We start from the raw sequence: 56709 nt of genomic DNA, 5'->3' as shown, positions 1-56709 counted from the left end.
CGCGGTGTCGTCGAGCTGGCGGCGCAGGAACTCCATGCGGCAGTCGGAGGTGGCGATGTAGTCGAGCATCGCGCGCTGCTCGGCCTCGCGGGCCCGGGCGACCGCGGCGTAGCGCTCGGAGTCGTAGTGCCACGGCTCGCCGGTGGCCTGCCAGCCGCCGCGCACCCGGCGCACGGCGCCGTCGACGTCGAGGACCTTGAGCATCTGCTCCAGCCGGCTGCGGCCGAGGTCGACCTGGGCCTCCAGCCGCGGCACCGACACCGGCCCGCCGGCGCCCGCGAGCGCGTCCAGCGTGCGGCGCACCGTCTCCTCGGGCGGGAACGCCACGCTGGCGAAGTACCGCCAGATCTCGCGGTCCTCGCGCCCCGGCAGCAGGATGACCTCGGCGCGCTCGACGCCGCGCCCGGCCCGGCCGACCTGCTGGTAGTAGGAGATGGGCGACTGCGGCGCCCCCAGGTGCACGACGAACCCGAGGTCGGGCTTGTCGAACCCCATGCCGAGGGCGCTGGTGGCCACCAGCGCCTTGGTGCGGTTGGCGAGCAGCTCGTCCTCGGCGCGCTGGCGGTCCTCGGGGTCGGTCTGGCCGCTGTAGGCGAGCACGTGGTGGCCGCGGGAGGCGAGGAACTCGGCGGTCTCGGTGGCCGCGGCCACGGTCAGCGTGTAGATGATGCCGGAGCCGGGGAGGCGGTCGAGGTGCTGCGCGAGCCAGCTCAGCCGCGCCGTGCTGTCCGGCAGCTCGACCACGGCCATGTGCAGGCTCTCGCGGTCCAGCGTGCCGCGCAGGACGAGGGTCTCGACGCCGTCGCCGACCTCCAGCTGCTCGGCGACGTCGCGGGTGACGCGCTCGTTGGCGGTGGCGGTGGTGGCCAGCACCGGGATCCCCGCGGGGAGGTCGCCCAGCAGCGTGCGGATCCGGCGGTAGTCCGGCCGGAAGTCGTGGCCCCAGTCGGAGACGCAGTGCGCCTCGTCCACGACGACGAGCCCGGCGCCCGCGGCGAGCTCGGGCAGCACCCGGTCGCGGAAGTCGGGGTTGTTCAGGCGTTCGGGGCTGACCAGCAGCACGTCGACCTCGCCGGCGGCGATGTCGGCGTAGACCCGCTCCCAGGCGCCGAGGTTGGCGCTGTTGATGGTGCGGGCGCGGATGCCGGCGCGCTCGGCGGCCGCGATCTGGTTGCGCATGAGCGCGAGCAGCGGCGAGATGATCACCGTGGGGCCGGCGCCCTCGGCCCGCCGCAGCGCGGTGGCCACGAAGTAGACCGCCGACTTGCCCCACCCGGTGCGCTGCACGACCAGCGCGCGGCGGCGCTCGGCCACCAGGGCGTGGATGGCGCGCCACTGGTCGGTGCGCAGCCGCGCGCCGTCGCCGGCGAGGGCGCGGAGGTGGCGCTCGGCCTGCTCGCGCATGGCGGAGTCGGACTCGGTGGCGGCGGCCCCGGGCGGGGCGGAGGTACCCATGCCCTCCTTGCTACCAGAGCCGAACGACGCCGCGCCCCGGCCGTCCACAGGCCGCCGGTCGCGCCGGAGCTAGCGGTCGGCGTCGCCGGACCGGTCCAGCGCCTCGGCGAGTTCGTCGACCACCAGGTGCTCGGCGTGCGTCTCGCCGCGGCTGTACACCACCCGCCCGAGGGTCTGGGCCAGCACCGGTACCGTGACGAACTGGAAGAGCGCCACCAGCGCCAGCGGAGCGGCCGACCGGATGTCGGGGAGCTGGCAGGCCGCGCCGAGGAGCAGCAGGACCAGCCCGACGGTGTCCGGTTTGGCGGCCGCGTGCATGCGGCCCAGCAGCGTCGGGAACCGCACCAGCCCGATGGTGCCGATGAGCGTGAACAGCGCGCCCAGCGGCAGCAGGACGGCCGTGAGGACGTCACCCGCGGTCATGGGCCCTCCTCTCCGCGAACCGGGCGGCGGTCAGCGTGCCGACGAACCCGAGGAGCGCGATGGTGACCATCAGGCCCACGTAGGTGGTGTCGCCGCGCACGGCCGCCTCGACCGCGATGGCGCTCACCAGGAGCACCGACAGCGCGTTCAGGCACACGATGCGGTCCAGCACCGACGGCCCGCGCACCAGCCGGTACAGCGTGCAGAGCACGCTGACGCCGAGCATGGCGAAGGTCGCGGCGTAGACGAAGGACATGACGGTCATGAGTCTCCTCCCGGGCGGCGGTCGCCGCCGTCCTCCCCGTCCGCCGGCTCCGCGTGCCGCTCGAACTCGGCGAGGTCCTCGGCGGTGCCGAACGCCCGCACGAACAGCTCCTCGGTGCGCCGCACCTGGCGGCGCAGCCGCTCGGCCGCCTCGGGCGAGTCGATGGGGATCCCGTGCACGTAGACGACTCCCTGGTCGCGGTTGAGCTCGATCACCAGGCTGCCGGTGACCAGGGAGAGCCCGCCGCTGAGCATGGCCAGCAGGAAGTCGGAGTCGGTGCGCATCGGCACCGCCACGATGGCGCCCCGCGTGCGGTGCGGGCGCCACAGCACGTGGAGGGCCACCTGGGCGCTGGAGGCGAACAGGTCGTAGCCGATCACGGCCACCAGCCGCAGTGCGGCCAGCGGGCGGAAGCCGAGCCGCACCGGGATGTGCGGCAGCTTCGCGGCCGAGTAGCAGGCCGAGCCCACGAGCAGGCCGGCGATGACGGTCCCGGGGCTGGGGTCGCCCCACAGGATCACCCACATGGCGGTCAGCCACAGCACGGTGGGCAGCCGTCCGAGCAGCCGGCGCGGCCAGCTGCGCTGCGCGGGGACCGCGCTGGAGCTGCCGCCGGAGGGGATGGTCGTCACGGGGCTCCTCCCCCCAGTACCGCCTGGACGTAGGCGCCGCCGTCGAGCAGGTCGCGGGCCGCGACGAAGCTGAACTCGGCGAGGGGGCCGGCGGCGGCGGCCACGACCAGCCCGAGGCCGACCATGACCCCGGTCATGGCGGTCATGAACCGCAGCCCGCCGAGGTTGGCGCCGCGCCGCAGCTGCGCCTTGGCCTCGACCATGTCGGGCAGCGGCGTCCCCCAGAACGCGCGGGTCCAGATGCGGAAGATCGCCATCATGGTGAGCAGGCTGGTGAGCACGCCGGCGGCGATGCCCGTGTACACCAGCCAGCCGCCGGCGGCCAGCCCGGCCTCGAACAGCGCCACCTTGGCGATGAACCCCGACATCGGGGGCAGGCCGGCCAGGCTGAGGGCGGGGAGGAAGAAGAACAGCGCGAGGGCCGGCGAGACCGTGGTGAGCCCGCGGATCGCGCGCAGCGAGGTGTGGCCGACGTACTGCCGCATCAGCCCGTTGACGAGGAACAGCGTCGCCTGCACCACGATGTGGTGGACGAGGTAGACGACCACCCCCGCGAGGCCGGCGACGGTGTTGAGCGCCAGCCCGAAGATCATGAACCCGATGTGGCTGACCAGCGCGAAGGACATCACCCGGTTGACGTCGTCCTGCACGAGCGCGCCCAGGATGCCCACGACCATCGTCGCGATCGCCACCCACAGCATGACCGCCGAGATGTCGTCCCGCGCGAACAGCAGGGTCTGGGTGCGGATGATGGCGTACACCGCCACCTTGGTGAGCAGGGCCGCGAAGATCGCCGAGATGCGGGTGATCGCCACCGGGTAGCTGTCCGGGAGCCAGAAGTGCATGGGCACGATCGCGGCCTTGATCCCGAAGACCACGAAGAACAGCAGCGCCAGCACGGCCCGCAGCTCGGGCGGCGCCGCCCCGAGCTTCTCGGCGATGTCGGCCATGTTGACCGTGCCGGTCAGCGCGTACACCAGCGCGATCCCGGTCAGGAACAGGATCGAGGAGGTCAGGCTGACCACCGTGTAGATCATGCTCGCCCGCACCCGGGCGCGGGTGGGCGCCTGGGTGATGAGCGTGTAGCTCGCGGTCAGCATGATCTCGAACCCGACGAACAGGTTGAACAGGTCCCCGGCGATGAAGCTGAGGCAGACGCCGGCGGTGAGCACCAGGTAGATGGGGTGGAACACCTGCGGCATCGCGCGGCTGAGCCCGCCGACGTCCTGGCCGATCGCGTACAGCAGCACGATCAGCAGCACCACGGAGGAGACCAGGACGAGCAGCGCGGCCAGCGGATCGGCCACCAGGGTGATCCCCAGCGGCGCGGCCCAGCCGCCGGCCTGGCTGGCCACCACGTCGCCGTCGGCGGTCCGCGCGACCAGCAGCGCGGCCGCCGCGACCACGCCGGCCAGGGTGAGGGTGCTGGTGATCCGCTGGGCGCGGGGGGCCGCGCGCAGCAGCAGCGTCACGGCGGCGCCGATGAGCGGCACCACCAGGGGAACGGCGAGCAGGACGTTCACGAGGAGTCCTCCGGCTCGGTCAGCCGGCGGATGCGGCGGTCCTCGACGTCGTCGGGTACCTCGTCGTTCTCGTCGCCCAGCCACACCCGGTAGGCGAGCGCCAGCAGGAACGTGGTCACCCCGAAGGTGATGACGATGGCGGTCAGCGCCATGGCGTGCGGCAGCGGATCCGACATCTCACCGGAGGCGCCGCCGAGCAGCGGCGGCAGCGTGATGGCCTCGTCGGTGAGCAGCAGCGACATGTTGGCGGCGTGGCCGAGCATGAGGATGCCGAAGACCACCCGCATGAGCGAGCGCTGCAGCAGCAGGTAGAAGCCGCCGGAGTAGAGCACGGCGACGGTGACGACGAGGATGAAGCTCGGTGTGCTCATGCGCCGCCTCCCCCCGCGGTGGCGCCGCCGCGGGGGCGCCGGCCGGCCCGCTCCTCGCGGGCCTCCTGTTCCTCCGCTTCCATGCGGGCGCCGAGGGCGGCGACGACGGACAGTACGAGACCGACGACGATGAGGAAGACCCCCGTTTCGAAGATGAGAGCGCTGAGCAGCTTGACCTCCCCGAACACGGGGAGGGTGAACTTGTACTGGACGGCGTCGAGCACGGGGGCGCCCACCAGCAGCGGCGCTCCCGCCGTGCCGCAGGCCAGGAGCATGCCGACCGCCAGGAGGGTGTTGGGGCGCAGCGGCAGCCCGGCGGCGAGCTCGTGGCGGCCGCCGGCCACGTAGCGCAGCACGTAGGCCATGCTGGCGACCAGCCCTCCGGCGAAGCCGCCTCCCGGGCGGTCGTGCCCTGAGACCAGCAGGAACACCGAGAACGTCAGGATCGCCGGGATCAGCAGCCGGGCGACGACCTCCAGCAGCACCGAACGCGGGCCGAACGCGGGCCGGACGACCGTGCTGAGCCACCGCTCACGCGGCGCCTCCCATCCCTCGGGCGGTCCGGTGCCGGTCGGGCCGTCCGCGGGAGTGTCCGGACGGGAGCCGTTGACGGGCATCGTCATCCTCCTTCCTCGGGACGGGGCGGCTCCGAGGTGCCGCCCGAGTCGGAGCGGGTGGTGCCGCCGGCCAGCGCGCCGGCCTGCGCGGGGACCGGGTCGGATCCGCCGGCGGCCTCGTCCGCCGTGTCGCCGGTGTCGCCCGCGCCGGCCGCGCGGTCGCGGCGGTTGAGCAGCACGAGGGATGCGACCGCGACGGCCGACGTCGCCAGGACCACGATCTCGCCGTAGGTGTCCAGCGCGCGGAAGTCGGCGAGGATCACGTTGACCAGGTTGTGCCCGCCCGCCTGCTCGGCGAGGTCGGCGAACCCGCGCGAGATGGGGGCGGCGGTACGGGCGTCCGTCATCACCCACAGCGAGGTGGCGACGAAGGTGCCCGCCGCGGCGCACAGCGCGACGGTGCCCCGCTTGCCCCAGCCGTTCGGCCGCACGTTGAAGGTGGCGGGCAGCCGCCGCAGCACGAAGACCAGGATGATCGTGGTGAGGGTCTCGACCAGCACCAGCGTGAGGGCGAGGTCGGGGGCGCCGTGCAGCACGAACAGGCCCGCGATCCCGAAGCCGGTGGCGCTGATGAGGATGAGCGCCGGGAACCGCCGGTGCTCGCGCACCGTGGCGACGGCGGTCACCACGATGATCACGGCCACCACGATCTCCAGCGGGTTGTCCCACCAGCGGAAGGACGGCCCGCCCACCGGCAGGGCGACGTCGCCGCCCGCGACGGCCAGGAGCAGCCGCACCCCGGGCAGCGCGAGCAGCGTCGCGAGGATGATGCCGAGGTAGACCGGGAGCGAACCGCTCTGGGTGCGCCGGGTGACGCTGAGCGCGGTGGAGTAGACCGTGTGCACGAACAGGTGGTAGCCGAGCTCCGCGGCCGGCCAGCGCGGCATCGCGTTCTGCACGCGGGCGACCCACCGGCGCCGCCAGAACAGCAGCGCGCCGGCGAGGACGACCAGGGCGGAGAGCGCGAGCGGCGGGGTGAGGCCGTGCCACAGCGCCAGGTGGTAGCCGCCGTGCCCGCCGGTGAGGAACGGTGCCGCGTAGGCCTGCGCGATCGGGTCCACCAGGACGGGCAGCACGCCGAGGACGAGCCCGGCCGCGGACAGCAGCACCGGCGCGGCTACGAAGGCCCGGCTCGGCCGGGGGAAGCGGCGCTCCGAGACCGTGTACTTGTCGGCGAAGGCCCCCCAGACGAAGCGGGCGCTGTAGGCGAAGGTGAGCGCGGAGGCCGCCACCAGCCCGGTGAGCACCACCCCGGAGGCGACCGGGGGCAGTGCCGCCTCGTGGCCGGGGACGAACGCCTCGAACGCCGCCTCCTTGCCGACGAAGCCGAGCAGCGGTGGCAGGCCGGCCATGGACGCCGCCGCGGCCCCTGCGGCGACCGCGAGGGCCGGCATGCGGCGGCCGAGCCCGCTGAGCTGGCTGATCAGCCGGGTGCCGGTCTGGTGGTCGATGACCCCGACCGTGAGGAACAGCGTCGCCTTGAACAGCCCGTGCGCCAGGAGCACGCCGATCAGGGCGGTGGCCGCCGTGGCCGTTCCGGCGCCGGCGAGCACGGTGAGGAAGCCGAGCTGGCTGACCGTGCCGTAGGCGAGCAGCAGCTTGAGGTCGTCCTGGCGCAGCGCCCGCCAGCCGCCGACGAGCATGGTGGCCAGCCCGAAGCCCAGCACCAGCGCCCGCCACGGATCGACGTCGGCGAACCCCGGCGCGAGCCGCGCGACCAGGTAGACGCCTCCCTTGACCATGGCCGCCGCGTGCAGGTAGCCGCTGACCGGGGTGGGCGCCACCATGGCCTCGGGCAGCCAGTAGTGCAGCGGCACCTGGGCGGACTTGGCGAAGGCGCCCGCGAGGATGAGCACGAGGGCGACCGGCAGCCACGGGTCATCGACGGGGGGATCGGCGACGAGCGCGGAGATCTGGTAGGTGCCGCCGATCTGGCCCAGGATGATGAAGCCGATCAGCATGAGCAGCCCGAACCCGGCCGTGGTGACCAGGGCCTGGGTGGCCGCCCGCCGCGCGTTCTCCTTGCGGTCGTCGTGGCCGACGAGCAGGAAGGAGGAGACGGAGGTCAGCTCCCAGAAGACGTAGAGGGCGAACAGGTTGTCGGTGGTGACCACGCCCAGCATGGAGCCGGCGAAGACCACCAGGACGGCGGCGAGCCGCCCGAGGGCGCGTTCGTCGGAGTGGAAGTAGGCGGCGCTGTAGCAGAAGATGACCGCCCCGACGCCCGAGACGAGCAGCACCATGGCGAGCGCGAGCGCGTCGAGTCGGAAGTCGAGGGTGATGTCGAGGGCCGGCACCCAGGCCACGGAGGCCGTGGCCGGCCGGCCGGCGAGGACGGCGGGGGCCTGGACGAGCGCCCAGACCGCGGACAGCGCCAGGGGCAGGCTCGCCACGAGGAACGCGCGGGAGCCCATGACTCGGATCAGCGGCGGTACGAGGACCGCGACGGCGGCGTGGATCGCGATGATGAAGGGCAGCAGCATAAGCGACGTTATCGGCGGTCGGACCGGGGGCGCACCTTTCTCACCACCGGAGTGGGCACGGGCGGGGTGGAGCCTGATCGGTTGGACGGAACACCCCAAAGGTTAGCCGGAGTCCCCGATCTCACCTTGACGACGAGGCAACGAGGTGTACCATTTGCCGCCCCATATCCGACCCATGCCGCTGGTTACGCTGCGTATTTTCACTGGTCGGTCCCGAATCCGGGCCGCGATGGGGACGAACCACCACCGCTAATTCCCGGAATCATCGTGTTTGATCTCACCAAACGTCAAAGCTGGAACTCCATGTCCCACTTACGGTGGGTCATGGAAGCCCGGCCCGCACGCCTCCACCGGTCACGGAGCGTGGACGGCACCTGTGCCGCCCTCTCCGCCGCGACCGCATGAAACGCCTCACTCCCCCGCCCGCCGCGGCCGCCGCGGGCCGGCTGCCGCCGCGCTCCCGGCCCGCCCGGCCAGGGTCGGCGCCCGCGGCCGGGCCCGGTCGGCGCGGCCGCGGGCGGCGCCCGGCCGCCGCGCCGGTTCGCGGTGGTACCGGGCTCAGGCCACAATGACGGGCATGGCCCGTACAACGTCCCAACCACCCGAGGAACTCACTGAGAACATCATCGACATCGACGTCTCCGAGGAAATGCGCGGCAGCTTCCTGGAGTACGCCTACTCGGTGATCTATCAGCGCGCGCTGCCGGACGCACGCGACGGCTTGAAGCCCGTCCAGCGCCGCATCCTCTACCAGATGAACGAGATGGGCCTGCGGCCCGACCGCGCGCACGTCAAGTGCGCCCGCGTGGTCGGCGAGGTCATGGGCAAGCTGCACCCGCACGGCGACAGCCCGATCTACGACGCCCTCGTGCGGCTCAGCCAGCCCTTCGCCATGCGCGTTCCCCTGGTGGACGGGCACGGCAACTTCGGTTCCCTGGGTGGCGACGACGCCCCGGCCGCCATGCGCTACACCGAGGCCCGGCTCAACGCCGCGGCCCGGCTCATGGTCTCCTCCATCGACGAGAACGTGGTGGACTTCCGGCCGAACTACGACGGCCAGGAGACGGAGCCCGAGGTCCTCCCGGCCGCGTTCCCGAACCTGCTGGTCAACGGCGCCTCCGGCATCGCGGTCGGCATGGCCACCAACATGGCCCCGCACAACCTCGGCGAGGTGATCGCGGCCGCCCGGCACCTCATCGCGCACCCCGACGCCACGCTGGACGACCTCATGGAGTTCGTCCCGGGCCCGGACCTGCCCACCGGGGGCACGATCGTGGGCCTCGACGGGATCCGCGACGCCTATGTCAAGGGGCGGGGCACGTTCCGCACCCGGGCCACGGTCGCCATCGACAAGGTGACACCGCGCCGGACCGGGCTGATCGTCACGGAGCTCCCCTACAACGTCGGCCCCGAGAAGGTCGTCAGCCGCATCAAGGAGCTCGTGCAGGCGAAGAAGCTGCAGGGCATCGCCGATCTGAAGGACCTCACCGACCGCAACCAGGGCCTGCGGTTGGTGATCGAGCTGAAGAACGGCTTCAACCCCGAGGCCGTCCTGGAGGAGCTGTACCGGCTCACGCCGATGGAGGAGTCCTTCGGCATCAACAACGTCGCGCTGGTCGACGGCCAGCCGCAGACGCTCGGGCTGCGGGAGCTGCTCTCCGTCTACGTCGCCCACCGCCTGGAGGTGGTGCGCCGCCGGTGCGAGTTCCGGCGGGCCAAGCGCGAGGAGCGGCTGCACCTGGTGGCCGGCCTGCTGGTGGCGCTGCTCAACATCGACGAGGTCATCGCGCTCATCCGGGACTCGGAGGACACCGCGCAGGCCCGGCAGCGGCTGATGACCACCTTCGAGCTCTCCGACACGCAGGCGCGCTACATCCTCGACACCCCGCTGCGCCGCCTCACCAAGTACGACCGGATGGAGCTGGAGACCGAGCGCGACCAGCTGTCGGCGGAGATCGCCGAGCTGACCGCGATCCTGGAGTCCGACACCAAGCTCCGCAAGCTCGTCTCGCGGGAGCTGGCCGAGGTCGCCAAGGAGTACGCCACGCCGCGCCGGACCGTGCTCATGGAGAGCTCCGGCGTCACGCGGACCTCGTCGGTGCCCCTGGAGGTCGGGGACGACCCCTGCCACGTGCTGCTCAGCTCCACCGGGATGCTCGGCCGCAGCACCGGCGCGCGGCCGCCCCGGATGTACGACGGCCCGCGGACCCGGCACGACGCCACCACGGCCGCCCTCGCGGCCACCGTCCGCGGCGAGGTGGCCCTGGTGACCGACCTCGGCCGGCTGATCCGGCTGCCGGTGCTGGAGCTGCCCGAGCTCCCCGACGAGAACCCCGACGGCCCGCCGCTGCAGGCGGGGGTGCCCGTGACGGAGTTCGTCGAACTCGCCGCGGACGAACGCGTGATCTCGCTGGCCGCACCCACCGGCGACGGCCCCGGGCTGGTCGTCGGCACGCGGCAGGGCATCGTCAAGCGGGTCGCGGGCGACTATCCGCAGAACAAGGACGAGTTCGAGGTCATCGCCCTGCGCGACGGGGACCGCCTGGTCGGCGCCACCCAGCTGGTCACCGGCGAGGAGGACCTCGTCTTCGTCACCTCCGACGCGCAGCTGCTGCGCTTCTCCGCGGACGGCGTGCGTCCGCAGGGCCGCTCGGCCGGGGGCGTCGCCGGCGTCCGGCTCTCCGAGGGCGCGCACGCATTGTGGTTCGGCGCGGTCACCGCCCCCGAGGACTCGCTGGTCCTCACCGTGGCCGGCAGCTCCGCCACGCTGCCCGACACCCAGACCGGCGCGGCCAAGCTCACCCCGTTCCAGGTCTACCCGGCCAAGGGGCGGGCCACCGGCGGAGTGCGCTGCCACCGGTTCCTCAAGGGCGAGGACGTGCTGCTGTACGCCTGGGTGGGCCGCGCCCCCGCCCGAGCCTCGCGCGCCGACGGAGGCCCGGTGCGGCTGCCCGACCCGGACGGCCGCCGCGACGGCTCGGGCGAGGCGCTGCCCCGGGCCATCACCGCGGTGGGCACCGGCCAGACCAGTACCGCCGAGAACTGAGGCGGCGGGTCGGCGGCCCCCTCGAAGGCCGCCGGCCCGGCTCCGAAACGGGACACGGCCGTGCGGCGTTTCCGCCGCACGGCCGTACCATGTCACCTGCTGTCCCGTTTGGTGTGATTGGAGTGTCTGTGGCCATGGCGAACGACGCCTTCGACGACGTGTTCACCGCGAACGCGGAGTACGCACGGCGGTTCCGGCTGGCCGGGCTGGAGCCCGTCGCCGCCCGCGGGCTCGCCCTCGTCACCTGCATGGACTCCCGGATCGAGCCGCTGGACATGCTCGGCCTGCGGCCGGGCGACGCCAAGATCCTGCGCAACGCCGGCGCCCGCGTCACCGACGACACCCTGCGCACCCTCGTGCTCGCTGTCTACCTGCTGGGCGTGGACCGGGTCCTCGTCCTGCCGCACACGCGCTGCAAGATGGCCTCCGTGGCCAGCGACGACGAGGTGCACCGCACGATCGCCGACCAGTACGGCGTGGACACCCGCAGCCTGGAGTTCCACACCGTGCAGGACCAGCGTGCCACCCTGCTGCACGACCTGGAGCGGATCCGGCACCACCCTCTGCTGCCGGACGGCCTCGCGGTCGCCGGGGCGATCTACGACGTGGACACCGGGCGAGTGGCGCCGGTCGCCGAGTGATCTGACCCACCCCGCCGGGACCGAAACTCCGGTCCCGGCGGTCGGTCCCAAAAACGGGCACGGGAATGCCGTGCGGTGCGCCGATGTTGACGCTTCCGACGAAGGGAGCGCGCATGGCGGAGACGACCTACGAGATCTTTGCCCGCGGCCAGAAGCACTTCGAACTGGGCGACCCCATCGGTGCCGCCCGCATCCTCGCCCCCCTGGCCGAGACCGAACCCAACAGCCGCTCGATCCTGGAGCTCCTCGGCCGCGCCTACTTCCACTCCGCCCAGCTCGGCAAGGCGGAGCGGACCTTCCGCCGGCTGATCGAGCTCGACCCGTGCGACGCGTGGGCGCACATCGCGCTGGCGCGGGCGCTGGAGCGGCAGAACCGCGAGGAGGAGGCCGCGCCGCACCGCCGGATGCACGCCGCGATGTCGGGCGGATCGCTGGACTGATCCGCCGCCGGCCACCTCACCGCACGCGGCCACCGGGCCGCCGCCCCGCACCCCGGGGACGGCGGCCCGCCGTTGTCGCGGCTGCGGCGCGCGGGTCGGCGTCCGCCGGTCAGCGCCCGCAGGCCGGGCAGGGCGGCCGACTCAGCCGGTGCCGGGCGAGCGCGGCCGCGCCGAGCCCGAGGCCCCACACCAGGTAGGCGGGCATGGTGATCCAGTAGAACGCCAGCGGAAGACCCTCGGACTCAGTCCAGGTCCCGGTCGCCGTCTCCACGGCCAGCTGCACCGTCCCGGCGCCGAAGTAGGCGGTGAGCGCACCGGCGACCGCGAACGCCGGGACGAGGACGAGCCGGTGCGGCACCCGGCGCCCGGCCAGGAGCGGCAGCCACGACGGCAGCGCCCATCCCCAGGAGTGCACCACCGCCAACGGCAGCACGCTGCCCGCGAGCGCGAACCCGGCGTCGAAGACGGCCAGTGCCGCGCCGGCCCGCAGCGGGGCGTCAGCGAACCCGACCGCCCACTGCACCGCGACCCGCGCGGCGCACCCGGCGACCGCCGCGTAGGCCGCCCACCACGCCCAGGCGGGCAGCCGCTCCCCGCGCACCGCAGCGCCGGTCCGACCGCACCGCGCGCAGCCGCCCGGCCGCCGGCTCCGGTAGCCGCGGGTACCGGCCGCGACCGCCACGGCGCCTGCGAGGCACGCCCCCCGGCTGGCGAACGCGCCGGGGTCCAAGGGCAGCCCGAGCCCCGGCAGCAGCAGGCCGACCACGTCGATCAGCAGCAGCGGACAGGCCATGACCAGGAGGGCGGCCACCAGCCACCCCGCGACCTCCACCGCCCGGTGCCAGCGCCCCGCGGCCTGCGCCAGCGCCACGGCGGCCGCTGCACCGCACAGGGCGACCCCGCCCCACCCCGTGAACCCGATCAGGTCCGTGCCGATCACACCGAACCCGGGCGGTCCCAACACCGCCCACCGGATCCGCAGTGCCCCGTAGCCCAGCGCCCAGCACAGCGCGGCCCAGGGGGCCCACGCCCACCGGGTCCGCGCCGCCGGGCGCGTGCCGCCGCTGTGCGGATGCGCGCTCCCGGGCGCGGCCCCGACCATGCGCCCACCGTATCCGGCGCCGGGCCGCCCGCGGCCGCAGGCCCCGAGCTCCGCTCGCAACCGCCTGACCAGTGCTCAGGTTCCCGCGAACGCCTGGGCCGGGCGCCGCGGCCGGGGTAGTCTTGCCAACCATGCCAGTGCCATCAGAGGAACCACCCGAGCGCGCCTGGCTCGACCGCTCCTGCTCACGGACGCGCTCGTGGGCGGACGAGGCGGTGCGGCGCGTCATCGCCGACGCCAACCGCTCGGCCGACACGCACCTGCACGTGTACCCGCTCCCTGACGACTGGGGCATCGACCTCTACCTCAAGGACGAGTCGGTGCACCCCACCGGCAGCCTGAAGCACCGGCTCGCCCGGTCGCTCTTCCTGTACGCGCTGGCGAACGGCTGGATCACCGAGGGCACCACGATCGTCGAGGCGAGCTCCGGGTCCACCGCCGTCTCCGAGGCGTACTTCGCGCGGCTGCTCGGTCTGGACTTCATCACGGTGGTGCCGCGGCGCACCAGCCCCGAGAAGATCGCCCTGATCGAGCGCTACGGCGGCCGGTGCCACTTCGTCGACGTCCCGGCGGAGATGTACACCGAGGCCGAGCGGCTGGCGGCGGAGACCGGCGGCCACTACATGGACCAGTTCACCTACGCCGAGCGGGCCACCGACTGGCGGGGCAACAACAACATCGCCGAGTCGGTGTTCAGCCAGCTCGCCCAGGAGCGCTACCCGGTGCCCGAGTGGATCGTCATGGGCGCCGGCACCGGCGGCACCTCGGCGACCATCGGGCGCTACCTGCGCTACCGGCGGCATCCGACGCGGCTGGCGGTCGTCGACCCGGAGAACTCCGCCTTCTTCCCCGGCTGGGCCACCAGGGCGGCCGACTACGCCACCGGGATGCCGTCGCGGATCGAGGGCATCGGGCGGCCCCGGATGGAGCCGAGCTTCGTGCCGGGCGTCATCGACCTGATGATCCCGGTGCCCGACGCCGCCAGCATCGCCGCCATGCGGCACCTCAACGCGGTCACCGGACTGTGCGCCGGCGGGTCCACCGGCACCAACCTGTGGGGGGTCTGGCAGCTCATCGCGCGCATGCTGCGCGACGGCTGCCGCGGCAGCGTCGTCACCCTGATCTGCGACGGCGGCGAGCGGTACCGGCACAGCTACTACGACGACGCGTGGGTGGCCGCCCAGGGCATGGACCTCGCGCCCTACACCGCGGCGCTGGACCGGTTCCTCGCCACGGGGAAGTGGGCGCCGCCACCGCCGCCCGGCAGGTAGCCGCCGCCTCGGCGGGCCGGCCGCATCTCCGGCCGGCCCGCCGAGGCGCGGGTCAGGCGTCGATCCGGGACATGTCCAGCTCGCGCGCGCCCTTCGCGATGAACTCGCGGCGCGGCGCGACCTCGTTCCCCATGAGCAGGTCGAACACCGCCGCGGCCTCCTCGGCGTGCTCCACCCGGATGCGGCGCAGCATGCGGAAGCGCGGGTCCATGGTGGTCTCGGCGAGCTGGTCGGCGTCCATCTCGCCCAGGCCCTTGTACCGCTGCACCGGCTCCTTCCAGCTGAGCCCCTTCTTCTCCAGCTCCAGCAGCTTGCGGTGCAGCTCCGGGTCGGAGTAGGTGTAGATGTAGCGGTCCTCGGGGCGGGCACCGCGCTTCTTGCGGACGTTGGTGAGCTCGATGCGGTGCAGCGGCGGCACGGCGGCGTAGACCCGGCCGGCCTCCAGCATGGGGCGCATGTAGCGGTAGAAGAGCGTCAGCAGCAGGCAGCGGATGTGCGCGCCGTCGACGTCGGCGTCGGCCATGAGGATCACCCGGCCGTAGCGCGCGGCATCGAGGTCGAAGGTGCGCCCGGAGCCCGCGCCGATCACCTGGAGGATGGCGGCGCACTCGGCGTTCTTCAGCATGTCGGCGACCGAGGACTTCTGCACGTTGAGGATCTTGCCGCGGATCGGCAGCAGCGCCTGGAACTCCGAGTCGCGCGCCAGCTTGGCGGTGCCCAGGGCGGAGTCGCCCTCGACGATGAACAGCTCGCTGCGCTCCATGCCCTCGCTGCGGCAGTCCACCAGCTTGGCGGGCAGCGCGGAGTTCTCCAGCGCGTTCTTGCGCCGCTGGGTCTCCCGCTGCTGGCGGGCCGCGAGGCGGGCTCTGGCCGCGTTGACGATCTTCTCCAGCACGGTGCGCGCCTGCTGCTTCTCGGCCCGCTTGGTGGAGGTCAGGAAGTGCCGGAGCTCCTTGCCGACCACCTGGGAGACGATCCGGCTGGCCGCGGAGGTGCCGAGGATCTCCTTGGTCTGGCCCTCGAACTGCGGCTCGGGCAGCCGCACGGTGACGACCGCGGTGAGGCCTTCCAGGACGTCCTCCTTGACGACCGGGTCCTCGCTGGCCCGCAGCAGCTTCGTGGTGCGCAGCTGGTCGTTCACCACGCGCACGAGGGCACGTTCGAAGCCCGCCATGTGGGTGCCGCCCTTGGGGGTGGCGATCACGTTGACGAAGGAGCGGACCGTGGAGTCGTATCCGCTGCCCCAGCGCAGCGCGACGTCCACCTCCAGCTGGCGCTCCACGTCGCTCGGGGTCATGTGGCCGTTCTCGTCGAGCACCGGGACGGTCTCGGTGAACTGGCCGGTGCCCTGGATGCGCAGCACGTCGCTGAGCGGGTTGTCGGCGGCGAGGTAGGCGCAGAACTCGCTGATGCCGCCGTCGAAGCGGAACTCCTCCTCGTAGGCCGGCTCGCCTTCGGTGCGCTCGTCGCGGACCGCGATGGTCAGGCCCGGGATGAGGAAGGCGGTCTGCCGCGCACGGTCCAGCAGCGACTCGCGGGTGATGTCGGCGTCCTTGAGGAAGATCTGGCGGTCGGCCCAGAACCGCACCCGCGTGCCCGTGACCTTCTTCGCCACGCGCCGGGTCTGGGTGAGCCCGGACCGCGGCGTGAACCCGGCATCGGGGCCCGCCGCGTCGAAGGCACCGGGGATGCCGCGGCGGAAGCTGAGCGCGTGGGTGTGGCCCTCGCGGTCGACCTCCACGTCCAGCCGGGCCGACAGGGCGTTGACGACGGAGGCGCCCACGCCGTGCAGGCCCCCGGAGGCCGTGTAGGAGCCGGAGCCGAACTTGCCGCCGGCGTGCAGCTTCGTCATGACCAGCTCGACCCCGGACAGCCCGGACTTGGGTTCGACGTCCACCGGGATGCCGCGCCCGTTGTCCCGCACCTCGACCGACCCGTCGGCGTGCAGGAGGACGTCGATCCGGGTGCAGAAGCCGCCCAGCGCCTCGTCCACCGCGTTGTCGATGATCTCCCACATGCAGTGGGTGAGGCCGCGGCTGTCGGTGGACCCGATGTACATACCCGGACGCTTGCGGACCGCCTCAAGTCCTTCCAGAACCGAAAGGTGCCGCGCGGAATAATCCTCGGGATCGTGGACGGCTGCGGTGAGGGCGGTCACGTGGACTCTCCTGCGAATCGAGGGTGAAGCGCGGCCGGCCAGTGGGGAGCCGGGCGCGGACGGACGGGGCCGGGACAGGGAGCGAGCGCGCCCGCCCGCGGTCGAGGTCGGCCCGGCGCGCCCGGATCCCGTGTGCTATAGGCACAGTAGTTCGAATTGCAGGGTAGCGGCAGTCAGCGGGATCCGCGTAGCGGAGCGTGTCGCCGGGTATGACTCCCCCACGGACAACTCGCCGCGGCGATGATGTAGGTCACAAACCCGGCCGATTCCGCTGTCGGCGTACAGCGGAGCTGGTTGGGAAGGTCTCCGTCAGGTTAGATGTTGTTCTGAGTGACTGACGCCGAGTACTGAGGAAGGCGAAGTGACTGGAACTCTTGCCCCCACCCAGCCGCTGACGGCTGCAGACCGCTGCGACCGTTGCGGTGCCCAGGCGTACGTCCGAGTGGTTCTCAACTCCGGTGGCGAACTGCTGTTCTGCGCACACCACATGCGTAAGCACGACGACTCGCTGCGCAAGATCGCCTCGGAGATCCAGGACGAGACCAACCGGCTGCGCTCGACGCCGGCGTCGAGCCAGGCCGAGGAACGCTAGCCGCGCTCCCGACCCACAGACTTGCGGCGGTGGCCCCCACGGGGGTCACCGCCGAAGTGTTGTGCCAGGCCCGCGACTTCGAGACGGTCGCCGGGGTCACCGGGCAGCCGACGGTGTGGCTGTCGGCCCCGCCCCGCCAATCCCGAAGGGAGCCCATGCTCATCCTGCTCCCGCCGTCGGAGGGAAAGTCCGACGCCGGTGACGGCCCGCCGCTCGATCTCGGGGCGCTCAGCCTCGCCGAGCTGAACCCCGCCCGGGAGCGGGTGATCGCCGCGCTGGCGGAGGTCGTCGCGCGGCCCGAGTCCGAGGCGCGCGCCGTGCTCGGGCTGTCGGCGACGCAGAGCGCGGCCGTCGAGCGCGACCGGGTACTGGCCACCGCGCCGACGGTGCGGGCCGCGGAGCTGTACACCGGTGTGCTCTACCACGCGCTGCGGCTGCCGGAGCTGCTCGCGGGGAGCACGGCCGAAGCGGTGCGCGACTCGGTGCTGATCTTCTCCGGGCTGTGGGGCGCCGTCCGGGTGACCGACCGGCTGCCGCCCTACCGGCTGTCGATGGGCGTGAAGCTGCCGCCGCTGGGGGCGCTCGGCGCGTTCTGGCGGGCGGAGGCGTCGCAGGCCCTCACCAAGCGGGCCGAGGGCCGCCTCGTCGTGGACTGCCGGTCGGCGGCCTACGCCGCCGCGTTCCGTCCGGACGCCGCGACGGCGGCGCGGACGGTCACGGTCCGGGTGCTGCGGGAGGCCCGGCAGGCGGACGGGACGCTCACGCGCTCCGTCGTCAGCCACATGGCCAAGGCCGCGCGCGGCGAGATCGCCCACGCGCTGCTGGCGGCCGGCGCCGCTCCGGCGACCCCGCGCGAGCTGGCCGGCACGCTCACCGACCTGGGGCGGCGTGTCGAGCTGACCGCGCCGGCGCGGGCCGGCCGGCCGTACGTACTGGACGTCGTGGTAGGCGACTGAGGCGGGCGCCGTCGCCGCCCACCAGCCGCGTAACGAACAGGTATCGGCGTTTTATCTCCGTCATACATCCGCGGCGGCATCATCGAGGTTGTCGGATGAAGGGGATTCATCGCGAACCCCGGAGTCGCGGAACATCCGCGGGCATCGCCACACCCGCAGTCCGGCCGCGCCCCCGGGTGTCGCACGCACAGGCGGGCCGGCCCCTCGTCGGAGGGACCGGCCCGCCACCGCACACCGCGTCACCCGGCCACCTACCGTGCCGTGGCCGGCTGGCCGGGTCAGTCCAGGTAGTCGCGGAGCACCTGGGAGCGTGACGGATGCCGAAGCTTCGACATCGTCTTGCTTTCGATCTGGCGTATGCGCTCCCGGGTGACGCCGTAGACCTTGCCGATCTCGTCCAGCGTCTTCGGCTGGCCGTCGGTCAGGCCGAACCGCATGGAGACCACTCCGGCCTCGCGCTCCGAGAGTGTGTCGAGCACCGAGTGCAGCTGCTCCTGGAGCAGCGTGAAGCTCACGGCCTCGCCTGGCTGGATGGCCTCGGAGTCCTCGATGAGGTCACCGAACTCGCTGTCGCCGTCCTCGCCGAGCGGCGTGTGCAGCGAGATGGGCTCGCGGCCGTACTTCTGGACCTCGACGACCTTCTCGGGGGTCATGTCGAGTTCCTTGGCCAGCTCCTCCGGGGTGGGCTCGCGACCGAGGTCCTGCAGCATCTGCCGCTGCACGCGGGCGAGCTTGTTGATGACCTCGACCATGTGCACCGGGATGCGGATGGTGCGCGCCTGGTCGGCCATCGCGCGGGTGATGGCCTGCCGGATCCACCAGGTGGCGTAGGTGGAGAACTTGTAGCCCTTGGTGTAGTCGAACTTCTCGACCGCGCGGATCAGGCCGAGGTTGCCCTCCTGGATGAGGTCGAGGAAGAGCATGCCGCGGCCGGTGTAGCGCTTGGCCAGGGAGACCACGAGCCGCAGGTTCGCCTCCAGCAGGTGCTTCTTGGCACGGCTGCCGTCCTCGGCGATCCACTCCAGTTCCTCGCGGAACTCGAAGGTGAGCGAGTCGGCTTCCTCCGCGAGCTTCTCCTCCGCGAACAGGCCGGCCTCGATGCGCTTGGCGAGCTCCACCTCCTGCTCGGCGTTGAGCAGCGGGACCTTGCCGATCTGCTTGAGGTAGTCCTTGACCGGGTCGGCCGTGGCGCCCGCGGCGACCACCTGGGCGGCCGGGGCGTCGTCGTCATCGTCGTAGAGGACGAACGCCTCGTCCTCGGAGGTGTTGGCCGCGGCCTTCTCGGGGATGCCGGCCTTCTCCGGCTTGAGGCCGGACCCCGTGACCGGGCCCTCGACCGCCTCGGGTCCGTCGTCGGTGTCCTCGACGAGCTCCAGCTCCGCGCCGGTGTCGTCGAAGTCGTCGGCGGCCTCCAGGTCGAGGTCCTCCTCGACCTCCTCGGCTTCGAGGTTGACGTCGTCGTCCTTGGCCTTCTCGACCGTTTTGGCCACCGCCTTCTTCGCGGTGGCGCGCTTGGCGGGTGCCGCCTTGGCCGCGCCCTTGGCGGTGCGCTTCGCGCCCTCGCCGCTCTCGCCCGCTGCCGCGGCGCGCTTCTTGGGTGCGGCGGTCCTCGTCGCGGCCCCACCGGCGTCCACGACGGCGGTGACCGTGTCGGGCTGCTCCTGTGCCGCCGCCGCCCGCTTCACCCGGGTCGTGGCGGTCTTCTTCGGGGCGGCCGCCTTGCGGCGCGCGGACTTGCGCCGCGCGGGAGCGGACTCCGCCGCGCCGACCACGAGGGTGACGCCCTCTTTGGTCAGGCTGCGGAGCACGGCCTGGGCCTGCGACATCGGGATGTCGGCCTCTTCGAAGGCACGGCGCACGTCCTCGGGCTCAAGGTACCCCTGGGACCGCCCACGCTCGATCAGCTGCTGGATGACGGGCTCGTGCAGCGACTCCGGCTGCTTTGAGCGGGTCGAACTGGCAGGTGACACAAACACCTCTCGAACGGACGTGTGGCGAGATTGCTGGACTCGACGGTCGGAAGGGGCGGAACGAGGAGTGTCACGCATTCCCCACTCAAGCCCGAGATCGTCCCCGCGTAGGCGGGGCGCACTGTTTTTCGTTGAGCGCACGCGCCCTCCCTAGCATTCTGGCACGTCCGCCCAGTAGGATTCTCACCGCGGCTACACGGTTCCAACCCCACCGTCGGGTCCTCGTCTTCCACGATAGGCAAGACGGGAGAGTTCTTCGTACGGTCTAGTTGTCCGGCTCGGCCTCAGTCGCCGGTACGTGGACGGCGAGCAGAGTTACGTCGTCGTCCTGCTCATACCCTGCGAGCATGCCCTCAACAAGGTACTCCAGCATTTTCTGTGGATCGCCCACCACCTCCGCTGGCGCCTGGGACGCGACACTGACGAGTTCCTCGAGGCCCGACGCGACCGCCCGCTTCCGGTTCTCTACTAGTCCATCGGAGTAGAGCACCACGGTGTTACCGGGCGGGACGAAAAATTTGTGGTGCTCCCGCGGCGAGGTCAGGCCGAGCGGGGTCGCGGGCTCGGTCTCCACCAGCCGCGGCACGGCGTCGGGGGCCACGAGCAGGGGCGGCAGGTGGCCGGCGTTGCCCAGGTAGCCGTGTCCGGTGTCGGATTCCAGGACGAAGTAAGCGAGCGTGGTGATCTGCTCCTCGCGCTCCGTCGCCTCGAACATGCGGTCCAGGCCGGACAGCACGTCGGCGGGCTCGGGCATGCTGAAGGCGAGCGCGCGCAGGGCGTTGCGCACCCGGCTCATGCCGGTGGCCGCCTTGATGCCCTTGCCCATGACGTCGCCGAGGACGCCGGCGACCCGGCCGTCCGGCAGCGGGAAGGCGTCGTACCAGTCGCCGCCCACCTGGACGTGCTGGGTGCCCGACCGGTAGAACGCCCGCATGCGGATGCCCCGCACGTCGGGCAGGGCCTCGGGCAGCAGGCTCTTCTGCAGCGCCTCGGCGGTGCGGTGCTCGCGCTCGAACAGCGTGGCCCGCTCCAGCGCCAGCGCGCACTGGCCGGCCAGCGCCTCCAGGAAGACCTTCTCCTCCTCGGAGATGTCGCGCGGCCGGTTGAAGGCGAACCGCAGCGCGCCGATGGGCAGGCCCGCGCTGAGCAGCGGCAGGGCCACCCAGGCGCGCTCGTCGGTGTGCTCCAGGAAGGTGACGACGTCGGGGTCGTCGTCGAGCAGCGCCCGCATCTCCAGCGGGCTGCCGGCGATGAAGGGCTTGCGCTCGCGCACCGCCATGGTCATGGCGTTGGGGTAGTCCAGGCCGGACTCGCGGGTCCGCACCCCGGGGATCTCGGGGACGCCCTCGGGGTTGAGCACCCGCAGCCGCAGCCGCTCGCGGTCCAGGAGGGCCACGGCCGTGCGGTCCACGCCCACCGCGGACTGGCCGATCTCGGCCATGGCCCGGACCACCTCGTTGACCGTCAGTGCCTCGGCGAGGTCGGAGGTGGCCTTCTGCAGCCGGACGGTCCGCAGCGCGGCCTCGCCCAGCTGCTGGGTGAGGCGGTGCCGCATCTCGTCGGCCTCGCGCTGCGTGGTGACGTCGGTGTTGGCGCCGACCCACTCGACGAGCTCGCCGTCGCGCATGATGGGGACCGCGCGGGACTGGTAGTGCCGGAAGTCGCCGGAGCGGGTGCGGATCCGGAAGGTCGCGTCGAAGACCGTCCGGTCGGCCACCGCGTCGTCCCAGTCGCGCTCGACGCGCTCGCGGTCGTCGGGGTGCACCGCGTCCAGCCAGCCGCGACCCAGGTACTCCTCGTAGCTCTGGCCGGTGACCGCGCGCCACTCGGCGCAGTCCTCGTTGATCCGGCCGTCCGGTCCCGCCGCCCAGACGATCTGGTTACTGGCGCGGAGCAGCGACCGGTAGCGTTCCTCGCTGCGCCGCAACGCCACCTCCACCTTGTGTCTGTCGCTGAGATCGACCGCGATGTGCGCGACCCCGTTGACGGCTCCGTCGACGCCGTGGGTGGGGAACCACGACATCGCCCAGTTCGGGTCGGTGGCGGAGCCTCCCTGGCAGGCGGCCGCGAGGTGGTGTTCGCCGGTCACGACCGGCTCACCGGACAGGACGGCGGCGATGGCCGCCTCGTGGGCGGCCGCGTCGGCCGGTCCGAGGACGTCGCTCGGCGTCCGCCCCTCGCAGTCGGCCTCACCGCGGCCGTAGATGGTGGACAGCGTCCGGTTGACCCGCTGGAACCGGGCCTCGGTGTCGAAGAAGGCGAAGCCGATGGGGGCTTCCTTGAGAAGGGTCTCCAACAACGCCGAATCCGCGGGACCGAGTCCGGACACGCGCGGGAACGGAACGGACGTCTCGGTGCTCACCGTTGACACCTCCGGGGTCCTTTCCCCCGTGCGCGGGGGCCCGCTCACGCGAGCGCCAGCAGCATAACGAACATCGCTTCTCATCCCGGGAGCAGGCCGCACGCCCCGCCACCATGAGGGGCCGCCGCCTGCGACCGCGGTACTCACTCCCCTTGACTCAGACTCCCGTGGGACGCGGTCGGTGTCGAGACCCATCCTGCGCAGCGGCCGTCCCGGCGGTCGCCGTGGCCCAGCATAGGCCACGGCGTCGAGATCGTGCCGGGATCGCGCCGACCGCCCCGCAGCGGAAAGTCAGCGGTCATAGCAGACAGTAAATGATACGTCCTGCACCCGGAATCAGGGCTGGGAGCACCGATTTCGGTTGGCCGCTATCCCCCGCGCGGCCACCTCGACCGGGCCGGTCAGGGGATTCGGCCACCGGCCCGCACCGGTTGCACGCACCCCGATTCGCCGCGGCGGCCGGCGCTCAGCCGTGCCCGGCCCGGGCCGCCTTCGCCTCGGCCTTCCGGCGCTGCTTGAAGGCCCGTACACCGGCCAGCGACTCGGCGTCGCGGATATCGGCCACCGACTTGAGGCTGCCCTCCTCGCCGTACTCCCCCGCCGCCGCACGCCAGCCCTCGGGGCGCACGTCCAGCTGCTTGCCGAGCAGCGCCAGGAAGATCTGGCTCTTCTGGCGCCCGTACCCGGGGAGCTCCTGGAGGCGGCGCAGCAGCTCCCGCCCCGTGCCGGCGTCGCGCCACACCGCGGCGGCGTCCCCGTCGTAGTTCTCGACCAGGTACCGGCACAGCTCCTGGAGGCGGCCGGCCATGCTGGACGGATAGCGGTGCACCGCGGGCTTGCGCGCGAGCAGTCCGGCGAAGCCCTCCGGGTCGTACTCCGCGATCTCGCGCGCGTCGAGGCCGGTGCGGCCGAGCCGACGGGCGATCTCCACCGGACCCGCGAACGCCCGCTCCATGGGGACCTGCTGGTCCAGGAGCATGCCCGCGAGCAGGGCGAGCGGGTCCTCGCTGAGCAGCGTGTCGGCGGCCGGGTCGCCGGTCAGGTGCAGCGTCGGTGTCATGACGCAATGGTCGCACGCCCGGCCGCACCGGGCACGGACGCCGGCCGGGGGTACCCGGCGGACACGCCCGCGACAGATATCAGCGTTGACTTATATAAGCCGTGGCTGTAGTAATGGACCGTGCACGCGTTCGACGTCCTCGGCGACCCGGTGCGGCGCCGGATCCTGGAACTGCTCGCCGAGGGCGAGCGCACCTCCGGGGCGATCACCTCGGCCGTCCGCGAGGAGTTCGGCATCTCCCAGCCGGCGGTGTCGCAGCATCTGCGGGTACTTCGGGAGAGCGGCTTCACCGCCGTCCGCGCCGACGGCGCCCGCCGCCTGTACACGGTGCGGCCCGCTCGCCTGCGGGAGGTGGACCGGTGGCTGGAGCAGTTCCGGCGCTTCTGGGACCAGCGGCTGGACGCCCTCGGCACCGAGCTGGCCCGGGGCCCGCGCCGCGCCGGCGGCTCTGGGCAGGACCAGGGACGAGCCGGCCAGGAGAATGAGGAGACCGACACATGACTGACGGACCCGAGCAGATCGACTTCACCGACCGCACGGTCGGCACGCGCGCCCTGGCGGCGGGGGCGGCGCGCGTCCTGACCATCGGCCGGACCTACGAGGCCGGCCTCGACGATGTCTGGGACGCCTGCACCGCGCCCGACCGGCTCCGGCGCTGGTTCCTGCCCGTGACCGGCGACCTGCGCCCCGGCGGCCGCTACCAGCTCGAAGGCAACGCGGGGGGAACGATCGAGCGCTGCGATCCGCCCCGGGGCTTCGCCGCCACGTGGGAGTACGGCGGCGATGTGAGCTGGATCGAGGTCCGGCTCGCTCCGCTGGCCGGCGGGCGGACGCGGTTCGAGCTCGACCACGTCGCCCCGGAGAACGAGCACTGGCGGAAGTACGGCCCCGGCGCGGGCGGCATCGGCTGGGACATCGGACTCCTGGGCCTGGCCACCCACCTGGCCGGGCGGGAGGTCCCGCGCGAGGAGGAGTGGGCGGCCACGGAGGAGTACGTGCGCTTCGTGGCGCTCAGCAGCGCCAGGTGGTGCGAGGCCGCCATCACCGCCGGGGCCGACCCCGCCGCGGCCCGCGCCGCGGCGGAGCGCACGACGGCCTTCTACACCGCCTCGTCCGGCACCTGACCGCCGCGCCCGCACGGGGAGGCGCTCCGGCCGCGTTCCACCGCGGGGCCAAGCATCGGCCAAGGACCGGTCAAGAACCGCGCTCCGGGGGGTTTGGCGGCGCGGCACGCGTTATGGGAGGGGTGGCGGCCGCGACGCGCCGCCGGCCCGGTGCGGCGGCGGACCCGGCGGTCCGGCGCCGCACCGGGCGCCCTGCCCGTCCACGGCCGTCGCCGTCGAGAGGCGTTGAGAGCGCATGCCCGACACCCGTGAAGGTGACCTCGACTCGGTCACCGACCGACTCCGCCTGGAGTTCACCTCGGTGCCGCATCCGCGCGTGCGGCGCTGCGTCGCCGACACCTGGCGCTGCGCCGCGCACCTGGGCTACGACGTCACCCCGGGGCTGGTCGAGCGGGTGGCGCGCGAACGGCTGCACGCCGTGGAGAAGTCGCGGCCCGCCCCGCCGTCCGGCCGGCGGGAACCGGTGCCCTCCGCGGCGGCCGAGCGCCTCCCCCGGGACTGACCCCCGGCGACCGGCTGCGACACACCGTACGCAGCGAGCGAGCGGCCCGCCGACGGCCGATCCGCCCGGCGCCGGCGGCACGGCGGCGCCGAAACACCCGCCGAAGCGGCCCTGAGCGTGCGGAAGAGTGCCATAGGCTCATCAGGTGTCCGTTCCGCCGCTTACCCGAAAACACGGCGCCGCGCCGCCGCCCGACGACGTCTTCGCCGAGATGCTGCGCGCCGCCCGGGCCCTGCTGGCCATGCGGCACCCCCTCGACGCCGAGCTCGTCGTCAGCGAGCTGCTCGGCGCCTGGTGGGGGCAGCGGGTGCCCGGGATCGACGTCGGCCGGCTGCTCGGCGAGGGCCTGGTCCGCTACGCGTCGTCGGCCGCGACCCCGGCCGCGCTGGCGCTGCTCGCCGGCGTCGCCGCGCTCGATCCGTCCCGCCAGCAGCGGGTGCTCGCCAAGACGTCGATGCTCCGCCTCATGCGGCGGGGTGTCGCCCGCCCGGAGTGGGCCACGCAGCTCGGCGAGGTGCGGCCGGTCGAGTGCCACGTCTCCGGGACGCGCTTCGGCGACACCGATGACATCATCTGCACGTTCCGCTACGCGACCGACCCCGGCCCGGACGACGAGGCCGGCCACGCGCTGATCGCGGTCGTCGACCACAACTCCGGCGGGGTGCTGCGGGACGCCTGGGTGACCAGCAAGGTGACCCGGCTGCTGGAGCACTGCCGCCGGAAGGCGGCCGAGGACCCCATGGCCACGCTCTCCGCCGTCTCGCCGGAACGGGCGCGCGCCATCCTGGAGGCGGCCCTGGAGCGCACCGAGCGGGCGGTGCCGTCCGGTTCCGCGGACGGCACCGCCCGGTCCGAGGCTCCCGACGGTGCGCAGGCGCCCGGCGGCTCGCTGGCCGCGCACCACGCGCTGCTGCGGGCCCGCCTCCGCGCGCTGCCGCGGGCGGAGCGGCCCGCGGCCGCACCCGTGTGGGGCCGGGACCGCCGCGCCGTGCTGGCCGCCCGCTTCCTGGCCTCCGACGCCGCCGCCGAGCTCTCCGACAGCTACGCCGCGAGCCGCTGCGTCGACCACATCATCGACTACGGCTGCGACGTGGACGCCGGCCGTCCGCTGCGGGTCAGCCCGCGCAAGGTCGAGACCTTCCTGCTCAGCTGGCTGCCGCGCCGCGTGGTGCTGCTGCCCGCGGAGCAGGAGGCGATGCCGCACGTGCTGGCCGCGTGGATCCGGTGGGCGGGGCCGCGCGACAGCCTGCCGGAGGAGGCGGTGCGCGCCACGCTGGACGCCGTGTGGGAGTCGACTACCTCGTTCGGCACCGCCTACCGCGATCCGGCGACCTCCTTCGGCCTGCGCCGCGAGGTCGTCCGCCGGCTGCTGCCCGACGGCGACCTGGCCGCGCTGCCCCGCCGGATGTTCGCGTTCCCGCTGCTCACCAGCGACCTGCTCGCCGACGACGGCGGCCGCTTCGACCCGACCACGCCCGAGGGCCGGCGCGCCCTGCTGCGGCTGGACCACTTCGAGGACTTCGACGTCCCCCACGACCACCGGGGCAAGCACTCCGCCGCGAGCGACGCCCCGCCGGCGGGCAGCGCCCTGGACGTCCCCGAGGCGGCGGAGGCCCTGGCCGCCCACGAGCGGCTGGCCGAGCGGCTGTGGAAGGGCGACCCGCCCAACCTGTGGGAGGCCGCCCAGCGGCTGCTGGACCGCGGCCACACCCGGACGGCCGTCCTGGAGACGCTGCTCGACGTCCTCGACGAAGCCGAGGACGAGACCGACCTGGTCGGCCGGCTGGACGACGTGTAGCACGCTGGCGGCCGCGGGGCACGAGGTGTCAGGCGCCGTTGCCGGCCGCTCCCGCGGTCGCGGGCGTGCCCCGCGAGCACGCTCCGGCCGGCCGGGGCTCACCGCGGTGGACGATGACGACCGCCGCCAGGCCGACCGCCAGCCCCAGAGCGGTCAGCGGACCGAACGGTTCACCGAACGCGAGGGCTCCCCAGACCGCCGTCACCGGGGCCATGAGGAACATGAGCGTGTTGACCCTGGTGACTCCGGAGCGCCGCAGGATGAGCCAGTACAGGCCGTATCCCCCGAAGGTCGACAGCGCCACGAGCCAGCTGACGGCGACCCAGAACGAGGGCTCGGCCGGCGGCCGCGCGGCTCCGGCGGCCACGGCGAGGGCGGTGAACACGGCGGCACTGGTGGCGCAGTGCACGGTGAGCGACACCGCGGGGGCGACCCGCGTGCGGGAGCGGCCTTCGAGGAACGTGGCCGCCACCAGCGAGACCATGCCGGCGAACGGGACGAGGTAGGCCCACCAGGCCGCGGCCCCGCCGGCCGCGGCGTCGGCCGCGGTGACGATGGCGACGCCGCCCACCCCCAGGCACAGCCCGAGCCACTGCGTGCGCGAGACGTACTGGCCCAGCAGCGGTCCGGCGAGCGCTCCGGCGACGAGCGGCTGGAGGCCGTCGACCAGGGCCGTGGTACCGCTGGAGACCCCGAGTTGGATCGCGTAGTAGACGGTCAGCAGGTAGCCGCTCTGCGAGAGCACGCCGATCACGGCCTGGCGGGCCACGTCGCGCGGCGTGACGCCCCGCCACGACGTCCTGGCGACACTGGCGGCGACGACGGCCAGGATCACGGCCAGCGGCAGGAACCGCCACATCAGGACCGTGATCGCGGACGCGCTCCCCGCGCCGAGCTTGGCCCCGATGAACCCGGAGCTCCAGCAGAGCACGAAGGCGGCCGAGAGCAGGAGGTTCACGTCCCACACCCTTCGCTATACAGATCGGTATACCTCGCTCACTATACAGATCGGTATATTGACGGGCATGGGCACCGAAGAGAAGCCGCGACGGACCACGATGACGCCTGCCGCGCTGCGCGTCCTGGAGGCCGCCGGGCGGCTGTTCTACGAGCGCGGCATCCACGCCGTCGGGGTGGACCTCATCGCGGCCGAGGCCGGGGTGACGAAGAAGACCCTCTACGACCGGTTCGGTTCGAAGGAGCAGGTGGTCGCGGACTACCTCGCGGATCGCGACGAGCGCTGGCGGGCCTTCCTCGGCCGGCACCTGGCCGCCGCGCCGCCGGCGGCGGCCGCGCGGGTGCTGGCCGTGTTCGACGCCGCACGCGCGTGGTCGGACGAGCACGGCCCCCGGGGGTGCGGCATGGTCAACGCACACGCCGAGATCAGCGATCCGGCGCACCCGGCCCACCCGATCATCACCGGGCAGAAGCGGTGGATGCTCGCCCTGTTCACCGACCTCGCCGCGGAGATCGCCCCGGACGGCGCCGGCCGGCTGGGTCCCGCGCTGATGCTGCTCCACGAAGGAGCACTCGTCGCGCACGGGCTGGCGGTCTTCCCGGACCCCATCCGGCATGCCCGCGAGCAGGCCCGGGCCCTCGTCACCGCCGCCGGGGACGCCGCCGCGCGGCGGTGAGGCGGCACGGCCGCCGGCGCACGTCCCCGCGGCCGTGCCGGGGGTCGTTCCGCGTGCGCGGGGGCCGGGCCGGCTCGGGCGATGCGGTGGTCAGGGGGCCGGACGGTCGGCGCGTGCGAGGGGGCGGCCCCGCCCGCCCGGGACGGCGCCGCCGCGGAGCCGCGGCGCGGCCGATCCTCCCGGCGCGCTCGCCTCCGGTCGCTGCCGGGTCCGCGCCGGGAGGGCCGGCCGGCGGCTCAGGACACCCGGGCGTCGCCGAGGAGCGCGGCGACCTGCTCGCCGGCCTCCTTGACGTCCTTCACCGTGTCGATGCCGCGCCAGAAGCCGTCGATGCGGTAGCCGAAGAGCCGGCCCTCCTCGGCGAGCCGGGGGAAGGTGCTGGACTCGTGGTCGCCCTTCTCCGGCAGCAGCGGGGTCGCTTCGGCCTCGAAGACGTAGACGCCGGCGTTGATCCAGAACGGCAGCAGGGGGCTCTGCGTGAAGCCCTCGATCAGTCCGTCGTCGGTGACGTCGACGATGCCCCAGGTGGTGCGGTACTGCGCGAGCGCGAGGGTGACGAGTCCGCCCTTCGCCCGGTGGCGGGCGGTGAACTCGTCCAGCGGGAACCAGGTGAGCACGTCACCGTTGAGCGCGAAGTACGGGCGGTCGGCGTCGCGCAGCCCCGAGGCGGCGAACCGCAGCGCCCCGCCGCGTCCCAGCGGCTCGTCCTCGACCAGCAGGGTGACCTCCGGCCCCTCCGTGCGGCCGCCGAGGTGCTCGCGCAGCACCTCGGCCTTGTACCCGCACGACACCACGACGTGCTCGACCCCGTGCCGGCCCAGCCACTCCAACTGGTGGTCGATGATGGGCCGGTCCGCGACCTCGACCATTGCCTTGGGGCGGGTGTCGGTGTAGGGCCGCAGGCGGGTCGCCTGGCCGCCGGCCAGGATGACGGCCTGCGTGATGGGGGCGCTGGAACCACTCATGCAGCGGACCCTAGCAGGGCGGAGTCGCCGTTCCGCGTGCAGAACGCGGCGTTTTCCGGCCATTCACCCTGGTTTGCCCCGTAGGGGGCGCACCGGCGGCCCGGAGCCGCCGCGCGGTCACGTCTGGGTGATCTCGGCGTACGCCTGCCGCAGGTCCGCGCTCGTGACGCGGGTGAGGTCGTCGGCGGTGGCGGCGTCGCCCAGCTCCTCGGCGACCCGCAGGTCGCGGTAGGAGCACGCCTTCTCGAACAGCGAGCGCGCGAACCGCCCGTTGCCCAGCTCGTCGATCCAGCCGGCCGCGCACACGTACCCGAAGATCTGGTGCAGGTCCTCGCGCGCCTGCTCCTCGAAGACGTCGCCGGTCTGCCCGGCGACGGCCTCGGCGATCTCCGTGAGCTCGTCCGGGGAGTAGCTCGGGAACGCCACCCGGACGTTGAAGCGGGAGGCGAGTCCGGCGTTGCTCGCCAGGAACCGGTCCATCTCCCCCGGATAGCCGGCGAGCACGATGACGAGCCGGGACCGGTCGTCCTCGGCGCGCTTCAGCAGCGTCTGGATGGCCTCGGCGCCGAACGCGTCGCCCCCGCTGTAGCCGGGGTTGGCCAGCGAGTACGCCTCGTCGACGAACAACACACCGCCCAGCGCCCGGTCGACCAGCTTGTTGGTCTTCACCGCCGTGGCGCCGAGGTGCTCGCCGACCAGGTCGACCCGGGACGCCTCCTGGACCTCCGCGCGGTTGAGCAGCCCGAGAGCAGCGAACACCCGGCCGAGGATGCGGGCCACCGTGGTCTTGCCGGTGCCGGGCGGGCCGACGAAGACGAAGTGCCGCATCGGCAGCTGGGTGCGCAGGCCCTGCCCCTCCCGGAGCCGGGACACCTGGAGCTGGGCGGCGATCGAGCGGACCTGGCGCTTGACCGGCTCCAGGCCGATCATGTCGTCCAGCTCGGCGAGCGCCTCGGCCAGGTCCGGCGTCCTGCTGAAGCCGGGCAGCCGCTCGGTCAGCTGCTGGTAGGCGGCCGCGATGTCGCCGGCGCGCACCGTGACCAGGTCCTCGGCCGCCGGCTGCCGGCCGGCCTCGCCCGAGGTGACCACCCGGACGTCGCGGGCCTCCGCCGCCTTCTCCACCAGCGAGCGCACGAACCGGCCGTTGCCCAGTTCGTCCACCGCCCCGCGCCGCGCCGCCTCGTCGAAGCGGGCCCGCAGCACCGGCCCGGCCTCCTCGTCCAGCACGTCGCCCCGCTGCTGGAACAGGTGCTCGGCGATGCTGTGCAGCTCCTCCGGCCGGTAGCTGGGGAACGTCACCCGCGTGGCGAACCGCGAGGCGAGGCCGGGGTTGGAGGCGAGGAAGCGGTCCATCTCCGCCTCGTACCCGGCCAGGATGACGACGAGCCGGTCGCGGTCGTCCTCGGCGCGCTTGAGCAGCGTCTGCACCGCCTCGTTGCCGAACCGGTCCGGCTGGCCGTCGCCGTCGTTGACCAGGGAGTACGCCTCGTCGATGAACAGCACGCCGCCGAGCGCCCGGTCCACGAGCTCGTTCGTCCTGATGGCCGTCGCGCCGAGGTACTCCCCCACCAGGTCGGCGCGCTGCGCCTCGACCACGTGCGGGGACGGCAGCAGGCCGAAGGAGTGGAAGATGGTGGCGAGCGTGCGGGCCACGCTCGTCTTCCCGGTGCCGGGCGGCCCGGAGAACACCAGGTGGCGCAGCGGCTTGTCCACCGCGTAGCCGGCGTCGGCGCGCAGCCGGGCCGCCTCGATGGACGCCGCTATCGCGCGGACCTGCTGCTTGACCGGCTCCAGGCCGATCATCCCCTCCAGTTCGGCCAGCGCCTCGTCAACGGGGACCGGCGGCACCGGCTCGCCGTCGCGGCCTCCGTGGCGGTCGCGGTACCCGCCGGCCGGGCCGCCGGCGTGCCGCTCCCGGCGCCGGGAGCCCGGCGGGTCCGCGGCGGGCGGCCCGGCCGCCTCCGCGGCGATGCCCCGCAGCTCCCGCCGCAGCCGGTACGCGGCGGCGGCCCGCCACAGCAGCGCCGCGCCGGCGGCGGCCACCGTGCACGTGATGCCGACGGCGGGCGGGACCGCGTCGGTGAGCATGCTGGTCAGGGCCACGGCGAGGCCGACGATCAGTCCGACCAGCAGCGCCAGCAGCGTGGTGTGCCACACCGGGAACTCGCGGATCCGGGTGGCGGCCACCGTGACGAGCGGCGGGAGGAGCAGCAGCACCAGCACGATCGGCGCGCCCGCGAGCGGGATCTGGAACAGGGGGTAGGCGACGGCCAGCCAGACGGCGCAGACCAGCGCGGTCGCCACCGCCTCGCCGGAGCGCATCAGCGCGGCGAACAGCGCGAGCACCAGCACGGTCGCGGTGACGACCAGGAGCACGGAGACGTCCGCGAGGAACGCGGCCAGCGCGGCGACCGTCACCGCCACGAGGCCGGCGAGCAGCCGGGAGCGCGGCGGATACCGGTCGTAGAGGGACCGCAGCCGCTGGAGCGGCGGCGGCGCCGCCGGTCGGCCCGTGGTCCGGGGTCGGTCGTCACGCGGCATCGCTGCCCCCTTCGCCCCTGTGACCCGCGGATGCTCCCCGCCGCGGCCGTCGTCGCCACCCTTGTATAGCGCACTCGGACGCCGCGCCCGCCCCTCGGAGGGATCCGCCGGGTCCGGACGGCGCGCCGCCGCGCGGCCCGGGGGCGGGCGCGGTGCGCACCGCCCCATACTGCCGCCTGGCGCACGGCTTGGACAGGGACCGCCCGCCCCTCGGAGGCACGGCGTTTCGGGGGCGATCCGCCTCAGAGCAGGCTGAGCTGCCCGCCGGGGCCGGGCCGCGGCCGGCGCAGGTGGCGCCATTTCGGCAGGTCGTCCAGATAGGACCAGGACATCCGGTGGTGCGGAGTGGGCCCCAGTTCCGCGAGGGTCTCCCGGTGCGCCGGAGAGGGGTATCCCGCGGCGCTGCCGAACCCGTAGCCGGGGAAGTCGGTGTCGAGTTCGGCCATGAGGGCGTCGCGGTACACCTTGGCGAGCACGGAGGCGGCGGCGACCGTCACGCAGGTGAGGTCGGCCTGGATCTGGGTGCGCACCGGCCACGGCGCGCCGAGGTAGTCGTGCTTGCCGTCGAGGATGACGCCGTCGGGGCGGGCGGCCAGGCCCTCCAGGGCCCGCACGGCGGCGCGGCGCAGCGCCTCGGTCATCCCGAACTCGTCGATCTCGGCCGGGGTGGCGTGGCCGAACGCGTGGTCGCGCACCCACGGGCGGACGAGGTCGCCCATGGCCAGGCGCCGCTTCGGGGTGAGCTTCTTGGAGTCGGTGAGGCCCTCCGGCGGCTCGGAGCCGTCGGTGACCGCCGCACACACGACGACGGGACCGGCCCAGGCGCCGCGCCCCACCTCGTCGACCCCGGCGACGAGGGTCGCGCCGCCGGCGGCGAGCTCCCGTTCGAGCGTGTACGTGGGCGGGATGACGGAGGACTTCGCTGGCACGCTCCCCAGCGTAGACCGCTCCGGCGGGCGGCGGAGCCCGCTCCGCGGCACCGCGCCGGCCCCCGGGGCGCCGGCGCGGGCCGCGGGAGGGCCGGACCCGCGTGTGCCCATGGCGCCCGGCGGTGGCGTTCGGTAGTTTCTCCCTGACCGCGGGTAGACGGTGCGGAGTGGGGGCGGTTCCGGTGGTGCTGCGGCGGGTGGCCGCCGGGCGGCGGCGGCCTGGGCCACGGGGCACGGCTGCCGTCCGGCCGGATAGCCCCGCGGGCGGGCGCCCGGTGCCGCCGCGGGCCGCTGCGGCTTCGGCGAAGCGGCCCGAGCAGGCCCCGCCGCTCCCCTATCCTGATGGTCTGGCCGCCGTGCGCGGCCGCCGTTGCGACACGGCCGTGACACGTCCGGCCGCCGTCCGCACCACACCACCCGACCAGCCACGACTCGCCTTTGGGGGCCGCCCACCATGTCCGCCACTCCTCCGCTCGGTGGAAACCCCTCGTCCGCAGGGACGTCGCCCGCCGGTGAGGACTCGGTCGCGAAGCTCATCGAGATCGCCCACAAGCCCACACTCGGGCAGCGGCTCATCTCGTGGGCGTCCCGTCCGCCGGGCCGGCTCTACCTGCCCGTGTGCGCACTGGTCGGTCTCGTCCTGCTGTACGAGGACAGCGTGCCCGGAGGCCACCTGCCCAGCCTCGTCGTCGGGGTGGGCGGCGGGGCGCTGCTCGCCGCGATGGGCGCGCTGCGGCTCGGCATCGCGCTGACCATCGCCCGGCCGATGATCCGCGTCTACTGGCTGCGCTGGATCACCGCCCCGCTGATCGCGGGGCTGGCCATCGTGCTGTCGGTGGCCGACGTCCCCCTGCAGACCCGGCTCGACCTGTCCGCACGGGCGCTGCTGCACGTGCGCGACACCGTCGACCGCTCCACGACCATCCCGATGAACGGGGAGTGGGCCGGCCTCTACCCGCTCCAGGCCGCCACGGTGCGCGACGGGGTGGCACGGTTCACCGTGCAGGGGGCGGGGCTGCTGGGCACCTCCGGCCTGGCCCACAGCAGCGAACCGCTGCCCACGGACGTGTTCGTGCCCGGCCACGGCGGCGTGGTGTACGAGCACATCAAGGGCGACTGGTACTCGTGGAGCGAGTACTGATCCCTCGCAGCCGCGGCGGGCGGAGCGCCGCCGCGCCCCGGCCGGGGCGCGCGGCGCGGCGGCGGGAGCAGGCCCGCGACATGCGCGGTCGGGCCTTGCGCCGCGGGAACTCATCGGGTTCCCTCGTCGGGGGTGGTTCTTGTCATCGGTCCGTCACGCGGATGTACACCCGCGTCTCACCGCTGCTTTAACCTTCCCCGGATACATATCTGAACGCGACATCGACACGCACACGCGGCCAGACGAGGGACGGTATGAACGAATTCATGACGACGCTGCACCTTCGCATCTACGACGCGTTGGAGTCGCTGCGGCGCGCTCGGGATGTCGGCGACCGCGACCTCGTGGTGGCGCAGGCCGGCGAGATCGAGGACCTCGTGGAGATCGCGGCACGGCACGGGGTCGACATCGACTGCGGGTACCGCGAGCTGGCGCACGCCGCCTGACCCGGGCCCGGCGGGCCCGGCGCTCCGTCGCCCGGCCGCCCGGGCACGACGAGGGGGCGCCCCCGCCGGGAGCGCCCCCTCGTCGTGTCCGCGGACCCGGGTCAGCGCCGCTTGGACCGCCGGCCGTACCCCTCGCCGTTCTCGAACTGCTGGCGCATGGCCTCCTCCTGCTCCTGCTGGTACTGCTGCTGGAGGTCCTGCTGGCGTTCGGCCGCCGCGGCGACCGCGCCCTGGGCGTGGCGGAACACGTCGGACGCCTCCACCGCGGCCTGGCCGCGGGCGGCCGCCGGGCGGGCGGACCGCCGCTCGCCCAGGTCGGGCAGCAGCTGGGCGAGCAGCAGCGTGGACAGCGCGGAGGAGTCGCCCACCCCGCCCTCGGTCCGCACCACGACCGGCTGCGGCGCGTTCTCCGCCAGCCGGGCGCCCACGTCGAGCCGCCGCCGGGCCAGCTCGTACTGCAGCACGGCGCGGTTGTCCCGGTAGGAGGTGGCGAGGCGCTGCTGCGCCTTGGCCTCGTTCTGCGCGGCGACGAGGTCCGCCCGGCCGCGCGTCTCGATCTCGTACCGCACCCGCTGGGCCTCGGTCTCCTGCTCCTCCAGCATCTGGGCGACGTCCTTGCGGGCCTTGTTCAGGGCCGCGTTGACCTCGACGATCTTGGCGTCGCGCGTCTTCTTGGAGCGCTCGATGTCCATGAGCAGCGTGTCGATCCGCCGCTTGCGCGTGAGCTCCCACTCCTGCTCGTAGGCCACCAGCTCCTTGGCGACCCGCTCGCGGGTGGCGAGGTGCTGCTGGTACTGGTTGGGCAGCTGGACGTCGGGGATGTTGCACCCCATGATCCGCACGCCGTACCGGCTGAGCTGGCGGTTCAGCAGGTCCTGCATGTCCGCGACGTCGGAGCCGCGCAGGTCGTAGGCGCCCTCGGTCCGCACCTGGCGGCTGCGCTGCCGGATGGCGTCCTGCACGGCGTTGGACAGCACGAGGTCGAAGTTGCTGGCCCCGATGGTGCGCACGAAGGCGACCGCGTCGATGATCCGGAACTTCAGGAAGAACTCGATGGACTTGAGCGGGACGTTCTCCCGGGTGGGGCACGCCTGGACCGGCGCCGTGTACGGGATCTCGGTGGAGGTGTCCACGACGAAGTCCACCCGGGCCCACGGGTGCCACAGGTAGTGCCGGCCCGGGTCCAGGACACCGACCACCGCGCCGAACTTCGTGAGCACGCCGGTGGTGCCCTGCTCGATCTCCACGATCGAGGAGCGCCACCACCACAGCCCGGCGAGCAGCAGGCTGAGGAGGGAGAGCACCAGCGTGCCGACGACCAGGCCGCCGGCCAGGGCGTTGGCTGCCCCGATCAGGGAGACACCGAGCAGCCACAGCCCGATCCAGACGAGCACCAGCCACCGCAGCCCGCGGCCGTCGCGGGGGATCACGACCGGGACGAGCTGGCCCTGGTCCCCGCCGCGCAGCAGGCGCGCGATGTCGCCCCATGAGGCGAGCGACTCCTTGATGCTGGAGGAGCCGCGCGCGTTCGCGCCTGAGTTCGCCATCTACTGACCCTCCTGCTCCCGCGCGGTGCCGGCGATGCCGCCCAACCGCTCGCCGATGACGTCGTCGGAGACCGACTGGCGGATCTCCTCCACCCGGTCCGCGCCGGGCACGTCGGGCACCCGCTCGGGGTCGGGGGCCTCGACGGTGGACCGCTCCGCCGCCAGCAGTTCGGAGATCTCGGCCTCGCGCGCGGCGATGCGCTCGGAGATGTCGGCCAGCCGGGTGCGGATGGCGGCCATGTCCGCCTCGGAGAACAGCTCCTCGTCGGCACCCCCGATGATCTGCCGCGCCACCTGGAGGAAGTCGACGCTGGCGGTGCTGCCGTCGCCGATCTGCACCATCTGCGGCAGGCTCTCGGCCACGGACTCCAGCTTGTCCAGCAGGTCCTGCTGGAAGCGGTAGTTGAGGATCTCCGGCGCCTCGGCGGCGCTCACGGCGCGGATGTCCAGCGCCTGCGCCTGGAGCAGCGCCGCGTTGGCGTTCGCGGTGCTCTCGGCCTCGACGAACCGCTGCCGGGCGAGCGCCCGGGCCCGGTTGGTCTCGCGCTCCAGGGCGGTGTCCATCTGCGCCTGGTACTGCGCGATGTCGGCCTGGATCGCCGAGAGGGTCTCGTTCAGCGAGGCGAGCTCCTTGTTGAGGTCGCCCTCGTTCTGCTCCTTGCGCAGCTGCAGCTCGTACTCGTAGGTGTAGGCCTCCTTGGCGACCCGCACCATCTCCGGCGCGGCGAGGTCCATCCGGTACTCCTGGCTGGACGGCTCGGCGTGCGTGATGTTGGCGTTGGTCAGCCGCACGGCCGGGAGGAACTGCTGGTTGAGCTGGTCGAGCAGCCGGGCGGTGTTCTCACCGACCAGGTCGTAGATGTCCGAGGCCTGCTGGTCGTAGATGAGGCTGCGGGTGGTCTCGCTGATCGCGTTGTTCAGCTTGTCCTGGAAGCCCTGGACCGCGCCGAGGACGAAGATGAACTCCTCGGGGTTCTCGATCCGGAACTGCAGGAAGAGGTCGACCGACGCCTTGACGCCGCTCTTGGTGGGCGCCTCGCGGATCGGCGCGTTGAAGGGGTACTCCCGGGTGGTGTTGACGATGTAGGAGACCCGCTTCCAGGGGTTCAGGAGCGTGACCCGGCCGGGGCCGACGATCTGCTCCAGCTTGCCGAACTTCGTGATCAGCGCCTGGCAGCCGTCCGGCACCATGACCATCCCCTGGCGCCACCACATGAAGGCCGCGACGGCGGCGATGATGAGCCAGAAGTGCGGGCCGAAGAGGAGGAGGGCGGCGTTGGGGACCGGGGCGGTGAGCACGGCGCCGACGACGCCGGCGATGGCCAGCAGGATCACCGGCAGCATGGCGGCCAGGGTCCGGCCGCGCGGGATCACCATGGGCGAGATGACGTGCACCGGGCCGCCGGCGCCGACCTCGACCTTGCTGCGGTTCAGCACCTCGCCGGCGTTGTTGAGCGAGGTCGTCTGCTGCTCGATCCGGGTGCCCACCGAGGCGCCCTGCTCACGGGCGGCGAGGAAATCACCCGGGTCGAGTCCGAACCCCTCCGTCGTCTGGCTGATCGCGTTGGACACCGCCTCCCGAGGATCGCCGCCCTGGGCGATCGCTCCGGCGGCCCCACGCACGGACTGCGCGAAGGACATGGGCACCTACTCCTTGGGACGAGGAAGACGATGACTCCGACGCGGGCAGCCGCGGGTCGGTTCCGGCGTGCCTGCTCAGAAGTCCTGGCATCGTCCCACAGGGTTACGGTCCGGCAGGTGGCGAGAACATAACCATCCATTACCGACGGCGGCGCGTCACCCGTGTCACCCTTCGGTCCAGTAGCGCGTGAGCCGTGCGATCGCCTCCTCCTTGCCCAGCTTCGCCACCTCGGCCTCGGACAGCCCCACCTGGGTGATCAGCAGATGCACCAGATCAGCGGGGAGGGCGTCCCGCGGCACGGCCGGGCGTCCTCGATCGGGTAGGACCTCGTCACGGACACAGGCCCAGAAGACCGCCTCGTCAACATCGAGCTGGTCACGGAGAATGTGCTGCCAGATGCCGCGGCCGTAGCGCGTCCGGTCGACCGGATGGGAGACTCGCGTCCGCAGTACCCGCCCGTCAGTCAGCACGAGCTCGTATGTGATGTGGTGAGTGCCCGTGCGTCCGCGGGCGTTGCGCACGAGAGTCCATCCCTCGACCTGGCAGAACCGCTCGTGATCGCGGCGCGTCGGCTGCGGCCAGATCATCCTCCTTCTCCCAGTAGCCAGGCCCGTAGCTGCTGGTCATCACTGAGAGTGATCAACTGGACAAGCCCCCAGTTCTCCCGGTGGTCCACCGCGTCGAGCAGGTGGTCCTGCCAGTCCTCCGCGTATTCGCGCAGCGCATCGACCATCTCGACGACGGCTTCCTCGAAGGTCGCTCCGTCGGCGGCGACCGGCAGTCCGTCGATGAAGACCGACCAGCCGTCAGCCTCGGGTACGACCTGCGCGCGTGCCGGAGTCACAGTCGCCAGATAGTGCCGCAACCGCGCCGCGTCAACGACTGCCGCTGTAGCGGCCTCCCTGCGCATAGTGGCGACACGGCCTCGCTCCGCCGCGTCCAGGAGATCCTTCAGGTGGGATCTAGCCTCGGAGTAACTATCAAAGTGAACAGCGGCCATGGCGGACCACCTCCCGGCCAGCAACTATAGCAATGCACGTACGTCGCGTACGCGACGTACGTTGCAGGGAACCGACTGCGGGGGACCGGCTCCGGCCGGTCCCCCGCGGTTGATCTGTTACGGCGATCGCCTCACATCGGCGAGCTCGGCCGCTAGCTGCACCCGCTCGTGGATCCGCAGCCCTCGCACACGTAGCAGCTGCCCGACGGCCGCATCTTGGTGCCGCAGGTGACGCAGAGCGGGGCATCGGCGGTGAAGCCCTGCTTCAGCTCCAGCAGCTCCGTCGTGGTGTGCGCCGTCCGGGTCTCGCGGGACGGGCGCTCGGACTCGGCGTCCTCCGCGCTGACCGGGGCGGACTGGGCGTAGGACTCCACCTGGGCGGCGACCTGCGCGGGGTCCTCGCCGGCGAGCTGGGCCGCGCGCTCCTCCGCCGAGAGGACGCCCAGGGCGGCGCGCTCCTCGTAGGGGAGGTAGTCCAGCGCCAGGCGGCGGAAGATGTAGTCGACCACCGACTGGGCCATGCGGATGTCCGGGTCGTCGGTCATGCCGGCCGGGTCGAACCGCATGTTCGTGAACTTCTCGACGTAGGTCTCCAGCGGGACGCCGTACTGCAGGGCGATGGAGATGGCGATCGAGAACGCGTCCATGACGCCGGCGAGGGTCGAGCCCTGCTTGCCGAGCTTCATGAAGACCTCGCCGAGGCCGTCGTCGGGGTAGGACCCGGCGGTGATGTAGCCCTCGGCGCCGCCCACCGTGAAGGAGACGGTCTGGCTCGGCCGCTTCTTGGGCAGCCGGCGCCGCACCGGGCGGTTGACCTCGACCACCGCGGGCTCCGGCTCGGCCTTCTCCTCGCTCTTGGCCGTGGAGAGCGGCTGGCCGACCTTGCAGTTGTCGCGGTAGACGGCGAGGGCCTTCAGGCCGAGCTTCCAGCCCTGGAAGTAGATGTGCTCGAAGTCCTCGACGGTCGCCTCCTCGGGGACGTTCACCGTCTTGGAGATCGCGCCCGAGAGGAACGGCTGCACGGCCGCCATCATCTCGACGTGGCCCATGGGCTTGATGTAGCGCTTGCCCATGGCGCAGTCGAACACCTCGTAGTGCTCCTGCCGCAGGCCCGGAGCGTCCACGACGTGGCCGTTCTCCGAGATGTACTCGACGATGGCCTCGATCTGCTCCTGCTGGTAGCCGAGGTTCTTCAGCGCCCGCGGGATCGCCTGGTTGACGATCTGCATGGAGCCGCCGCCGACCAGCTTCTTGTACTTGACCAGCGAGAAGTCCGGCTCGATGCCGGTGGTGTCGCAGTCCATCATGAAGCCGATGGTGCCGGTGGGGGCGAGCAGGCTGGCCTGGGCGTTGCGCCAGCCGTTGCGCTCGCCGGTCTTCAGGCAGTCCTCCCACGCGCGGGTGGCGGCGGTCGCGATCTCGCGGTCCATCGCGCCGACCGTGCGGAGGTCGTCGTTGGCGGCGGCGTGCTTGCGCATGACGCGCTTGTGGGCGTCGGCGTTCTTGGCGTAGCCGTCGTAGGCGCCCACGACTCCGGCCAGCTCGGCGCTGCGCTTGTAGGCGGTGCCGGTCATGAGGGAGGTGATGGCCGCCGCGAGCGCCCGGCCGCCGTCGGAGTCGTAGGCGTGGCCGGTGGCCATCAGCAGCGCACCGAGGTTGGCGTAGCCGATCCCCAGCTGGCGGAAGGCGCGGCTGGTCTCGCCGATCTTCTCGGTCGGGAAGTCGGCGAAGGTGATGGAGATGTCCATCGCCGTGATGATCAGCTCGGTGAGCCGGACGAAGTTCTCGATGTCGAAGGTGTCGTCGTCCCGCAGGAACTTCAGCAGGTTGATCGACGCCAGGTTGCACGAGGAGTTGTCCAGGTGCACGTACTCCGAGCAGGGGTTGCTCGCCGTGATCCGGCCGCTCTCGGGGGTGGTGTGCCAGTCGTTGATGGTGTCGTCGTACTGCAGCCCCGGGTCGGCGCACTCCCACGCGGCGCGGGCCATGGAATGGAACAGCTTCTTGGCGTCGACCGTGGCGATGACCTCGCCGGTGGTGCGGGAGGTGAGCCCGAACTCCGAGCCGGTCTCCACCGCGCGCATGAAGGTGTCGGAGACCCGGACCGAGTTGTTGGCGTTCTGGTACTGCACGCTGACGATGTCGGAGCCGCCCAGGTCGACGTCGAACCCGGCGTCGCGCAGCGCCCGGATCTTGTGCTCCTCGCGTGCCTTGGTCTCGATGAACTCCTCGATGTCGGGGTGGTCGACGTCGAGGACCACCATCTTGGCCGCGCGGCGGGTGGCGCCGCCGGACTTGATGGTGCCGGCGGAGGCGTCGGCGCCGCGCATGAAGGACACCGGCCCCGAGGCGGTGCCGCCCGAGGACAGCAGCTCCTTGCTGGAGCGCAGGCGGGAGAGGTTCACCCCCGCGCCCGAGCCGCCCTTGAAGATGATCCCCTCCTCCTTGTACCAGTCGAGGATCGACTCCATGGTGTCGTCCACGGACAGGATGAAGCAGGCGGACACCTGCTGCTTGGAGGCGGTGCCGACGTTGAACCACACCGGGGAGTTGAAGCTGAAGAGCTGGTGCACGAGGGCGTACTTCAGCTCGTGGTCGAAGATCTCGGCGTCCTCGTCGCCGGCGAAGTAGCCGTTCTCGCGTCCCGTGGCGGTGTACATGCCGGCCACGCGGTCCACGAGCTGCTTGAGGCTCCACTCGCGCTCGGGGGTGCCGAGGGCGCCACGGAAGTACTTGCTGGCCACGATCTGCGTGGCGTTCATCGACCAGGCGGCCGGGAACTCGACGCCGCGCTGCTCGAAGTTGACCGACCCGTCGCGCCAGTTGGTCATGACGACGTCTCGGCGCTCCCACTCGACCTCGTCGTAGGGGTGGGTGCCGGGCGAGGTGAAGATACGCCGGATCCTGAGTCCCTTCCGCTGCGGCTGCCCCCTGCCCTTGCGTGTCGCTGAGCCGCTGGTGGTCTCCGTCATTTCCACTCCCCCTGATATCTCGCCCATACCCGATTGGCGCATCGCCCGGCGCGGTCGCCCGGTGCTCCGGTGCGGCACGTACGCGGGGCGGGGCCGTGTGCGCTCGGCCTACTCGGCCCCGCCGGCTCTGGCCCGGTCCGCGCGCAGCATCGCGATCTCGTTCTCGAAGTCCGTCAGGGACTCGAAGCCGCGGTACACCGACGCGAAGTGGAGGTAGGTCACCTCGTCGAGCTCCCGGAGCGGGCCGAGGATCGCGAGCCCGATCTCGTGGGCCGGGACCTCGGCGAGGCCGCGGCCGCGGATCTCCTCCTCGACCTGCTGGCCGAGCTTCGCGAGTGCGTCTTCGGTGACCGGCCGCCCCTGGCAGGCGCGCCGCACCCCGGCGATGATCTTGCCCCGGGAGAACGGCTCGGTGACCCCGGACCGCTTGGCCACCATGAGCAGCACGGTCTCCTGGGTGGTGAAGCGGCGGCCGCAGGCCGGACAGGACCGGCGGCGGCGGATCGCCGCGCCGTCGTCGGTCGACCGGCTGTCGATCACCCGGGTGTCAGGATGGCGGCAGAACGGACAGTGCATGCCGGCACGCCTCCCCCCACATCCGCATCGCCGATGCCTCCCGCACCCGCACGGGCGCGCCGCGCGAGCGGGGCGGCGTCCGTGCCGACGTTGGTGTTCCACATCTGTCCGGGACGACGCCCCGAAATGATCCGGTACCTACTAAAGCACAATTTCTAGGCGGCTTGTTCCGCAGCAGGCACTAGATGTTGTGGTCAACCTACGACCGTGCCCCGCCACACGCAAGTCGCCTCCCCGTGGCGCGACGGCGCGGCAGCGGGCGGCGCGGCGGCGAAATCACCGGTGATCCGGGCAGAACGGATGAGGACGGGCCCCGCTCACGCGCGCGAGGGTGCGCAACGCCACTCCCCGGGGGACACCCGGCGCCATCCCGGACCGACCACAGGGTGCCAGACACGACGGCGCGGACCGGGGACGGCGCGCCGCTCGCGGCACGCCCGCCGGTCCGCGCCGCGGACGACCGGGTCAGGAGTCGGGCAGCACGAGCTCCTGACCGGGCTCCAGCGCGAGGTCGGAGAGCTGGTTGAGTTCGACGATCTCCAGCACGGTGCGACGCGGGTCGTCGTCGGGACGGGTCCGCTCGGCGATCTCCCAGAGGGTGTCGCCGTCGTGGACGACCACGGTGCTGGGCGCCGAGGGCAGCATCAGGGAGTCGGAGGCGCCGGCGGTGGAGGCGCCCAGCGCCACGGTTGTCAGCACCAGGAGCGAGAATCCGGACGTGGCGACCAGACCGAGGGCCGAGAGGACGACCAGCCGCCCGCGCCGGGTGAGGCGGGGGCCGCGCTGCGCGGGGACGCAGGAATGGAGGTCGGGAAGTCCAGCGAGAGCCTGGGGGACCACGACGGCAGCACCGCCGCTGCTCTCAATACTCACGTCTTCTCCTCGCCATTCGGGGATCTCAACGGACCAGTCGTCAACCTCGGAACGGGGCGGCGGATCCGCAGTGGCGATCGATTCTGGCACCGACGCCGGCCGGTCCTGGCACCTGGCTCCCGACCCGGCCCCGGGTCGCGAGCCAGGTGCCCGCCGGTCCACGGAGAGCGGCATGGCGGGTTCAGACATGGCCCTCACCTTCGAACGCCCGTTCGATCAGAACTGACGTTCGACTATTACCGCATCTCGGCGATTTTTTCAGCACCATCTCGAACGTTTGTTTGATATTGCCTTGTCCGGGCACTAATGTTGGACATGTTTCACTGCGGTATGCCGACACTGTCGTCGATGCGACATCGCTTCGAGACTCCCTCGTTACGCGCCGCCGACGCCAGCCGCCGACAACCCACACCGAGAACACCGACCGCCGAGGAGGCCGGCCGTGCCGGAGGAAAACCACGGAGCGCAGGAACCTCACGCCAGCGGGAAGGCCGTCACCGCGCTCCGATCCTCGTCCACCCGGACCAGAGCCGCGCAGGAGCCTGCGGCACCGTCGGACTCGGCTCCGAAACTCACGGCCCGCCAGCAGAGCGTCCTCAACGTCATCCACCGTTACGTGCGGCAACGCGGCTACCCACCGTCCATCCGAGAGATCGGTGATGCGGTGGGGCTGTCTAGCCCCTCCAGTGTCGCGCACCAATTGAAGGTGTTGCAACGCAAGGGCTATCTCCACCGCGACCAGAATCGCCCACGGGCGGTGGAAATTCGCATTCCGGGACAACCTCCGGTGCGCTCCTGGGACGAACTCGACGAAGATCACTCCGCCGCGCCGGGCCGCGCTACCGACGTCCCGGTGATCGGCCGGATCGCCGCCGGCGGGCCCATCCTCGCGGAGGAGGCCGTCGAGGACGTCCTCACCCTGCCCAAGCAGCTCGTGGGCGAGGGGCGGCTGTTCATGCTCACGGTCGTGGGCGACTCGATGATCGAGGCCGCCATCACCGACGGTGACCTGGTGGTCGTCCGCCAGCAGCCCGACGCCAACAACGGCGACATCGTCGCGGCGCTGCTCGGCGACGAGGCCACAGTGAAGGCGTTCCGGCGCGACGGGGACCACGTCTGGCTGATGCCCCGCAACCCCGAGTACGAGCCCATCAGGGGCGACGAGGCCACCATCCTCGGCAAGGTCGTCGCGGTGCTGCGCCGAGTGTAACGACTTCACCTCGGTTTGACGCGGGGCCCGTGATCCGCACCGGGATCGCGGGCTCCGTCATCGTCACGCGACGTGATCGGCGCCGAATGGTTACCCTGCCGCGCCGCCATGAACGTCGGCCCGGGGGCCGCGGAGCGGGACGGCCCGCCATCAGCGGGCCCCTTACGGTGGGAGGGTGTCCTTTCCGTCCCCTCCGTTCCCCCCGCCCGTTCCGAGCCTCCGCGCCGCCGCACGCGGTGCGACCGCCCTCCTGGCCGCCAGCGCCCTGCTGCTGGCCGCGGCGTGCGGCGCCCCGGCCCCGCCCGAGCCACCGGCCGCCTCCCCGTCACCCGGCGCCACCCCGGTGGAGCGCGCCGTCGTGTTCGAGGACGCCGGCGACACCGTGCACGGCACCTTCGCCCTGCCCGACGGCGCGCAGGGCCGGATACCCGCCGCGCTCATCATCTCGGGGAGCGGCCCCACCGACCGCGACGGCAACAGCCCCACCCGGCCGGAGGCCGACACCAACGCCAACTTCGCGCGGGTGCTCGCCGGGGCCGGCGTCGCCTCGCTGCGCTACGACAAGCTCGGCTCGGGCGACACCGGGCTCGGCTCCCGTGACGGCACCGCCGACATCGACTACGCCCTCTTCGAGGACCAGATGGCCGCGGCCTACGCCGAACTCCTGGCGCAGCCGGAGGTGGACCCCGAGCGGGTGGCCGTGCTCGGCCACAGCGAGGGCAGCCTGTTCGCTCTGCGGGCCCCGCAGGTCGTCCCCGGGCCGCCTCCGGCCGCGCTGATCCTCGCCGCCCCGGTGGGCGCCCGCTACCTGGACCTCCTCGACCGGCAGGTCACCGAACAGGTCCGCGACGGCGAAAGCGCCGGCGCACTGGACACGGCCGCGGCCAACCGGCTGCTGTCCGACACCCGCTTCGCCATCGCCCGGATCCGCTCGGGGGATCCGCTGCCCGAGACGCTCTCCCCCGAACTCGCTCCCCTGTTCGCTCCGGCCAACCGGGCGTTCCTCCGGGAGATCGACGCCATGGACCCGGTCCAGCTCGGCCGCTCCCTCCCCGATAGCACCCGCGTACTCGTCCTGTGGGGGACCGCCGACTCGCAGGTCACCCGCACCGAGGTCGACCGGCTGATGACCGGGCTCCCCGGCGCCGAACGGGTGGACCTGGCCGACGCCGACCACGTGTTCCGCCGCTACGACGACTCCCCCGGCGCACCAGCGCGGGACGCCGAACGCCCCTTCTCGCCGGACGCCGCCCCGGCGGTCGAGGACTTCCTGGACGCCGTCTGGTGACCCGCCCGCGGCCCGCCGGCGGCGGGCCGCCCGGACAGCACGACGGCGCCCCTCCCGCGACGGGAGGGGCGCCGTGGCGTCCGCACCGGGGCCGGGCGGCACGGCCGCCCGGCGGACCGGGTCAGGAACGTGTCGCCTCGATCCCGGCGACCGCGGCGCGCGCCAGCTGCTCGGCGCCGGCGACCGCCTCGGACTCGGAGATGGAGGACGAGTAGGAGTAGTCGGTCGCGGCGTCGTAGCAGGTCGAGACGAAGATGTTCGACGTCCGCACGCCGACGCAGCCGAGCTCGTACTCGGTGTCGTACCAGGAGGCGGCCTCGTCACCGAGCCCCTGCACCGGGGTGGTGGTGAACCCCTCGGACTGGCTGGCGAGGTCGGAGGCGGTCTCCTCCGCGCCGGTCGTGCCGGGGCGGTTCTGGTTCCGCATGATGATCATCGACGCGGTGGCCGGCATGCCCGAGGCGTCGCTGGAGGTGATCCAGGAGCACTGGTAGCCGTCCCACCACTCCTGGCCGCCGGTGTCGATGGCCTGGTTGGTCTGCTGCTCGTATCCGGGGAGCAGGGACTCCAGCGCGGAGTTCTCGCCGACGGTGCAGTCCGGCGTGGCCTGGTAGTCGCCGCCGCTGCCGCTGATCCAGACGTAGGCGCCGATACCGCCGGCGATGAGCAGCACCACCAGCACCACGGCGCCCACGATGGCGCCCACCGCGCACCCGCGGTTGCTCTTGGGCGCGGCCTGGCCCACATAGGGGTTCTCCCCGTACGGGACTCCGGGGCCCGGCTGCGGACCGTAGGCGCCGGGAGGACCATAGGGGCCGGGTTGCTGCGGACCGTAGGGTCCCTGGGGCCCGGTCGGCTGACCGGGCGGCGGTCCGCCGTACGGCCCCGACGGGCCGGTCGGTCCCCCGGGCGGCCCCGGAGGAGGACCACCGTAAGGTGGCTGGGCCATCAGCGAGTCCCCTTTCCTCACCAAGCACTTCACGCTGACCAGCAGAGCTACGCTACTAGTCCGCCAACCTCATCTCCGCCCAAAACGGACGTCGGTTACGTGATTGACACCGTCTGGGCGAGCACCCGTAGCACAGGTCACAGGCGTGTCCGTGGCCTCGGGCGGCGGGTGGCCCGCGCGGCCTCCGGGGGGTGGCGGCGGGCGTCCGCGGGCATCCGGCCGAGTGCGGGGCGGGCGGTCCCGTCACGACCCGTCACAGGTGCACGGCGATAGGACGCCGCGGCGGCGCGCCCGGTTCCGCAGCCGCGTAACGAACCGGTGACGCCTCCGGGCCCCGCCGGTCCGCGCCTGGGGGCGGGATCAGACAGCGGCGGCCACGCCCTCGGCGACCGCCACGGCACCGGCCCGGGCGTCGTCGAAGGTGAGGTCGGCCCCGCCGTACCAGACGCGCACCACCAGGTTGCCGCGCCGGAAGGCCAGCTCGGCGGCGCCCGGGTCGGTCGGCGAGTGCCAGACCAGCGCGTCGGGGCCGAGTCCGGCCACCGGAGCCGAACCGTTGAGCTCGTTCACCGGCGCGAGCTCGGCCAGCCGGGCGGCCGCGGCCTGCTCGCCGGTGACCTCACCGGCCTTGTCCGTGAAGTGCGCGTGGAAGGCGACCTGGACCGACCGCGGCGCCGTGTCCGGCGCGGAGGCACCGTCAGCGCCGCCGAGCGACGTCCACACGCACGAGCTGCCGCTGGCGTCGGCCAGCGGCCCGCGCTCGGCGGCCTCCAGGGCGGCCGAGGGGGCGACGGAGGCGAGCAGGTCGGCGCCGACCGCGTCGCAGCCGGGCGCGGTGGCGTAGGCGTCGTCCGGCCCCGCGGCCGTCGCCGGGCCGCCCGCGCCCCACAGGACGCCGGCCGTGATCGCCGCCGCCGAGACCACGACGACTCCGCCGGCCGCGGCCGCGGCCCGTGCGCGCCCGCCGAACCGCCGTCCACCGCTCCTCTGGACCATGCACCCCTCGCTGTACGTCCGCCGCACGCCCCCGGGCCCGAGCCCGGCGACAGGAGCGGGGACGGGCCCCTGCGGTCCCGTCCCCGCACGCCCGGTTGTCAGGCCACCACGATGTTGACCAGCTTGGGTTCGCGGACGACGACCTTGCGGACCGTCCGCTCGCCGATGAACCCCTGGACCTTCTCCGAGGCCAGTGCCAGGCGCTCCAGCTCCTCGGCCGAGATGTCCGGCGGGACCTGCAGCTTGTCGCGGACCTTGCTGGCCACCTGGACCACGCAGGTCACCGACTCCTGGACGAGCAGCGCGGGGTCGGGGGTCCGCCAGTTGCCGACGGCGACGGAGCCGGTGTGGCCGAGCCGCTCCCAGCCCTCCTCGGCGACGTAGGGCGCGACCAGCGACAGGGTGACCGCGATGACCTCGGCGGCCTCGCGCACCGCCGGATCGGCGGCGCCCGGCCCGGAGTCGATGGCGCGCCGGGCCGCCGTGACCAGCTCCATGACGCGGGCGATGGCGACATTGAAGCGCTGCGCCTCGACCGCTGCGGTCACCTTGTCCAGGGTCTGGTGGGTGGCCTTGCGCAGGGCGAGGTCGCCCGCGGCGGGGTCGGTCCCCGGCTCCGAGGCGGCGCCGGCCTGCGCCATGACCCGGTAGGCGCGGTTGAGGAAGCGCAGCGAGGCCGCCGGCGACACGTCGGCCCAGTCGATGTCCTCCTCGGGCGGTCCGGCGAAGACCACCGTCAGCCGCACGGCGTCCACGCCGTACTCGTCGATCTCCTTGCCGAGGTCCACGCCGTTGCCGAGCGACTTCGACATCGCCTTGCCCTGGTTGATCACCTGGCCCTGGTTGAGCAGCCGGGTGAAGGGCTCGGTGAAGTCCACCAGGCCCATGTCGTACAGCACCTTGGTGAAGAACCGGCTGTACAGCAGGTGCAGGATGGCGTGCTCCACCCCGCCCACGTACTGGTCGATCGGCCCCCACCGCCGGACCTGCTCCACGTCGAACGGCGCGGTGTCGGTGTGCGGCGAGCAGTACCGCAGGTAGTACCAGGAGGAGTCGACGAAGGTGTCCATCGTGTCGGTGTCGCGCAGGGCCGCACCGCCGCACCGCGGGCAGGCGGTGTTGACCCAGTCGGCCGCCGCGGCCAGCGGCGAGACCCCCTTGGGGGCGAGGTCGGCGCCCCGGAGGTTCTCGGGCAGCCGCACCGGCAGCTGGTCGTCGGGGACGGGGACCTCGCCGCAGTCGGGGCAGTGCACGATCGGGATCGGCGTGCCCCAGAACCGCTGGCGCGAGAGCAGCCAGTCGCGCAGCCGGTAGTTCACGGCGGCGTCGCCGGTGCCGCGCTCGGCGAGGATCTCGATGATGCGCGGGATGGCTTCGGTCTTGGTCAGCCCGTCCAGCGGGCCGGAGTTGACCAGCCGCCCCTCGCCGGCCGTGGCGACGCCCGTGATGTCGGGGTCCTCCTCGCCGGTCTCGACGACCACGCGCACCGGCAGGTCGAAGGCCTTGGCGAAGTCGAGGTCGCGCTGGTCGTGGGCGGGAACCGCCATGATGGCGCCGTGGCCGTAGTCGGCCAGCACGTAGTCGGCGGCCCACACCGGGATGCGCTCCCCGTTCACGGGGTTGATGGCGTGGCGGCCCAGGAACACGCCGGTCTTGGTGCGCTCGGTCGACTGGCGCTCGATGTCGGTCAGCTTCGCGACACCGGCGCGGTAGGCCTCGAACTCGGCGCGGTGCTCCGGCGCGCACAGCTCGTCAGCGAGAGCGGCGTCGGCCGCGACGACGAAGAACGTCGCACCGAACAGGGTGTCGGGCCGGGTGGTGAACACCGTAACGGGCTCGTCGCGCCCCTCGATGTGGAACCGGACGTCGGCGCCCCGCGACCGGCCGATCCAGTTGCGCTGCATGAGCAGCACGCGCTCGGGCCATTTGCCTTCGAGCCGCTCCATGTCGTCGAGCAGCCGGTCGGCGTACTCGGTGATCCGGAAGTACCACTGGTTGAGGCTGCGCCGCACGACCTCGGTGCCGCAGCGCTCGCAGCGGCCCTGGACCACCTGCTCGTTGGCCAGGACGGTCTGGTCGTTGGGGCACCAGTTGACGAGGCCGTCCTTGCGGTAGGCCAGGCCGCGCTCGTAGAAGCGCAGGAAGAGCCACTGGTTCCAGCGGTAGTACTCCGGGTCGCTGGTGTGCAGCCGGCGCGACCAGTCGAACGCGATGCCGTAGCGCTTGAACGACTCGGCCTGGGTCTCGATGTTGGCGTAGGTCCACTCCGCGGGGTGGGAGTCGCGCTTGATGGCGGCGTTCTCCGCGGGCAGGCCGAAGGAGTCCCAGCCGATCGGGTGCAGGACGTTCTCGCCGAGCTGGAACCGGTAGCGCGCCACGACGTCGCCCATGGCGAACGCCTCGGCGTGGCCCATGTGGAGGTCACCCGACGGATAGGGGAACATGTCGAGCACGTAGCGGCGAGGGCGGTCGTCGGCCGGGTCCTCGCTGGCCGCGAAGGGGTTCTCCTTCGCCCACCGGGCCTGCCACTTCTCCTGGAGCGCGCGAGCGTCGTACGTGTCGCCCGCGACCTGGTCTCCGCCTACCGCTGTCATCGCTGGAACTATCCTCTACGGTTCACGCTCGGGCACGTCGCGGCCGGCCGGCCGCCGTGCCGCGTTCCTCGCGTCCGGGGTCACGGCCGCGCTCGAAGAACACTCACCGGCGCGCCGTCCGTCGGGAGGACCCTGGGACGGGCTTGCCGCCGACCTGGTCAGCGCCGTCGCCGCCGGCCGGGTGTCTGAGCCTCAAGGTTAGCGCGCCCACCGGACGTCCATCGACGCGTTCGGCGGCCGCTCCTCCGGGGACGCGGCGCACGGCGGGCCCCGGCCGGTGGGAGAATACCGGCGCGCGGCCGCCTCCGGCCGCCGCGTGTCGCCGTGTGTCCATCCGTGTCCCGCCTCCCGGCGGGACCGCACCGGCGGCGCACCGCCGGCCTCCCACGACGCCGGCGTCTGAAGCACTGGGAGATCTCGGAAGATGACTGTCTTCGTTCGTGTCCGCCGACTCGCCCGCGTCGCCGCCGGTGCCGCCCTCGGTCTGGGGCTGGCCCTCGGCGCCGCGGCGTGCGGCGGTGACGGTGAGAGCGACACCGCGGCCACGAGCAGTCCGGCGCCGGTCCTCGGGCAGAACAACGACCGCATCCAGCTCACCGAGGGGGCGGCCTTCTCCCTCGGCTCCGAGGACGAGCGGACCACCTCGCTCCAGATCACCGGCTACGAGGACGGCGACGAGCCGTCCGTCGTCATCAGTGTCCGCGAGGGAGAGGGCGAGGCCGCCTCGCACACGCTGCGCCTCGGCGACACCCTCGACATCGCGGGCGAGGCCTGGCAGGTATCGGAGATCGGGGTCGGCGAGTCGGCGTCGATGCCCGGCTCCGCCACCCTCACCCGCGCGGAGTAGCCGCGCGGCGGCCGGTCAGGACAGCGGCTGCCACGGGGAGTCGCACCCGGTGCACCGGAACTCGATGCGCTTGCCGCAGGTCTTGCAGTGCGGGCCGGGGCTGTAGTCGTCGAGGTGGTCGGCGTGCTGGTCGGCGAAGTAGCGCAGCCCCATGCACACGTTGCAGCGGATGAGCACGTTGGTGGGACTCCGCGGCCAGGGGTAGTCGGGTTCGATCGGGTGACCGTCCAGTTCCACGCGCACGCCCTCCCCATGGCCAGGGCGGTCGGCGCTGAGCGGGGGGCGTCCTCCCCGACGCCGGCCCGGCCCGCCCGGACGACCTGGCGGAACCCACTGTCGCTGCAACGATCCACGACAGGGGTGCCGCGGTCAAGCGCCCGCCGCGGCACGGCGGCCCGCCGGCGGCCGGGGCCGGGCCCGCCGTCCGGCTCAGCGGACCGCTGACACCGCCAGCCCCGCCACCCGCTCGGCCGCCTCCGCCAGGCGCCCGGCCGGCACGGTCCCGTCGGCCACGGCGGCCAGCAGGCCGTCCAGCGCCGTGCGGAAGATCGCCTCGTCCCCGGTGTCGGAGTCGTGCGGGTTGCCCAGGCAGAGCAGGTCGGCCCCGGCCCGCAGCGCGGCGACCGCCCCCCGCGCCACACCGGCGACGACCGTGGGCGCCCCCGTGGACCTGGTGACGGCGCGCATGTCGAGGGCGTCGGTGACGGCGGTCCCGGTGAACCCGAGGTCGGTGCGCAGCAGCGCGTAGCCGCGTGCGGACAGGCTGGCCGGCGCCTCGTCCAGGGCGGGGACCGCGATGTGCCCGGCCATCACCATGGGGACGCCGGCCTCGATCGCGGCGGCGAACGGCACGAGCTCCCGCCCGCGCAGGGTCGGCAGGTCGACGTCGACGACCGGCAGCGCCTTGTGGGAGTCGACGGCGGTGTCGCCGTGCCCGGGGAAGTGCTTGCCCGCGGCCAGCGTCCCGCTCGCCGCCAGTCCGCGCGCGAAGGCGGCCCCGTGCCGGGCCACGAGGCCGGCGTCGGCGCCGAAGGAGCGGTCCCCGATCACCGGGTTGCGCGGGTCGACGTTGACGTCCAGCACGGGGGCGAGCGCCGCGTCGATGCCGACGGCGCGCAGTTCCCGGCCCAGCTCCTCGGCGACCGCGCGGGTGCGCTCCGGGTCGTCGGCCGCGCCCAGCTCGGCGTGCCCGGGGTAGGGCGAGCCGGTGGCGGCGTGCAGCCGGGTGACCCGCCCGCCCTCCTCGTCGCTGGTGACCAGCAGGTCGGCGCGCAGCCCGTGCAGCTCCCGGGTCAGCGCCGCGGGATCGGCGGCGAGGTTGGGGGCGAAGCAGCAGACCGCGCCCAGTCCGGCGTCGATCGCGCGGGCCAGCCAGTCCGGCGTCCGGGTGCCCAGGAATCCCGGCATCAGGACCGCGTGCGCCATGCGCCGCAGCGCGGGATCGCGGTGCGGATCGGCGGCCGTCATCCCTTCACCGCCCCGGCGACCAGCCCCGAGACCAGGCCGCGCTGGACGAACAGGAAGAACGCCATCACCGGCAGCGTGATGATGGTGGACGCCGCCATGACCGCCCCCCAGTCGGTGGTGTACTGGCCGAAGAACTGGCGGAGGCCCACCGCCACGGTGTACTTGTCGCTGTCGTTCATGAAGGTCAGGGCGAGGATGAACTCGTTCCACGCCGTGATGAAGGAGAAGATGCCGGTGGCCACCAGGCCGGGCGCGACCAGCGGGAACAGCACCGACCAGAACATCCGCCCCCACGAGGCGCCGTCGATGTAGGCGGCCTCCTCGACCTCCACCGGCACGGCGGCCACGAACCCGCGCAGCATCCACACCGCGAACGGCAGCGACAGGGCGATGTAGACCACGCCGAGGCCGATCAGCGAGTTGAGCATCTGCAGGTCGCGCGCCAGCAGGAACAGCGAGATGACCAGTGCCTCCAGCGGCACCATCTGGACCACGAGGATGAGGATGAGCACGGTGGTGCGCAGCCGGAACCGGAACCGGGCCACCGCGACCGCCGCGAGCAGCGCCAGCAGGCTGCTGCCCACCACCGTGATGAGGGCGACGAGCACGGAGTTGCCGAGGTAGGTGAGGAACCCGGCCCGGGTGAGCACGTACTCGAAGTGCCGGAGGGAGAACTCGGTCGGCAGCAGCACGTCGATGCCCGAGGTGGCGCGCGGGGCGAACGCGCTGGCCAGCATGAAGTAGGCCGGGAAGAGCGTGAAGACGAGCAGCGCGGCGACCGCCGCGCCCTTGCCGATGCGGCGGGCGGTCCGTCGCGGTGAGCGCCGCGCCCGGGCCCGGCCGGCGCCGGCGGGCGCGACCGCGGTGGCCGTGGCGGCCGTCGGGGTGGTCATCGCAGCTCCTCGTCGCGGAACACGGCCCGCAGGTAGCCGATGGTGATCACGAGCAGCATGAGGGTGAGCAGCACCGCCACGGCCGAGCCCAGGCCGTAGCTCTGCTGCGCGAAGGAGCGCACGTAGGACCACACGCCCAGGTTGAACACCTCGGGGTTGGTCCCGCCGCCGCCCGGCATCAGGTAGACCTGCGCGAACACCTTGAAGTCCCAGATGGTCGACAGGATGGTGACGACGGCGAAGACCGGGCGGATCGTGGGTACGGTGACCCGCCAGAACCGCTGCCAGGCGTTCGCGCCGTCCAGCATCGCCGCCTCGGTGAGCTCGCGCGGGATGGTCAGCAGCCCGGCGAGCACGGTCACGGCCACGAACGGGAAGCCGTGGTGGACGATGTTGAGCGTGACGATCGCGTAGAAGGACAGCCGCTCGGTGAACCAGTTGAAGCCCTCGGGCCCCACGAGCCCGACCGCTTGGAGGAGCTGGCGGACCAGCCCGCGGTCCACGTCGAAGATCCAGATCCACACGTAGGTGCCGGTCACGGCGGGCATGGCCCAGGCGACCAGCACGCAGCCGATGACGACCGTCCGCCACCAGGGCCCCAGCGAGCGCAGCAGCAGCGCGACGAGGGTCCCCAGCACCACCGTCCCGCCCACGGCCACCACGGCGAACACGATGGTGTTGGGCAGCACGACCCGCCACAGGAAGGGGTCGGTGAGCAGGGCCACGTAGTTGTCGAGGCCGTTGTAGTTGGGCTCGCCGGAGACGACGTTGCGCAGGCCGTAGTCCTGGAAGGACAGCCACACGACCCGCCCCAGCGGGTAGAGGAGCAGGACGCCGATCACCGCGAGCCCTGGCGCGAGCAGCAGCCAGGGGCGCAGCGGCACCCGGCGGCGCCGCCGCGCGCGGGGGGGCGGGAGCGGGCGGCCGGCCGCCGACGCGGGGTCGGCGGCCGGGCGGACGAGGACGGGTTCGCTCACGGGTCAGGCGCCCCCGTTGAGGGTTTCCTCGATGGACTCGGCCGCGGTGGCCGTGGCCTCCTCCACCGACGCGTCGCCGGACAGGATCGCCTGGACCATCGTCTGGACGACCCGCTGGCCCTCGACCTGGCCCCAGGCGGAGGTGACCGGCACGCCGTGGCCCGCCTCGCTCATCTGGATGGCGAACGGGCTCACCAGCGGGTCCTCGGACTCGGTGAAGGGGGCGAGCTGGGACTGGCGTCCCGGGAAGTAGCTGGTCTCCTCCGTCCAGCGCCGGGCGAACTCGTCGCCGGTGAGCAGCTGCACGTACTGCCAGGCGAGTTCCTCGTCCTCGCTGCCGTTGAAGACCGACAGGTGCGAGCCGCCCAGGAACGACGGGCTGTACCCGCCGTCGCGGCCGGGGATGGGGAAGGCGCCGACCCGGCCCTCCAGCTCCGGGTCGGTCTCCATGATGGCCGCGGGCGCCCAGCTGCCGGCGATCATCATGGCGCTGTCGCCCCGGATGAAGGCGTCCTGCATGTCGGTCTCCAGCCAGGTGGTGGCACCGGTGGTGGAGAGGCCGTCCTCCAGGGCGAGGTCGGTGAAGAAGCGGATGCCCTCCCGGGACTCGGGGCTGTCGATCTCGGCCTGCCAGGTGCCGTCCTCGGCCTGGACGGCGACGTCGCCGCCGGCGCCCCAGACGAACGGGAGCGCGGAGAACATCGCACCGCCGGGGACCGGGAACCCGGCCATGTCCTCGCGCTCCTCCTGGATGGTGGTGGCGACCTCGCGCAGCTCCTCCCAGGTGGTGGGCTCCTCCAGCTCCAGCTCCTCGAAGACGTCGGTGCGGTAGACCACCGCGCGCACACCGGCGAACCAGGGGACGCCGTACAGCCGGTCGTCGAGGGTACCGGCCTCCAGCAGCCCCGGGACGTAGTCGCTGGTGTCGCCGGCCCGCTCGGTGACGTCGGCCAGCGCCCCGGCGTCGGCGAACTCCGGGGTCCAGGTGGTGCCGACCTCGGCGACGTCGGGCGCGGTCCCGCCCGCGATCGCCGTGACGAAATTGTCGTGGGCGTCGGCCCAGGGGACGAACTCGACGTTGACCTGGGCACCGGTCGTCGCCTCGAACTCCGCGGCGACCTCGTCGAAGAAGGCGGTCGCGTCGGGGTGGGTGCCCTCCATGATCCAGACGTCGAGGGTCTGGCCGGCGCCCGAGGGGCCACCGGTGCCGCAGGCGGTGGCCGCGAGCGTCACGGCCACCCCCAGCGCGACAGCGGGCAGGACATGCTTTCGGCCCATTGACGATCTCCCGTCCGTGTTGCCGCGGGGCACCCCCGTTGCGGCCGTATCCGCACGCCCCTGGGGACTGGAAAGAAACCTACGCAAAATCCGGACCGCTGTGAAGTAAACAACAGAACCCGAGCGCCATGACGTGGCGGAACGGTGGTGCAACCCGCTGTGATAAGCGGCGACCAGGGCGGTGGAGCGGGGCCGCGCTACGCTCGTCGGCGTGTCCCAAGAGGTTCCGAAGAGCGCGCTCGACCTGGATGAGATCCTGCGCCGGGGCGGCGCGAACGTCGGTGACGAGGATTTCGCGTTTGCGGGCTGCCCGGGCTGCGGCCGGGTCTTCCTGTTCGAGGGCGAGGCGGACGCCCTCTACCTCGACCCGCACGACCTCGGCCGGCGGCACCTCCCCGCCGCGGCCGCGCCGGACCTCGGGCCGTGCCCGTCCTGCGGGGAGCGCGTGGGATACCGCTCGGCCGCCACCTGGGCGGAGGTCGCGCGGAGCGCGTGGGTGTGGGCGGTCCGCGCGGACGCGTGGCCGCGGGGGCTGCGGCCCGGCCCACCGGGCCGCGCGGCCCCGTGATCCCGTGCCGCGGGCACCGCCCCGGAGGCGGCGCGGTGCCCGGGGACGCTACTCGGAGATGCCCGAGGCGATGCGGAGGGTGGAGACCAGTTCGGCCGGGCTGTACACGGCCCTGCCGACCGCGGCCGAGAACGCGGCGAGCATGTGCATGAACACCAGCGGGTCGCCGCGGGTGAAGCGCTCGGCGGCCTCCTCCTCGCCGACCGAGTACGCCTCCCAGGCGTTGATCACGGCGAACTCGACCTCGGGCTCCAGCAGGTCGGCGACGGCGCGGGCCACGGCCTCGCGCGAGTCGGCGGGTTTCCACACCATGCCGGTCTCCTGGACGCGGCGGGTGAGGAACGAGGCGTACACCTTGAGCTCCGATGTGGCGGCGGCCACCGCCTCGGCGCCGGTGATGCCCTCGACCGCGGCGGCCAGGTCCGCGGACTCGCGGCGCACGTAGGCGTCGATGAGCGCGATGGCGAGATGCTTCACGGTGTTGGCGTCGTCTGTGGCGGACATGTCCCCATCATGCCCGCCCGGGCCGGTCGGACGCGCCGGCCGGCCCGGGTCGCGCCCCCGCGGCGGGCGGCGGGCGGCGGG

The 56709-nt window shown here is 72.9% G+C and carries 50 protein-coding genes (1 of these 50 only partly in view); 17 read left to right on the top strand and 33 right to left on the bottom strand.

Annotated features, from left to right (window positions below; all coding sequences use genetic code 11):
- The 8 genes from DEF28_RS02670 to mbhE all read right to left on the bottom strand — a co-directional run.
- Positions 1 to 1455, bottom strand: the 5' portion of a protein-coding gene (locus DEF28_RS02670; RefSeq protein WP_114396984.1) for a RecQ family ATP-dependent DNA helicase. The gene continues 696 nt to the left of window position 1, outside the view; 1455 of the gene's 2151 nt are visible here — the first part of the coding sequence; the start codon lies at positions 1453 to 1455; its stop codon lies off the left edge, out of view.
- 69 nt (positions 1456 to 1524) lie between these two features.
- A complete protein-coding gene (gene mnhG / locus DEF28_RS02665) occupies positions 1525 to 1878 on the bottom strand; it encodes a monovalent cation/H(+) antiporter subunit G (RefSeq protein ID WP_114396983.1) in 354 nt (117 codons plus the stop codon).
- Positions 1865 to 2143 carry a monovalent cation/H+ antiporter complex subunit F gene (locus tag DEF28_RS02660; protein WP_114396982.1) on the bottom strand — a complete coding sequence of 93 codons (279 nt, stop codon included), beginning with the start codon at positions 2141 to 2143 and terminating at the stop codon, positions 1865 to 1867. The genes mnhG and DEF28_RS02660 overlap by 14 nt, the downstream gene beginning before the upstream one ends.
- Positions 2140 to 2775, bottom strand: coding sequence for a Na+/H+ antiporter subunit E (locus DEF28_RS02655; protein ID WP_233515053.1), 636 nt, complete (start codon positions 2773 to 2775; stop codon positions 2140 to 2142). Before DEF28_RS02655 ends, DEF28_RS02660 begins: the two co-directional genes overlap by 4 nt.
- Positions 2772 to 4298 (bottom strand): Na+/H+ antiporter subunit D, encoded by a 1527-nt coding sequence (locus DEF28_RS02650; RefSeq protein WP_114396981.1) that lies wholly within the window; start codon positions 4296 to 4298, stop codon positions 2772 to 2774. Before DEF28_RS02650 ends, DEF28_RS02655 begins: the two co-directional genes overlap by 4 nt.
- The gene (locus DEF28_RS02645; protein WP_114396980.1) at positions 4295 to 4669 is read right to left on the bottom strand and encodes an NADH-quinone oxidoreductase subunit K; all 375 of its coding nucleotides are present in this window, start codon (positions 4667 to 4669) and stop codon (positions 4295 to 4297) included. Before DEF28_RS02645 ends, DEF28_RS02650 begins: the two co-directional genes overlap by 4 nt.
- Positions 4666 to 5292 (bottom strand): MnhB domain-containing protein, encoded by a 627-nt coding sequence (locus tag DEF28_RS02640; protein WP_114433172.1) that lies wholly within the window; start codon positions 5290 to 5292, stop codon positions 4666 to 4668. Before DEF28_RS02640 ends, DEF28_RS02645 begins: the two co-directional genes overlap by 4 nt.
- The gene (gene mbhE / locus DEF28_RS02635) at positions 5289 to 7769 is read right to left on the bottom strand and encodes a hydrogen gas-evolving membrane-bound hydrogenase subunit E (protein WP_181874247.1); all 2481 of its coding nucleotides are present in this window, start codon (positions 7767 to 7769) and stop codon (positions 5289 to 5291) included. The genes DEF28_RS02640 and mbhE overlap by 4 nt, the downstream gene beginning before the upstream one ends.
- Before the next feature lie 577 nt (positions 7770 to 8346).
- On the opposite strand from mbhE, the gene DEF28_RS02630 reads away from it, so the two are divergent.
- The 3 genes from DEF28_RS02630 (at position 8347) to DEF28_RS02620 (ending at position 11896) form a co-directional block, all read left to right on the top strand.
- The gene (locus DEF28_RS02630) at positions 8347 to 10815 is read left to right on the top strand and encodes a DNA gyrase/topoisomerase IV subunit A (RefSeq protein WP_114396978.1); all 2469 of its coding nucleotides are present in this window, start codon (positions 8347 to 8349) and stop codon (positions 10813 to 10815) included.
- A gap of 134 nt (positions 10816 to 10949) precedes the next feature.
- A complete protein-coding gene (locus DEF28_RS02625) occupies positions 10950 to 11456 on the top strand; it encodes a beta-class carbonic anhydrase (RefSeq protein WP_114396991.1) in 507 nt (168 codons plus the stop codon).
- A gap of 113 nt (positions 11457 to 11569) precedes the next feature.
- On the top strand, positions 11570 to 11896 hold the full coding sequence (locus tag DEF28_RS02620; RefSeq protein WP_114396977.1) for a tetratricopeptide repeat protein: 327 nt from the start codon (positions 11570 to 11572) through the stop codon (positions 11894 to 11896).
- Between the two features lie 109 nt (positions 11897 to 12005).
- Here the strand turns inward: DEF28_RS02620 and DEF28_RS02615 are convergent, their stop codons facing one another.
- Positions 12006 to 12998 carry a hypothetical protein gene (locus DEF28_RS02615; protein ID WP_114396976.1) on the bottom strand — a complete coding sequence of 331 codons (993 nt, stop codon included), beginning with the start codon at positions 12996 to 12998 and terminating at the stop codon, positions 12006 to 12008.
- Positions 12999 to 13129: 131 nt separating this feature from the next.
- Between DEF28_RS02615 and DEF28_RS02610 the strand changes: the two genes are divergently transcribed.
- Positions 13130 to 14269, top strand: coding sequence for an L-cysteine desulfhydrase Cds1 (locus DEF28_RS02610; protein WP_114396975.1), 1140 nt, complete (start codon positions 13130 to 13132; stop codon positions 14267 to 14269).
- A 52-nt stretch (positions 14270 to 14321) separates the two neighbouring features.
- Here DEF28_RS02610 and DEF28_RS02605 read toward each other — a convergent pair whose 3' ends face one another.
- Positions 14322 to 16427, bottom strand: a complete 2106-nt coding sequence (locus DEF28_RS02605) for a DNA gyrase/topoisomerase IV subunit B (RefSeq protein ID WP_114396974.1) — start codon at positions 16425 to 16427, stop codon at positions 14322 to 14324.
- A gap of 361 nt (positions 16428 to 16788) precedes the next feature.
- Between DEF28_RS02605 and DEF28_RS02600 the strand changes: the two genes are divergently transcribed.
- On the top strand, positions 16789 to 17019 hold the full coding sequence (locus DEF28_RS02600; protein WP_114396973.1) for a DUF7455 domain-containing protein: 231 nt from the start codon (positions 16789 to 16791) through the stop codon (positions 17017 to 17019).
- A gap of 155 nt (positions 17020 to 17174) precedes the next feature.
- Complete coding sequence (gene yaaA, locus DEF28_RS02595; protein WP_114396972.1) at positions 17175 to 17975, top strand: peroxide stress protein YaaA; 801 nt, start codon at positions 17175 to 17177, stop codon at positions 17973 to 17975.
- A 278-nt stretch (positions 17976 to 18253) separates the two neighbouring features.
- On the opposite strand, the gene DEF28_RS02590 is transcribed toward yaaA, so the two are convergent.
- The 3 genes from DEF28_RS02590 to DEF28_RS02580 all read right to left on the bottom strand — a co-directional run bounded on the left by DEF28_RS02590 (position 18254) and on the right by DEF28_RS02580 (position 23367).
- The gene (locus DEF28_RS02590) at positions 18254 to 19834 is read right to left on the bottom strand and encodes an RNA polymerase sigma factor (protein ID WP_233515055.1); all 1581 of its coding nucleotides are present in this window, start codon (positions 19832 to 19834) and stop codon (positions 18254 to 18256) included.
- 376 nt (positions 19835 to 20210) lie between these two features.
- Positions 20211 to 22307 (bottom strand): SpoIIE family protein phosphatase, encoded by a 2097-nt coding sequence (locus tag DEF28_RS02585; RefSeq protein WP_181874245.1) that lies wholly within the window; start codon positions 22305 to 22307, stop codon positions 20211 to 20213.
- Between the two features lie 466 nt (positions 22308 to 22773).
- Entirely contained in the window at positions 22774 to 23367 is a 594-nt protein-coding gene (locus tag DEF28_RS02580; protein WP_114396969.1) for an HhH-GPD-type base excision DNA repair protein, read from the bottom strand.
- A 120-nt stretch (positions 23368 to 23487) separates the two neighbouring features.
- Between DEF28_RS02580 and DEF28_RS02575 the strand changes: the two genes are divergently transcribed.
- From DEF28_RS02575 to DEF28_RS02560, 4 genes are all read left to right on the top strand, one after another.
- On the top strand, positions 23488 to 23868 hold the full coding sequence (locus tag DEF28_RS02575) for an ArsR/SmtB family transcription factor (protein WP_114396968.1): 381 nt from the start codon (positions 23488 to 23490) through the stop codon (positions 23866 to 23868).
- Positions 23865 to 24491 (top strand): SRPBCC family protein, encoded by a 627-nt coding sequence (locus DEF28_RS02570; protein ID WP_114396967.1) that lies wholly within the window; start codon positions 23865 to 23867, stop codon positions 24489 to 24491. The genes DEF28_RS02575 and DEF28_RS02570 overlap by 4 nt, the downstream gene beginning before the upstream one ends.
- Positions 24492 to 24726: 235 nt before the next feature.
- Positions 24727 to 24993, top strand: a complete 267-nt coding sequence (locus tag DEF28_RS02565) for a hypothetical protein (RefSeq protein WP_114396966.1) — start codon at positions 24727 to 24729, stop codon at positions 24991 to 24993.
- A gap of 211 nt (positions 24994 to 25204) precedes the next feature.
- Positions 25205 to 26791, top strand: coding sequence for a hypothetical protein (locus tag DEF28_RS02560; RefSeq protein WP_114396990.1), 1587 nt, complete (start codon positions 25205 to 25207; stop codon positions 26789 to 26791).
- A 28-nt stretch (positions 26792 to 26819) separates the two neighbouring features.
- Here the strand turns inward: DEF28_RS02560 and DEF28_RS02555 are convergent, their stop codons facing one another.
- A complete protein-coding gene (locus DEF28_RS02555) occupies positions 26820 to 27749 on the bottom strand; it encodes a DMT family transporter (RefSeq protein WP_114396965.1) in 930 nt (309 codons plus the stop codon).
- Positions 27750 to 27816: 67 nt separating this feature from the next.
- Here DEF28_RS02555 and DEF28_RS02550 point away from each other — a divergent pair, with 67 nt between their 5' ends.
- Entirely contained in the window at positions 27817 to 28425 is a 609-nt protein-coding gene (locus tag DEF28_RS02550) for a TetR/AcrR family transcriptional regulator (RefSeq protein ID WP_114396964.1), read from the top strand.
- Between the two features lie 236 nt (positions 28426 to 28661).
- Here DEF28_RS02550 and DEF28_RS02545 read toward each other — a convergent pair whose 3' ends face one another.
- From DEF28_RS02545 to DEF28_RS02535, 3 genes are all read right to left on the bottom strand, one after another.
- Positions 28662 to 29390 carry a nucleotidyltransferase family protein gene (locus DEF28_RS02545; protein ID WP_114396963.1) on the bottom strand — a complete coding sequence of 243 codons (729 nt, stop codon included), beginning with the start codon at positions 29388 to 29390 and terminating at the stop codon, positions 28662 to 28664.
- A gap of 117 nt (positions 29391 to 29507) precedes the next feature.
- Complete coding sequence (locus DEF28_RS02540) at positions 29508 to 31931, bottom strand: AAA family ATPase (RefSeq protein WP_114446100.1); 2424 nt, start codon at positions 31929 to 31931, stop codon at positions 29508 to 29510.
- A 242-nt stretch (positions 31932 to 32173) separates the two neighbouring features.
- The gene (locus DEF28_RS02535; RefSeq protein WP_233515052.1) at positions 32174 to 32860 is read right to left on the bottom strand and encodes a ribonuclease HII; all 687 of its coding nucleotides are present in this window, start codon (positions 32858 to 32860) and stop codon (positions 32174 to 32176) included.
- A 454-nt stretch (positions 32861 to 33314) separates the two neighbouring features.
- Between DEF28_RS02535 and DEF28_RS02530 the strand changes: the two genes are divergently transcribed.
- On the top strand, positions 33315 to 34001 hold the full coding sequence (locus tag DEF28_RS02530) for a hypothetical protein (protein WP_114396960.1): 687 nt from the start codon (positions 33315 to 33317) through the stop codon (positions 33999 to 34001).
- 254 nt (positions 34002 to 34255) lie between these two features.
- Positions 34256 to 34447 (top strand): hypothetical protein, encoded by a 192-nt coding sequence (locus DEF28_RS02525; protein ID WP_114396959.1) that lies wholly within the window; start codon positions 34256 to 34258, stop codon positions 34445 to 34447.
- A gap of 101 nt (positions 34448 to 34548) precedes the next feature.
- On the opposite strand, the gene DEF28_RS02520 is transcribed toward DEF28_RS02525, so the two are convergent.
- The 7 genes from DEF28_RS02520 to DEF28_RS02490 all read right to left on the bottom strand — a co-directional run bounded on the left by DEF28_RS02520 (position 34549) and on the right by DEF28_RS02490 (position 43057).
- Positions 34549 to 35994: an SPFH domain-containing protein gene (locus DEF28_RS02520; protein ID WP_114396958.1), complete on the bottom strand. Its 1446-nt coding sequence runs from the start codon at positions 35992 to 35994 to the stop codon at positions 34549 to 34551.
- Positions 35995 to 37635, bottom strand: a complete 1641-nt coding sequence (locus tag DEF28_RS02515; protein WP_114396957.1) for an SPFH domain-containing protein — start codon at positions 37633 to 37635, stop codon at positions 35995 to 35997.
- A gap of 165 nt (positions 37636 to 37800) precedes the next feature.
- Entirely contained in the window at positions 37801 to 38223 is a 423-nt protein-coding gene (locus tag DEF28_RS28270) for a cytotoxic translational repressor of toxin-antitoxin stability system (RefSeq protein WP_114396956.1), read from the bottom strand.
- Positions 38220 to 38636, bottom strand: coding sequence for a type II toxin-antitoxin system HicB family antitoxin (locus DEF28_RS02505; protein ID WP_114396955.1), 417 nt, complete (start codon positions 38634 to 38636; stop codon positions 38220 to 38222). Before DEF28_RS02505 ends, DEF28_RS28270 begins: the two co-directional genes overlap by 4 nt.
- A gap of 152 nt (positions 38637 to 38788) precedes the next feature.
- The gene (locus DEF28_RS02500; RefSeq protein WP_114396954.1) at positions 38789 to 41608 is read right to left on the bottom strand and encodes a vitamin B12-dependent ribonucleotide reductase; all 2820 of its coding nucleotides are present in this window, start codon (positions 41606 to 41608) and stop codon (positions 38789 to 38791) included.
- Between the two features lie 108 nt (positions 41609 to 41716).
- Entirely contained in the window at positions 41717 to 42184 is a 468-nt protein-coding gene (gene nrdR, locus DEF28_RS02495) for a transcriptional regulator NrdR (RefSeq protein WP_114396953.1), read from the bottom strand.
- A gap of 465 nt (positions 42185 to 42649) precedes the next feature.
- Positions 42650 to 43057 carry a LysM peptidoglycan-binding domain-containing protein gene (locus tag DEF28_RS02490; RefSeq protein WP_233515051.1) on the bottom strand — a complete coding sequence of 136 codons (408 nt, stop codon included), beginning with the start codon at positions 43055 to 43057 and terminating at the stop codon, positions 42650 to 42652.
- Positions 43058 to 43499: 442 nt separating this feature from the next.
- Between DEF28_RS02490 and lexA the strand changes: the two genes are divergently transcribed.
- The gene (gene lexA, locus DEF28_RS02485; RefSeq protein WP_114396952.1) at positions 43500 to 44267 is read left to right on the top strand and encodes a transcriptional repressor LexA; all 768 of its coding nucleotides are present in this window, start codon (positions 43500 to 43502) and stop codon (positions 44265 to 44267) included.
- Positions 44268 to 44442: 175 nt separating this feature from the next.
- Positions 44443 to 45555, top strand: coding sequence for an alpha/beta hydrolase family protein (locus DEF28_RS02480; RefSeq protein WP_114446099.1), 1113 nt, complete (start codon positions 44443 to 44445; stop codon positions 45553 to 45555).
- A 121-nt stretch (positions 45556 to 45676) separates the two neighbouring features.
- On the opposite strand, the gene DEF28_RS02475 is transcribed toward DEF28_RS02480, so the two are convergent.
- From DEF28_RS02475 to leuS, 3 genes are all read right to left on the bottom strand, one after another.
- Positions 45677 to 46300: a hypothetical protein gene (locus tag DEF28_RS02475; RefSeq protein ID WP_158562745.1), complete on the bottom strand. Its 624-nt coding sequence runs from the start codon at positions 46298 to 46300 to the stop codon at positions 45677 to 45679.
- Positions 46301 to 46864: 564 nt separating this feature from the next.
- Positions 46865 to 47500 (bottom strand): hypothetical protein, encoded by a 636-nt coding sequence (locus DEF28_RS02470; RefSeq protein WP_181874429.1) that lies wholly within the window; start codon positions 47498 to 47500, stop codon positions 46865 to 46867.
- 98 nt (positions 47501 to 47598) lie between these two features.
- Positions 47599 to 50094, bottom strand: coding sequence for a leucine--tRNA ligase (leuS, locus tag DEF28_RS02465; RefSeq protein ID WP_114400183.1), 2496 nt, complete (start codon positions 50092 to 50094; stop codon positions 47599 to 47601).
- A gap of 424 nt (positions 50095 to 50518) precedes the next feature.
- Between leuS and DEF28_RS02460 the strand changes: the two genes are divergently transcribed.
- A complete protein-coding gene (locus DEF28_RS02460; protein WP_114400184.1) occupies positions 50519 to 50941 on the top strand; it encodes a DUF6406 domain-containing protein in 423 nt (140 codons plus the stop codon).
- Between the two features lie 15 nt (positions 50942 to 50956).
- Here the strand turns inward: DEF28_RS02460 and DEF28_RS02455 are convergent, their stop codons facing one another.
- The 5 genes from DEF28_RS02455 to DEF28_RS02435 form a co-directional block, all read right to left on the bottom strand.
- Entirely contained in the window at positions 50957 to 51178 is a 222-nt protein-coding gene (locus tag DEF28_RS02455; protein WP_233515050.1) for a hypothetical protein, read from the bottom strand.
- A gap of 192 nt (positions 51179 to 51370) precedes the next feature.
- Positions 51371 to 52408, bottom strand: coding sequence for a glycoside hydrolase family 3 N-terminal domain-containing protein (locus DEF28_RS02450; RefSeq protein ID WP_114400186.1), 1038 nt, complete (start codon positions 52406 to 52408; stop codon positions 51371 to 51373).
- On the bottom strand, positions 52405 to 53301 hold the full coding sequence (locus DEF28_RS02445) for a carbohydrate ABC transporter permease (protein WP_114400187.1): 897 nt from the start codon (positions 53299 to 53301) through the stop codon (positions 52405 to 52407). Before DEF28_RS02445 ends, DEF28_RS02450 begins: the two co-directional genes overlap by 4 nt.
- Positions 53298 to 54278, bottom strand: coding sequence for a carbohydrate ABC transporter permease (locus DEF28_RS02440; protein WP_114400188.1), 981 nt, complete (start codon positions 54276 to 54278; stop codon positions 53298 to 53300). Before DEF28_RS02440 ends, DEF28_RS02445 begins: the two co-directional genes overlap by 4 nt.
- A gap of 3 nt (positions 54279 to 54281) precedes the next feature.
- The gene (locus DEF28_RS02435) at positions 54282 to 55556 is read right to left on the bottom strand and encodes a sugar ABC transporter substrate-binding protein (protein WP_114400189.1); all 1275 of its coding nucleotides are present in this window, start codon (positions 55554 to 55556) and stop codon (positions 54282 to 54284) included.
- A 211-nt stretch (positions 55557 to 55767) separates the two neighbouring features.
- On the opposite strand from DEF28_RS02435, the gene DEF28_RS02430 reads away from it, so the two are divergent.
- Positions 55768 to 56124, top strand: a complete 357-nt coding sequence (locus DEF28_RS02430) for a hypothetical protein (RefSeq protein WP_114400190.1) — start codon at positions 55768 to 55770, stop codon at positions 56122 to 56124.
- A 48-nt stretch (positions 56125 to 56172) separates the two neighbouring features.
- Here the strand turns inward: DEF28_RS02430 and DEF28_RS02425 are convergent, their stop codons facing one another.
- A complete protein-coding gene (locus tag DEF28_RS02425) occupies positions 56173 to 56628 on the bottom strand; it encodes a hypothetical protein (protein ID WP_114400191.1) in 456 nt (151 codons plus the stop codon).
- Positions 56629 to 56709 lie beyond the last annotated feature (81 nt).

Origin of the sequence: Marinitenerispora sediminis, assembly GCF_003336425.1 — a bacterium.
GTDB classification, from domain to species: domain Bacteria; phylum Actinomycetota; class Actinomycetes; order Streptosporangiales; family Streptosporangiaceae; genus Marinitenerispora; species Marinitenerispora sediminis.
The sequence above is the reverse complement of the archived record's forward strand: the minus strand, read 5'-3'. Positions and strand labels throughout refer to the sequence as shown.

Bases quoted from the DNA above. Each gene is read 5' to 3' on its own strand.
- DEF28_RS28270 (WP_114396956.1), bottom strand. From the start codon at position 38,223: ATGATCTGGCCGCAGCCGACGCGCCGCGATCACGAGCGGTTCTGCCAG.
- DEF28_RS02640 (WP_114433172.1), bottom strand. From the start codon at position 5,292: ATGACGATGCCCGTCAACGGCTCCCGTCCGGACACTCCCGCGGACGGC.
- DEF28_RS02520 (WP_114396958.1), bottom strand. From the start codon at position 35,994: ATGGCGAACTCAGGCGCGAACGCGCGCGGCTCCTCCAGCATCAAGGAG.
- nrdR (WP_114396953.1), bottom strand. From the start codon at position 42,184: ATGCACTGTCCGTTCTGCCGCCATCCTGACACCCGGGTGATCGACAGC.
- leuS (WP_114400183.1), bottom strand. From the start codon at position 50,094: ATGACAGCGGTAGGCGGAGACCAGGTCGCGGGCGACACGTACGACGCT.
- DEF28_RS02460 (WP_114400184.1), top strand. From the start codon at position 50,519: ATGACTGTCTTCGTTCGTGTCCGCCGACTCGCCCGCGTCGCCGCCGGT.
- mbhE (WP_181874247.1), bottom strand. From the start codon at position 7,769: ATGCTGCTGCCCTTCATCATCGCGATCCACGCCGCCGTCGCGGTCCTC.
- mnhG (WP_114396983.1), bottom strand. From the start codon at position 1,878: ATGACCGCGGGTGACGTCCTCACGGCCGTCCTGCTGCCGCTGGGCGCG.
- DEF28_RS02530 (WP_114396960.1), top strand. From the start codon at position 33,315: ATGTCCGCCACTCCTCCGCTCGGTGGAAACCCCTCGTCCGCAGGGACG.
- yaaA (WP_114396972.1), top strand. From the start codon at position 17,175: ATGCTCATCCTGCTCCCGCCGTCGGAGGGAAAGTCCGACGCCGGTGAC.
- DEF28_RS02570 (WP_114396967.1), top strand. From the start codon at position 23,865: ATGACTGACGGACCCGAGCAGATCGACTTCACCGACCGCACGGTCGGC.
- DEF28_RS02470 (WP_181874429.1), bottom strand. From the start codon at position 47,500: ATGGTCCAGAGGAGCGGTGGACGGCGGTTCGGCGGGCGCGCACGGGCC.
- DEF28_RS02610 (WP_114396975.1), top strand. From the start codon at position 13,130: ATGCCAGTGCCATCAGAGGAACCACCCGAGCGCGCCTGGCTCGACCGC.
- DEF28_RS02645 (WP_114396980.1), bottom strand. From the start codon at position 4,669: ATGAGCACACCGAGCTTCATCCTCGTCGTCACCGTCGCCGTGCTCTAC.
- DEF28_RS02545 (WP_114396963.1), bottom strand. From the start codon at position 29,390: ATGAGTGGTTCCAGCGCCCCCATCACGCAGGCCGTCATCCTGGCCGGC.
- DEF28_RS02565 (WP_114396966.1), top strand. From the start codon at position 24,727: ATGCCCGACACCCGTGAAGGTGACCTCGACTCGGTCACCGACCGACTC.
- DEF28_RS02630 (WP_114396978.1), top strand. From the start codon at position 8,347: ATGGCCCGTACAACGTCCCAACCACCCGAGGAACTCACTGAGAACATC.
- DEF28_RS02620 (WP_114396977.1), top strand. From the start codon at position 11,570: ATGGCGGAGACGACCTACGAGATCTTTGCCCGCGGCCAGAAGCACTTC.
- DEF28_RS02445 (WP_114400187.1), bottom strand. From the start codon at position 53,301: ATGACCACCCCGACGGCCGCCACGGCCACCGCGGTCGCGCCCGCCGGC.
- DEF28_RS02615 (WP_114396976.1), bottom strand. From the start codon at position 12,998: ATGGTCGGGGCCGCGCCCGGGAGCGCGCATCCGCACAGCGGCGGCACG.
- DEF28_RS02450 (WP_114400186.1), bottom strand. From the start codon at position 52,408: ATGACGGCCGCCGATCCGCACCGCGATCCCGCGCTGCGGCGCATGGCG.
- DEF28_RS02505 (WP_114396955.1), bottom strand. From the start codon at position 38,636: ATGGCCGCTGTTCACTTTGATAGTTACTCCGAGGCTAGATCCCACCTG.
- DEF28_RS02425 (WP_114400191.1), bottom strand. From the start codon at position 56,628: ATGTCCGCCACAGACGACGCCAACACCGTGAAGCATCTCGCCATCGCG.
- DEF28_RS02580 (WP_114396969.1), bottom strand. From the start codon at position 23,367: ATGACACCGACGCTGCACCTGACCGGCGACCCGGCCGCCGACACGCTG.
- DEF28_RS02550 (WP_114396964.1), top strand. From the start codon at position 27,817: ATGGGCACCGAAGAGAAGCCGCGACGGACCACGATGACGCCTGCCGCG.
- DEF28_RS02540 (WP_114446100.1), bottom strand. From the start codon at position 31,931: ATGCCGCGTGACGACCGACCCCGGACCACGGGCCGACCGGCGGCGCCG.
- DEF28_RS02625 (WP_114396991.1), top strand. From the start codon at position 10,950: ATGGCGAACGACGCCTTCGACGACGTGTTCACCGCGAACGCGGAGTAC.
- DEF28_RS02660 (WP_114396982.1), bottom strand. From the start codon at position 2,143: ATGACCGTCATGTCCTTCGTCTACGCCGCGACCTTCGCCATGCTCGGC.
- DEF28_RS02560 (WP_114396990.1), top strand. From the start codon at position 25,205: ATGCTGCGCGCCGCCCGGGCCCTGCTGGCCATGCGGCACCCCCTCGAC.
- DEF28_RS02525 (WP_114396959.1), top strand. From the start codon at position 34,256: ATGAACGAATTCATGACGACGCTGCACCTTCGCATCTACGACGCGTTG.
- DEF28_RS02435 (WP_114400189.1), bottom strand. From the start codon at position 55,556: ATGGGCCGAAAGCATGTCCTGCCCGCTGTCGCGCTGGGGGTGGCCGTG.
- DEF28_RS02515 (WP_114396957.1), bottom strand. From the start codon at position 37,635: ATGTCCTTCGCGCAGTCCGTGCGTGGGGCCGCCGGAGCGATCGCCCAG.
- DEF28_RS02500 (WP_114396954.1), bottom strand. From the start codon at position 41,608: ATGACGGAGACCACCAGCGGCTCAGCGACACGCAAGGGCAGGGGGCAG.